The organism is Amycolatopsis sp. MtRt-6 (assembly GCF_017308975.1).
In the GTDB taxonomy this organism is placed as follows: Bacteria; Actinomycetota; Actinomycetes; order Mycobacteriales; family Pseudonocardiaceae; genus Amycolatopsis.
On record NZ_JADWPD010000041.1, the window covers coordinates 57,672 to 98,253 of the forward strand.

Below are 40,582 nucleotides of genomic sequence, written 5' to 3' on the forward strand. Positions count from 1 at the left end.
CCGCGGCGCGCCCCGTGCGCAACGGCGTGCCGTCGTGGTCGACCATCATGTGTTTCCCTCTTTCTGGAGCGTACGTTACAGTTTGAGCGCGCGAAAAATCAGCCGAGCGTCGCCAGGGCGACCTCCACGAGGGGTTCGAGCGCCCGGGCGTCCGGGGTGAGCTTCGCGGAGACCAGCAGGCCGTTGAGGAAGGTGACCAGGAAGGCGGCCAGCGTGCGCGGATCCTGCTCCGCCGCGACCTCACCGCGTTCGGCAGCCGTCCGCAGGACCTCGGCGAGCGCGTCCTGACTGGCGTCCTGCATGTCCCGCACGATGCACCCGGTCGCCGCGTCGCCGGGCAGCCGTTCGCAGACGGCGTTGACGGCCAGGCAGCCCCGGCCGCCCTCCGCCACGGCGATCCGGAGGCGTTCGACCAGCAGGGTCCGGACCGCGGACCGGACGTCACCGCCCCGCTTCAGGCTTTCCAGGGCGGCCGCCGCGAGGGTGGCGCGGTAGTGCTCGAGGGCGGCCCGGTAGAGCCCGTCCTTGTCCCCGAACGCGGCGTACAGGGACCCCTGGCCGATGCCCAGGTGCCGGGTCAGGTCGCGGACCGAGGTCGCCTCGTAGCCCCGAGACCAGAACAACTCCATCGCGCGGCTCACCGCCGCCTCGGTGTCGAACTCGCGGGTCCTGACCATGCGGCCCACCGTAGCCTATCTGGATCGCTCGCTCAAGAAAGCCCGGCCGTCAGTGCAGGTCCACCAGCCCGCGGCGGACGGCCTCGGACACCGCACCCGCGCGGTTGTCCGCGCCCAGCTTCCGGTACAGGCGCACCAGGTGCGTCTTCACGGTCGCCTCGGTCAGCACGAGCGCGTCGGCGATCGCGCGGTTGCGCAGGCCCCGGGCGACGAGCCGGACCACCTCGACCTCGCGGCCGGTGAGCACCGGCGCGGCCTCAAGCCGTTCTGGCAGTACGACAACGCCAACCTCGACGGCTTCCCGCGCTTCATGACCGACCGCGCCGAGGTCGAACGCTGGAAGCAGACCTTCTCGCTGTACTTCGGCGAGGTCCAGGGCGCGCCGAGCCCCGGCTCGCTCGGCCTGCACCCCGGCCGCTGAGCGGGGGTGGGCCGCCGCGGTTCCTCACCCGCGGCGGCCCGCCGCCGTCAGGACGTGTTCGGCGACCACGAGGTCGTGCGGGTAGGTCACCTTCAGGTTCTCCTGCTCACCGCGGACCCACCGCACCGGCACCGAGGAGAACCGCTCCATCACCGACGAGGTGTCCGTGCCCTCGAACCCCTCCCGCGCGGCCGCCTCGTAGGCCGCCAGCAGCGGTGCGGCCCGGAACGCCTGCGGGGTCTGGGCGAGGACCATCGACGCCGGTGGGAGCGCCACCAGCGTCTCCCCGTCGTCCGTGACCGCGGCGATGTGCTCGGCAGGCAGCCCCGGGATCGCCCCGCCGTGCTCGCGGGCTTCGTGCAGCACGCCTTCGATCAACGCCGGGCTGATCAACGGACGGGCGCCGTCGTGGATCAGCACGGTGTCCACCGTGCCGCGGCCGATGCGCTCGGCGAGGTGCCGCAGGGCCTTCAGCTCGGACTCCTGCCGGGTCCGGCCGCCGTGGACGACCTCGACCGCGGCACCGTCGACCTCACCGTCCAGCACCCCCCGGACGAGGTCGTCGTCCTGCGGCCGGACGACCAGCACCAGCGGCCCGACGCCCGGCACCCTGGCGAACGCGGCGAGGGACCACGACACGACCCGGCGCCCGGCGAGCGGGAGGTAGACCTTGTTGATCCCGGCCCCGACCCGGGTGCCCGCACCGCTCGCCAACACGACGGCTGCCGCCTGCCTCACCATGGCCGCATCATAAGGCCGCGGCCGGATCGGCTACGGCGTGAGGCCGAGGCGCCGGGCCCGGGCCACCGCGTCCAGCCGGCCCTCGGCGCCGAGCTTCGCCAGGATGTTCTTGACGTGGTCCTTGACCGTGTACAGGCCGATGCCCAGCCGCTCGGCGATGCCCTGGTTCGACAGCCCCGTCGACAGCAGCGCCAGCACGTCCGCTTCCCGGCCGGTCAGGTGCGGCGCCGCCGCGCCCGGGAGGGGGTCGACCAGCAGGCCGGCCGTGTCCAGCAGCCGCGAGCGCAGCCGGGGGTCACCGACCTCGTCGGCGAGCGCGCGCAGGTCCGCGTACGCCTCGGCCACCCGGGACCGCCGGACGCTGTCCTCGGCGGCGTGCCGGTCGCGCAGCCGCCGCAGCACGTCGGTGACCGCGAGATCCTGTTCCAGGGCACGGGCTTCGAGCGAAACCGCGTCGAGCAGGCGGCCCATCTCCCGCTGGCTGGTGCGCAGGGCGACGTAGAGCACGGCGACGCACCGCCGTGCCACGACGACCGGGGCCGCCGCCATCGCGCGCAACGACTCGGCCCGGATGACCTGGTCGTAGCGGTGCGTGATCGCCGGCGAGCCGACGTAGTCCGGCAGGGACAACGCACGCTGCTGGGCGGCGACCCGGCCACCGACACCGTGCCCGGTCCCGAGCAGCACACCCCGGAGCGGGCCGACGACCGGGCCGTCGAACGCGTTGAGCAGCACGCCCGACTCGGTGACCCGCCCGGCGAAGGCCAGGCTCACCCCGGTGCCGGCCCGCAGCCGCGCCAGGGCGGCCGCCACCGCCGGTTCCACCCCCCTCTTCGGAGGGTGGCTCGTCTCCGCGCTCACCGCCACAGTGTGACCCGGGCCGTGACGCGGTGACAATCGCCCGGCCGTCCCGCATGGACCGAACGAACCCGGAGGTCGTCGTGTCGCCTCACCCTTCCGACGTGGTCGAAGCCTGGCTGGCCGCCTACGGCGCGGCGGAGGCGGACGTGGCCCACCTGCTGTGCGACCGCCACGACGCCGAAGCCGTCGCCTTCACCTTCGTCGGCCCGGACCTTTCCGCCCGCGACCTGACCTACGGCGAGCTGGCCGAGCGCTCCCGGCAGCTCGCCGCCGTCCTCGCCGCGCGCGGCGTCCGGCGGGGCGACCGGGTCCCGGTCCTCATGGGCAAGCGGCCCGAACTGGTGACGACGCTCCTGGCGATCTGGCGGCTCGGCGCGGTGCACGTCCCGTTGTTCACCGCGTTCGCCACCGGCGCCGTCCGGATGCGCGTCGAAGCCTCCCGGGCGAAGCTGGTCGTCACCGAGCCGTCCCAGCGGGCCAAGCTCGATCCCATCGAGGGCATCGACGTCCTCGAAACGGGTCCCGGGTTCGACCGGCTGGCCGACGCCGCGGAACCGCTCGAGAGGTCGGTCGCGGCCGGCGGCCACGGGACGATGCTGCAGCTGTTCACCAGCGGGACGACCGGCAAGCCCAAGGGGGTTCCGGTGCCGGTCCGCGCGCTGGCGTCCTTCCACTGCTACCTGCGCTACGGCCTCGACGTCACCGCGGACGACGTCTTCTGGAACGCCGCCGACCCCGGCTGGGCGTACGGCCTCTACTACGGCATCCTCGCCCCGCTGGCCGCCGGTCGCCGGAACATCCTGCTCGACGCCGGGTTCACGCCCGAGTCCACGGTGGCCGTCATCGCGAAGTTCGGCGTCACCAACTTCGCCGGCGCCCCCACCGTGTACCGGGCGCTGAGCAAGAGCGGCCTGGTGCGCGACGTGCGGCTGCGGCGGGCCTCGTCGGCCGGCGAACCGCTGACGCCGGACATCGCCGGCTGGGCCCGCGACGCGCTCGGCGTCGAGGTCCGCGACCACTACGGCCAGACCGAGCTCGGCATGGTGATCAACAACCACTGGCACGCGGACGTGGCCCGGCCGGTCAAGCCCGGCTCGATGGGGCAGCCGATGCCCGGCTACACCGCCGGGACCGTCGACGGCCAGATCGCCGTCGACGTCGAGAACAGCCCCCTGCTGTGGTTCACCGGCTACCACGACGAGCCGCAGAAGACCGCGGAGCGGTTCACCGGCGACGGGCGCTGGTACCTCACCGCCGACACCGGCCGCGTCGACGACGAGGGGTACTACTTCTTCACCGCCCGCAACGACGACGTCATCCTGGCCGCCGGCTACCGGATCGGACCGTTCGACGTCGAAAGCGTGCTGATCACCCACCCCGCGGTCGCGGACGTCGCCGTCGTCGGCCGTCCGGACCCCGAAGGCGTCCGCGGCGAGGTGGTCGAAGCCTTCGTCGTCCTCACCGAAGAGGCCGAAGCGAACGACGGCCTCGCCGCGGAACTCCAGCGGCTCGTGCGCGACGAGTACTCGAAGCACGCCTACCCGCGCTCGGTGCACTTCATCGACGCGCTGCCGAAGACGCCGAGCGGGAAGGTCCAGCGGTACCTGCTGCGGCAACGGTGACCCACCGGGTCCGGCCGTCGTCAGAACTCGGTCAGCGGATCGGTGTGCCGGGGCGTCCAGCCCAGCTCGCGCTGTGCCTTGGCGGAGGTGAGCTGCTGGTCGAGGGCGAACGCGTCGGCGATCGGGCCCATCCGCTCGCGGGCCTGCTCGAGGGTGAGGGAGACGGTCTTCCCGCCGAGCGCCGCGGCACAGGCCTCGGCGACCTCCTTGGCCGTCGGGCCGGCCCCGCCCACCCCGAGGTACACCGAGCCCGCCGGCGCGGACAGCGCGGCCGCGTAGAGGCGGGCCAGGTCGTCGAGGTGGATCAGCGCCCAGTGGTTCCCGCCGTCGCCGATGTAGGGGACCTCGCCGGTTTCCCGGCCCGGCTGGACGAAGAAGGCGTCGATCAGGCGGTTGTCGCCGCCGTAGAGCAGGCCGGGCTGGACGACGACCGGCCGTCCGCCCTCGGCCGCCCGGGCCAGCACCGCGTCTTCGACGGCCTTGCGCCACGCCACGACGGCCGGCGGGTTCCACGGCGCGGTCTCGTCCCGGACGCCGTCGGTGTCGCCGTAGACCCAGCTGCCGCCGGTGTGCACGTAGGTGCCGCCGCCGACACCGTCCTGCATCGCGGTGGCGGCCGCCAGGTCCTCCTCGCCGCTGGCGGCCTGCGCGAGGTGGATCACGGCTTCCGCCCGCGAGGCCGCGTGGTTGAGCACGTCGAGATCGGTCAGGCCACCGCGAACCGCCGTCGCCCCGGCGGCGGCCACGGCGGCCTCGGCGCGCTCGCTGCGGGCGAGCGCCTCGACGGTGTGCCCGAGCCGCACCAGCTCGCCGATCGTCGCGCGGCCGATGTAGCCCGAACCGCCTGTGAGGAAGATCTTCATCCCTGTCCTTTCACCCGGAATTCCTTCTTCCGCCAGCTTGATCCCGGCATCCGCGGTGCGTCCAAGACCCGTTTCGCGCGCTGTGATGCCGCTTCGGCATCACCGGCCTACGATGCTCGGCGTGGACTTCGACCTGCGGAAACTGCGTTCCTTCGTCGCGGTCGCCGAGGAACTCCACTTCGGCCGGGCCGCCGCGCGGCTGCACATCGCCCAGCCCGCGCTGTCGCGCCAGATCCGGGGCCTCGAAGACGAGCTCAAGACGCCCCTGTTCGTCCGCGACCGCCGCACCACCGTCCTCACCGCGGCCGGTGAACAGCTCCTGGCCGACGCCCGCGACCTGCTGGCGGCGGCCGAAGCCGTGCACCGGCGAGTCGCCGCCGCGGCCGAGGCGAAGCCGGTGCTCACCGTCGGGTTCATGCCGGGCATCGTGGTCACCCCGGCCGTGCGGGCGCTGGCCGGGCACCGGCCGGACGTCGGCGTCCGGCTGCTGCGCACCGGCTGGCACGACCAGGTCGCGGTCCTGCACGACGGCCGCGTCGACGTCAGCATCGTCCGGCTGCCGATCGACCGGCGCGGGCTGGCGGTGCGGCCGCTGTTCACCGAACCCCGCGTCGTCATGGTGCCCGCCACGCACCGGCTGGCCGGCAAGGAATCCGTGTCGGTCACCGAACTCGCCGACGAGCACCTGCTGCAGGACCCCGACGCCGTCCCGGAGTGGCGGGACATCGCCGTCGAACTGCGTGGGCCCGACCGTCCCGAGGTGCCGCGGATCCACAGCGTGGAAGAGAAACTGGAACTGGTCGCGGCCGGCGCCGGGATCAGCGTCATCCCCCTGTCGACGGCGACGTTCTACACCCGCCCGGACGTCGTCGGCATCCCGGTGGCGGACATCGCGCCGAACCGCGTCGCCCTGGCCTGGCTCGCGGCGCGCCGCTCACCGTTGATCGAAGCGTTCCTCGAAGCGGCGGCGAGCCTGGCGCCCTAGCCGGGCCGGCCGGCGGTCGACGGGGTGCGGTGACTGTCCCATGGGACAGCGATGGACGCGCCACTTGAGCTTGTGAGCAGCGGATCGCCCGTCCCGCGCGGAGCCGCCCGCGGCGATCCGGGTGCCGGAACCCGGGTACCCCGCGAGACACCAAATCCCGCCAAGGGCGGTATCGCCGCTGGTGGGGCGTGTGACCCAGCTGACAAAATGAAGCGGTGCCCGGCCCGATGCCGGGCAGGCGCGTCCGGCGGGTGGCCATCCCCGAAGGGCCGTCTTGTCGCAGTCCCCGAAGACTCGGCTCCAATCCCATAAGGTTCGTGCAGGGGAGGCACTTTCCGTGTCGACGCAATGCGAAAGGCAGGCCGAGGCCTGGCCTCACCCGTTCGAGACGAACTGTCCGGCCACCGAAGCGCAACGCCGGCCTCCGGAATATCCGGCGCGGGTCTTCGGCTGGCCCGCGGCGGTCGCGCTGATGGTGCTGGTCCTCGCGACGTTCGGCTTCTCGTTCGCGCTGCTGCGCACCGGGTCGGATCCGCGGTCCGCGGTCACCATCCCGCTGTTCCTGCTGTTCGGCGCCGGGACGCTGGTCGTTCCGGTGGCGGGTACGCGGGTGCGGACCCGGGTCGGCGCGGCGGTCAAGGGCGCGGTCGACGGCGCGCGGGGCAAGCGGTGACCGCGGCGCGCCTGCCGGGCTGGCCCAGCCCGGACGGGCTCATCATGCACAACGCCGACGCCGTGCGGAGCGAGGCGGACTTCCTGCGCCTGCTGCGTGAGATCCTCGCCGGGTCCGGACGGACCGCCGGCAAGGTCGCCGCGTACTCGGGCTCCGTGCTGCCGCGGTCGACGGCCTACCGGTTCGTCTCGCCGGCCAACCACCGGCTTCCGCAGTACCAGGACCAGGTGGAAGCCTTCCTCAGCGGCTGCGGGTGTCACCCGGCCACCGTCGACCGGATGGCGGAGGTGTGGCGCCGGCTGAACACCGGGGCCGAACCCGAACCACGGGAGCCACCGTCTCCCGGTGCCCCGCGCACGCTGCCGAGCTGCACGACCCGGCAGGACGTCCCGACCCTGCCGGACCTGGCCCACCAGGACGGCCCCGTCGTGGTCCACCCCGGCACCTGGCGCGCGGAGCCCGCGGGGCACCCGGCCGAGTTCTCGGTCTCGGTGTTCCGGCTCCTGGAGATCAAGCTCAGGACCGGCGACGACCGGCTGATCCGCCGGGCCCTGCTGTACTTCCTGCTCCTGACGGTCGTCTTCGCCGCCGTGGCCGGCGGGGTCCTCGCGACCCTCATCATCACGACTCGCTGAGAACCGCCTCCCGGGACGTCGGCCGACGCGCCGGATTCCCAGAGTTCTCCCACGACCTCCCAGGAACCGGCCAGGCGGGCGCGCCACGCTCGCCGCATGACGATCGAAATACGGGGCCTGACCAAGCGGTACGGGCCCGCCACCGTCGTGGCCGACCTGTCCTTCACCGTCGAACCCGGGCAGGTCACCGGGTTCCTCGGCCCCAACGGCGCCGGGAAGTCCACGACCATGAAGATGATCGTGGGCCTGGCCGCGCCGACCCGGGGGTCGGTCACCATCGGCGGGCGCCGCTACCGGGATCTGCCCGTGCCGCTCACCGAGGTGGGCGCGTTGCTCGACGCCGGTGCCGTGCACGGCGGCCGGAAGGCCTACGACCACCTGCTGGCGCTCGCGGTGAGCAACGGCCTCCCCCGGCGCCGGGTCGGCGAGGTGCTCGCCCGGACCGGGCTGGACGGCGTGGCCGGCAAGCGGGCCGGCGGGTTCTCCCTCGGCATGCGGCAGCGGCTCGGCATCGCGGCGGCGTTGCTCGGCGACCCGGGCGTGCTGCTCTTCGACGAGCCGGTGAACGGGCTCGATCCCGAAGGCATCCGCTGGATCCGGGACCTCCTGCGCGCCCTGGCCGGCGAGGGCCGGGCGGTGCTGGTGTCCAGCCACCTGATGAGCGAGATGGCGCAGACCGCCGATCACCTGGTCGTCATCGGCCGCGGCAAGCTCGTCGCCGACACCGCCGTGAGCGAGCTCGTCCGCGGCGAGGGCACCGTGCTCGTCCGCACGCCCGAACCGGGGTTCGCGCGGCTGCTGGCCACCGCCGGCGCCGCCGTGCGCGAGGGTACCGAGGCTTCGCTCGTCGTCTCCGGCATGACCAGCACCGAAATCGGGAAGCTCGCGGCCTACCACGGTGTCGCGCTCGCCGAGCTGACCCCGCAGCGCGTTTCGCTGGAGGACGCCTTCATGGCGCTGACGAAGGACACCCTCGACTACCAGGGGGCCGTCGCATGAGCGTGTCGTTCACGCATTCCGTCCGCGCGGAGTGGATCAAGCTGCGCAGCCTGCGCTCCAGCTGGTACACCCTCGCGTGCCTGTTCACGGCCGCGCTCGGCATCACCGTCCTGGCGATGAACTCCGCCGCGGCGGAGTACCCCGGCGAAGAGCCGTGGGACCCGGCCAACCGCAGCCTGATGTCGTACATCGTCGCGCAGCTGATCATCGGCGTGCTCGGCATCCTGGTCGTCACCGCCGAGCACGCGACCGGCCTGGTGCAGACGTCGCTGCTCGCCACGCCGCGCCGGCACCGGCTGCTGGCGGCCAAGGTGGTCGTGGCGGTGGCGGTCGCCGTGGTGGCGGGCCAGGTGCTGATGTTCGCCGCCTTCTTCCTCGGCCAGGCGGTGCTCGCCGGCCACGGCGTCCCGCACGCCGGGCTCGGCGATCCGGGCGTGCTCTCCGCCGTGACGGGCGGCGGGCTCTACCTCGCGGCGATCGCGGTGCTGGCGGCCGGGCTCGGCACGATCATGCGCGCCACCGCGGGCGCGCTCGCCACCCTGGTCGGGATCGTCTTCCTGGTCCCCGCCCTCGCCGGGCTCTTCCCCACGTGGCTGCGGCCCCTGCTCTCGTACTGGCCGACCCTCGGCGGGTCCGCCGTCCTCAAGACGGTGCCGGACCCGGATTTCCCGCACCCCTGGCTGAACCTGGCCGGGATGTGCGCCGGGATCGCCGCGGTGCTGGCCGTGGCGTTCGTGGTCTTCCGGCGCCGGGACGTGTGATGCGGGAAGTGTTCCGAGGCGCGGTGGCGGCCGCCGGCTTCCGGCGCCGGGGCGTCTGATGGGCGCGGTGTTCCGACGCCCGGCAGCCACCGCCGCCGGGCCCGGGGCTGCCGGGGCCGGCCGCGTCGGGCAGAGCGGGTCCGCCGGAATCGCCGCCGAGGTGTTCCGGGGCCTGGTCGCGGCCGCCGCCGCGGTGCTTGCGATGGCGGGTGTCGCCGCGGCCGGCCTGGCCCTGCTGGGGGCCGGGCGCGTCGGAGACCTCGGCTCCTTGACCGCGGCGGCCGTCGCGCTGGCCGTGGGCGGCACGGTCGAGGCCGGCGCGGTGCCGGCCGGTGGGCTGCCGGTCGCCGTGCGGGGCAGCCTCGACGTGCTGCCGCTGGGCGTTTCCCTCGCGGGCGCGGTGGTCCTCGGCACCCTGCTGCTACGGCGCCGCGAAGACGGGTGGCTCGTCCGCGGCGCGGTAGCGGCAGTGGCCCTGCCGGCCGGACTCGCCGTGATCGCGCTGACGGCACGAGGCACGCTGTCGCTGCCGGAGCGTGTCACGACGGGTGCCACCGGTCTCGCGCGGCTCCCCCTCTCCGGCGGGCTCGACGCCGGCTTCTCCGTGGCCGTCGGCCCGACGGTGGCGGGTGCGGCGGCAGGGGCGTTCGCCGTCGTCGGAGGCTGCCTGCTCGTCACGCGGTTCCCGGTCGTGGCAACGGCTTTGCGCGCCGCGCGGTGGCCGGCCGCCGGGCTCGGCGTGCTGTGCCTGGCCGCGGCCTTCACCTTCGGCGGCACCGTGGCCGCCGGGGGTGTCCTGCTCGCGCTCCCCCAGCTCGTGGGCGGAGCCGTGCTGCTGGGACTCGGCGTGCCCTGGACGATCAGCCCCTCGTCCGCGCTGCCCGTCTCGCCGGGCGGTCCGCTGCTCGGGCTGTCGGCCGTGGTGCTGCTGGGTGCGGCCGTCTCCTTCGCGGCCGCGAGCCGGCGGCCCGGCGGACCGCTGCGCCGGGCCGCGGGACTCGCCGTGCGGTTCGCCCCGGTGACCGCCGCCGTGCTCGCCGCCGGGACGCTGCTGTCGCGGGCTTCGCTCGACGTCAGCGTGGGCGCGTTCGGGTTGTCCCTGCCCGTTTTCGCCGCGCGGCTGACGGCGAACCCGCTGCTCGCGCTGGTGGCCGGGCTCGCGGGCGGCGCGGTGGCGGGCTTCGCGGGATCCCTGCTCGCCGACGCGATCTCCGTATCCTCGCGGGTATGGAAGCGATGACGTCCCGGCTGCTGGTCGTGGACGACGAGGCCACCGTCCGCGAGCTGCTCTCCGCCGCGCTGCGGTTCGCCGGCTTCCGGGTGACGTCGGCGGCGACCGCGCGGGAAGCGGTCGCCGCGGCCGTCGCGGAGCCGCCCGACCTCGTGCTGCTGGACGTCATGCTGCCCGACATGGACGGCTTCGAGGTCGTCCGGCGGCTGCGCGAGCGGCACCCCGGCACCGGCGCGCCGGTGCCCGTCCTGTTCCTCACCGCGCGGGACCGCCCGTCCGACAAGGTCACCGGCCTCTCCCTCGGCGCCGACGACTACGTGACCAAGCCCTTCGACCTGGCGGAGCTGATCGCGCGGATCCGCGCGATCCTCCGCCGGACCGCGGGCCACCCGGTGGCCGTGCTCGAGGTGGGCACGCTCGTGCTCGACGCCGAAGGCCACCAGGTGACGCGCGCGGGGCAGGCGATCCGCTTGTCCGCCACGGAGTTCCGGTTGCTGCGCTACCTGATGGAGAACGCCGGGCGCGTGGTGTCGAAGGCGCAGATCCTCGACCGGGTGTGGCGCGAGGACTTCGGCGGCGACGCCGGCATCGTCGACACCTACATCTCCTACCTGCGCCGCAAGGTCGACACCGGCGAACCGAAGCTGATCCACACCGTGCACGGCGTCGGCTACGTGCTGCGGGAGCCCCGCCGGTGAGGCGGCTTTCCCTGCGGGCCCGGCTCCTGCTGCTCACCGCGGGCCTGCTGCTCGCCGGCCTGACGCTCATCGGCACGCTGGTTTCCGGGCAGCTGGAACGGTTCCAGCTCGACCGGCTCGACGGCCAGCTGCGCTCGATGACCGAGCTCATCTCGCTGGCGGCCGGGCCGCCGCCGGCCGCGAACCCCGCCGTGCGGCCCGATCTCCTCGATCCCGCGCTCGAGCTGTTCGGCACCCCGTACGTCGTGTACCTCGACGCGAACGGCGCGGTGGCGGGCGGCCTGCACTCGTCCCGGGTGGCCGGGGCGGTCCTGCCCCCGGTCGACGCGCTGCGCACGGTCCCGGCCGACGGGACGGCCGTCGACCTGGCCGCCGCCGACGGCTCGCAGCGCTGGCGGGCCGTCGCGCGGCCGACCGTCCGCTGGGGCGGGACGGTCGTTTCGGCCGCCCCGCTCGCCGAAGCCGACGCCACGATCGCCCAGCTGCGGACGAGCAGCCTGGTCACCGGCGCCGCGCTGCTCGTCGTGCTGACCGCGGCCGGCTGGTTCGCACTCGGCCGCGGGCTGCGTCCCCTGCGCCGGATCGAGCACACGGCCGCGGCGATCGCCGGCGGCGACCTCACCCGGCGCGTTCCGGACCTCGCGCCGCCCGGCACGGAGATCGGGCACCTGGCGACGTCGCTCAACACCATGCTCGGCCAGCTGGAACGGGCCTTCGCCGACCGGGCCGCGTCGGCGGCGCGGATGCGCGCGTTCGTCTCGGACGTCAGCCACGAACTGCGTACCCCGCTGTTCGGCATCAAGGGGTCCACCGAGCTCTACCGGATGGGAGCGTCCGATGTGGACGACACGATCCGCCGCATCGACGGCGAAGCCACCCGGCTCACCGCGCTGACCGAGGATCTGCTGCTGCTCGCCCAGCTCGACGAGGCACCCGAAGAGCAGCTCGACCGGGCCCCGATGGACCTGCGCACCCTGGCCGGCGACGCCCGGCACGACCTGCGGGCCCTCGACCCCACTCGCCCGGTGTCCCTGACCGGCCCGGGCGGCGCCGGCCCGCCGGGCCCGGCACCGGTGGACGCCGACGAGGCCCGGCTGCGCCAGGTCGTCACCAACCTGGTGGGCAACGCCGCCGCCCACACACCGCCGGGCACCCGGGTGCGCATCGGGGTCGGCACGGTGGCCGGCCGAGCGGTGCTCGAAGTGGCCGACGAGGGCCCGGGGATGACGGCCGAGCAGGCGAACCGGGTGTTCAACCGCTTCTACCGGGCGGACCGGTCACGCACGCGCACGCCGGGCGCCGACGCCGGCCTGGGCCTGTCGATCGCGCGCTCGTTGGCCCGTGCCCACGGCGGTGAGGTCGAACTGGAGACCGCCGTGGGGGAAGGTGCCTGTTTCCGGCTGGCGTTGCCGTTGCCGGAGAACGGGTTCGCGGACTGACGCTCGACGACCTCGGTCCGCCGAGGTGAGCCGGCCGGTCGGCCAAGTCCTTGAGACCTCAATCACCTTAAATGACCTTGGTAAGGCTAACCTCATATGCTGACCCGGCCCTGCCGCGGTCGCCGGCCGGGCCGGGCCGACCGCTCTCCGCAGGACAGGACTCATCGTGCGCTCAACCCCCCGACTCTGGGCCGTGCTGGCCCTCGTCCCGTTGCTGGGCGGCTGTTTCGCCGCCGGCAGCACCCCGGCCGCGAACCCGGCGGCCGCCCGGCTGCGGGTCGCGCTGGCGGTGCCGCCGGCCCAGGCGCTGTCGCCGTACAGCAACGACGCCACCGCGCTGGGCAAGCTGTCCGTGGCCGAAGGGCTCACCGCACTGGACCGGGACGGGGCCGCCGCCCCGGCGCTGGCGACCTCCTGGACCCGGCAGGACGCCACCACCTGGGTCTTCCGGCTGCGCCCGGCGAAGTTCCAGGACGGCACCGACGTCACCGCCGGCGCCGTGGTGAACGCCCTCGACCACGCCGCCGCGGCCAAGACCCGGCCCCGCGTGCTCAGCGACGTCACGTTGAGCGCGCAAGCCGGTGCCGACGGCACCGTCACGATCCGGACGAAGACCGCCGACCCGGTGCTCCCGCTCCGGCTGGCCAGCCCCGCGCTGGGCATCTTCGCCGCGAAGGCGTACGCCGCGGACGGCACCGTCAGCCCGGTAGGCACCGGAACCGGCGCCTACCGGATCACCAAGCTCTCCGGGAAGACCCAGGCGACCCTGGACCGCTTCGACGGCTACTGGGGCGGCCCGGCGAAGGCCGCCGGCATCGACGTGACCTGGATCGCCGACGGGACCGCCCGGGCCAACGCCCTGCGCGCCCACGAAGTCGACATCGCCGAGTGGATCCCGACCGCCCAGGCACCCCTGCTGGACGCGAACACGCGGCACGAGGTGGCCTCCGTCCGGGCCGACAGCCTGATCCTCAACACCGCCGCCGGGATCTTCACCGACCCGGCCCTGCGCGCCGCCGCCCGCGGCGCGGTGGACGGCTCCGCCCTCGTCAGCTCGGTCTTCGGCGGCTACGCCGACCCCGCGCCGGGCCTGTTCGGACCCGCCATCCCCTGGGCCGCCGGGCTGCGCGTCGCGGTGAACGGGCGGGCGCCGGCCGCGACCGTCGCGGAAACCCGGGCGAAGACCCAGGGCCGGACGCTGCGCCTGGCCGCCTACACCAACCGCGCCGAACTGCCCGAGGCCGCGACGGTCCTGCAGCAGCAGCTGGAGCGGGCCGGTTTCACCGTGCAGCAGGACGTGCGGGAGTACACGCAGATGGAGGCCGACCTCCTCGCGGGCAAGTACGACGCGCTGATCCTGTCGCGGGTGACGCTCCTCGACACCGGGGACGCGGTCGCCTACCTCGCGAGCGACTACCTGAGCAACGGCGTCTACAACATCGCCGGGCTGAAGGACGCCGGGGTCGACCAGGCCATCACGGCCGCCGCCGCGGAAGGCGACACCACGCTCCGGCGGCAGAAGATCATGCGGGCGGAGGCCGAGATCCTGCGCACGGACGCCGTGGTCCCGCTGGTCAACGAGAAGGTCGTGCAGGGCATCGGCACCAACGTCGAAGGCGTGGTCCTCGACCCGCGCGAGCGCTCGCTGATCACCGTCGACACGCGACTGAAGTAGTGGCCGGCACCCGGTGGCGCGCGGGCGCGGGCCAGCTGGCCACCGGCGGCGCCCTGCTGACGGCGGTCGCCTTCCTGCCGTGGCTGTCCGGCACCGATCCCGCGCGGACGGTGCTGGCGGCCCGGTCCGCCGACCAGGCCCCCACGGCCGAGCAGCTGGCCGCGGTGCGCGCGGAACTGGGCTTGGACCAGGGCCCCCTGACCCACTTCGCGCGCTGGCTCGGCGGGCTGCCGCGCGGGGACGCGGGCACGTCCTGGGTGTCCGGCGCGCCGGTGCTGCCGCAGGTGACGGCCGCCCTGGGCGTGTCGCTCACGCTGATGCTCGCCACCCTCGTGGTGACGATCGCGGTGGCCGCGCTCGTCAGCACCCGCACGCTGTACCTCGGCTCCCGGCGGCTGCTGCGCGACGACGGCGGCGGCACGGTGGCCGCCTCGCTCGCCGCGCTGCCCAAGTTCCTGCTCGCCTCGCTGCTCGCCACCGTCTTCGGCGTGTGGCTGGGCTGGTTCCCGCCCGGCGGCTGGACGGGGCCGGCGTCCATGGTGCTGCCCGCGCTCGCGCTCGGCGTGCCGTCCGGGGCGGTGATCGGCGGCCTGCTCGCCCACGCCCTGCCGGCCACGTTCGGCGAGCCGTGGGTCCGGACCTGGCACGCCGCCGGCTTCGGGCCGGGGCGGCTGGTCCGGCCCGCGCTGCGCGGCGCGCTGGCCGGCGTGGTCCCGCAGCTGGTGCCCAGCGTGGTCGGCCTGGTCGGCGGCGCGGTCGCGGTGGAGAAGGTCTTCAACATCCCGGGACTCGGCCGGTTCGCCCTGGACGCCGCACTGGCCCAGGACCTCCCGCCGCTGCAGACCGCCACCCTGCTGCTGGCCCTGCTCGGCATCGTGGCCGGGCTGCTCGTCAAAGCGCTGTGCCGCCGGCTGGCCGGGCCCGCCCTGCGCGACGGCGGACTGGCCGCCGCGCCTCCACCCGCCCGCCGCCGCTCCCTCGGCCGGGTGTTCGGCGGCTGCGCCCTCGTCCTGCTCGCCGTCGGCGTCGCCGGCCTGCTGCGCGATCCGTCCCAAGTGGACACCGCGGCCCGCCTGCTGCCGCCCTCGGCGGCGCACCCGCTGGGCACCGACGCCCTCGGCCGGGACATGCTGGCCCGCCTGGGCCACGGCGCGGTCCGCACGGCCGCCGTGGCGCTCGCGGTGACAGCGGTCGCCGTCGTCATCGGGGTGCTGCTCGGCATGGCGGGCCCGGCCGGCGCCGGGCCGGCCGAGGTGCTGTCGACGCTGCCGGCCGTGCTGGCCGGGTTGCTGACGACCGCGGTCACCGGCCCGTCGGTGTGGGGCGCGGCGTGCGCGGTGTGCCTGGTCGGCTGGACCCCGTACGCGGCCCAGACCGCGGCCCTGCTGGAGCGGGAACGGGCCACGAGCTACCTGCAGGCGTCGATCTCGTTCGGCGCGGGCCCGATCCACCTGCTGCGCCACCACCTGCTGCCCGCGGTGCTGCCCGCCGTCGTCCGCAACGCCGCCCTCCGCCTGCCGACGACGATCCTGGTCCTGGCCTCGCTCGGGTTCCTCGGCCTGGGCGAGCAGCCACCCACGCCGGAGTGGGGCCGGCTCCTGGCGGAGAACCAGCCGTACCTGGAACTGGCACCCTGGACCACCCTCGCCCCGGCCGGCGCCCTCGTCCTGCTGTCCGTGCTCGCCGCCGCCGGTCCGCGCCTGGTGACGTCGCGAAAGCTGGTTCGCTCGCACTAAGCTCGAACCCGAACCCTCAGCGCGAACCAAGGGAGCCCCCGACGTGGTCGAGACGCCCGACATCGTTCGCCCGCCCGCCGAACTCAGTGCGGCCCTCGCCGCCGTCGGCAGTGCGACGGCCAGTGCCGAGCTCAGCCGCATGGGGATCCGCAGCGCCTTCATCCGTGGCCCGGTTTCGGTGACGCCCGGTGTGCGCGTGGCCGGTCCGGCGCTGACGCTGCAGTTCCTGCCGAAGCGGGAAGACCGTTACCCCGTCGACGAATACGCCGAGCCGGAGAAGCAGCTGCACCGGCACGTCATGTACCACGCGCGGGCCGGCGACCTGATCGTCGTCGACGCGCGTGGCGACATGGGCAGCGGCGTGTTCGGCGAGATGATGCTGACCTACTTCAAGGGCCGCGGTGGTGCCGGTGTCGTCGTCGACGGCTGCCTGCGTGACATCGGCGAGGCCAAGAAGCTCGGCCTCGGGCTGTGGATCCGCGGTGCCACGCCGAACTTCCACGCCCAGACCGACATCGTCCCGGCCGCCGTCAACGTCCCGGTGGCGTGCGGCGGCACGCTGGTCGAGCCGGGCGACATCATCGTCGCCGACGACGACGGCGCGGTCGTCGTGCCGGTGAAGCTCGCCCCCGCCCTGCTGGCCGCCGCGCAGGAACACGCGGAATGGGAAGAGTTCTCCCGGATCCGGCTGGCCGAGGGCGGCGACCTGCGCCGGTACTACCCGCTGTCGGACGAGGCCCGGCCCGAGTACGAACGGTGGCGTGCCGAACAGGGCAAGGACTGATCATCCCTTCACCGCCCCCGCGGTGAGGCCCTCGGTCAGGAACCGTTGCCCGAAGCCGTACATGAGCACGACCGGGATGCTGATCAGCAGCGAGGCGGCGGCCAGCTGCCCCTGCGGCACGACGTCACCGACGATCATCGACTGCATGCCGACCGGCAGCGTCTTGTAGTCGTCCTTGGTGATGAACACGAAGGCGAACAGGAACTCGTTCCACGCGTTGGTGAGCGTGAACAGCGCGACCGCGAGCAGGCCCGGCTTGGCCAGCGGCAGCACGATCCGCAGGAACGCCCCGAACCGCGTGCAGCCGTCGACCAGCGCGGCCTCCTCGAGGTCGGCCGGGATCGACTTGAAGTAGCCGACGAGCAGCCACGTCGCGAACGGCAGGGTGAACGTCGGGTAGGCGAGCACCAGCGACCACAGCGAGTCGTTGAGCCCGATGCCGCTCACCAGCTGGTACAGCGGGATGAACAGCAGCGCGCCCGGCATCACGTAGGTGAGCAGGATCGTCACCGTGAAACTCTCCGAACCCCGGAACCTCAGCCGCGCCAGCGCGTACCCGGCCAGCGCCGCGCAGACCAGGGCGATCGCGGTCGACGCCACCGACACCAGGATCGTGTTGAGGTACCAGGCGCCGAACGCCCGGCCCGTGAACAGGTTGGTGAACTGCTCGGTGGTCCACGGCGTCGGCCAGAGGTCGTCGGTGCGCGCGACGATCTGGTCGTCGGACTTGAAGGCCGTCACCGTCATCCAGTAGAGCGGGGCGAGCACGAAGCCCAGCAGGCCCACGAGCGCGACCCCCGTGCCGGTGCCGCCGGCCAGGCGGGCGGCCAGCCGCTTGCTCCGCGCGGCGAGCGCGGAGACGACCCGGCCGACGGCGGCCGCGAGCACCACGAACACGCCCAGCACGAGCGCGGCCTTCCAGGCGATCTGCGGCGACGCCCAGGCGAGCACGAGCGTCGAGGCCACGACGATCACCCACGGCAGCGCCCGGCGCTGAGCGGGAGTGAGCCGCCGGCGTCCCAGGTCGCCCGCGCCGGGCAGGTCGCTGCGCCGCATCATCCGCACGAGGATCACCACGAGGACGGCGATGATCGGCAGCATCACCAGCGTGACCGCGGCGCCCGCGCCCAGCTGCAGCTGCAGGATGGCCTTCGAGTAGGCCACCAGCACGTACGGGGCGGTGGCGTCCCCCGGTCCGCCCTGGGTCATCAGCCAGATCAGGTCGAAGTTGTTGAACGTCCAGATCGACGACAGCAGCACCGTCACGACCATGACGTTGCGCAGCCCCGGCAGCGTGATGTGCACGAAGCGCTGCCACGGCGAGGCGCCGTCCACCATCGCCGCCTCGTGGAGGTTGCCGTCGATGGCCTTGAGCCCGGCGAGGAACGTCACCGTGAAGAACGGGATGCCCTTCCAGACGTTGACCAGGATGACCGACGGCATCGCGAGCGCGGGGTCGGACAGCCACTCCGCGGGCCAGGAGTCGACGAGCCCGATCGCGGCGAGACCGGGCCCGATCCCGGAGTCCGTGAGCAGGACGTTGACGCTGCCGAAGATCGGGTCGAGCAGCGACCGCCAGGTGAAGGCCGTGACGACCGTGGGGATGACCCACGGGAGCAGGATTATCCCGGCCACGATCGCCCGGCCGCGGCGCATGTGGTGCAGCATCAACGCCGCGATGAGGCCGAAGGTCACCTTGAAGATCTCGGCGTAGGCCGTGAAGACGAACGAGTTGAGCACGCCGCGGTGGAACATGGCGTCGTCGACGAGGGCGGCGTAGTTGTCCAGCCCGACGAAGACCGTCTCCGCACCGTGGCGCTCGGTGGTACTGGTGACGATCGAGCTGACGATCGGGACCAGGATCAGGCCGGCGACCAGCACCAGTGTCGGCCCGATGAACACCGCGGCGAGCCGCCAGTCGCGCCCGAGGAGCCGCTGCGACCTGGTGAGCGAGGACGACGCGCCCGGCGCCGGACGGGCCGGTGCCGGGCGCGGACGCAGGATCGTCATTGCCGGTAGCCCTGCTGTTCGAAGACCTGGACGATCCGGGCGTGGGTCGCGGCGACGGCGTCGGCGGGCCGGGTGCCCTGGATGACCGACTGCATCATGTCGGTCAGCAGGTAGGCGGCGAGGGCGGCCTGCTCGCCGGGGCTCGGCGCCTGCGGGAACGCGTAGCCCGTCCGGGTGGTCATCGGCAGCTGCGCGCGGGTCTGCTCCCGCAGCGCGGGGAAGGCCGGGTCACCGCCGGTGTAGTACGGGTCGGAGTCCCACACCTTGTCCCACGACGGGTTCACCAGGCACGGCGCTTCCTTCGCGACACCGAGCAGCGCGCTCCCGCTGACCATGAACTTCGCCACCAGCTTGGCGAGATCGGGGTTCTTCGCTCCCTTGAACACGACGAACGAGTTGGACTCGCCGTACGCGAGCGGCCGGTCGATCGCCGGTCCGGTGGCGCCGTTGAACGGGTGCGTGTTGGCGTAGACCGGGTTCTTCTTGGTCTTCGAGTCGGCGTAGACGCTGAACTGGTTCAGCGTGAGCCCCAGGATCCCGGCCAGCCAGTTCTCGTTGTTGCTCGAGTCGGTCCAGCTCCCGATCCCGGGTGGCAGCATCGGCGTGTACTTCGGGTTCGTGTAGATGTCGCCGATGAACGCGACGGCGGCGACGGTCTCCGGCGAGTTGAACACCACCTTCGTGCCGGTGTTGTCCGCGATCGCCCCGCCGTAGGTGTTGATGACGTTCTGGATGAAGCCGTTGGCGTCGCCGGAGCGGTTCACCGTGAGACCCCAGCCGAACCGCCGCTTCGCCGGGTCGGAGACCGCCAAGGCGTTGTCGCGCAGTTCTTCCCACGTGTAGTGGGGCTTGAGCGGGAGCCCCTTCTCCGCGTACCAGTCCTTGCGCAGGTACATCCCTGACGCGATGAAGTGGTAGGGGATCGCGTACCAGCGCCCGTCGAACACGCAGAACTTCGTCGACGCCGTCGCGGGCTCCCCGTAGAGCGCCCGCATCTCCTCGACGACGTCGGTGACGTCGGTGAGGGCGCCGAGGTTGTGGAGCTGGCCGACGAACCGCCGGTCGCTCACGAACGCCAGATCGCGGTTGGTCCCCGCCTGCACCTCGGCGTTCATCTTCGCGACCATGTCGCCGGCGTCGCCGGAGACCAGGTCGTTGCGGATCGTGGTGCCGGTGGCCTGGGCGAGCACCTGCAGCGACTTGTCCAGCGCCTTGTTGGCGGCTTCCGAATACAGCTTCTGCGACAGCATCCCCGCCGAGCCACCGCGCAGCGAAGCTGCCTGGTCGAGCAGGGCCTTGGGCACCTGGACGTCGACCTGCGGCGCGGGCGCGGGGCCGCCCCCGCACCCGGCTAGACCGAGCACACCCAGCGCGCTCATGCCGAGGAACGAGCGCCTCGACCAGTCCGTTTTCTCTGCCATGACCACTCCTTTCGCGTCCGATCGGGCGGACGCGGACCGACGGGGCGACGGTGCAACCGGCGGGCAGCGGGCGAGTGCCGCGCTGCGGATCGTTCATGCGGTGAGTGCTGCGGAACTACTGGTGCGGGGGTCGGGGCGGGCGGGGCGCACCCGCGCGAGGCCGGAGCCGGGCGGCGTGGCGAAGCCCGGCGTCGAGGTGCCCGCCGCCGGCGGCCGGTGTGTGGAAGTCCGCCCCCGCGCCGGGTCGGCGCGGGGCGGCACCGTGGCCCGGCCGTGGCTGGCGCACCGTCTGCGCCGCGCGGGGAACCGATCGGCGGGCCCGGTGCCGGTCGGCGCCGGGCGGATCAGCAGGATCGCGGGTGCTGCCATGCCTCGTCCGTCCTCGTCAACGGTTGGCGGAACTCGGTCGTGCAGTGTCGTGCAGTGCTTCTAACGCCGCCGGGCGGCCCGCTTGCTTCGCTGCTCCTTCTCCGCGAGGAGCGTGGTGTAGTTGTTGCTCAGGTGCCGGCGCATCGCCGAGCGGGCGGCCTCCGGGTCGCGCGCCACGAGCGCCTCGTAGATCTCCGTGTGCTGGGCGGTGGCGCGGTGCAGGCTGCCGGCCGGCGCCTCGTTGGTGAGGCGGCGGCTGGCGGTGCCGAGCCAGCGCGCGGAGTACATGATCCGGTCGAGGATGCGGTTGTCGGCCGCCCGGCAGATCTCCATGTGGAACTCCTGGTCGACCTCGAGGTAGGCCTCGGGATCCGCCTCGAGCTCCGCCATGCGGCCGATTTCGCCCCGGAGCCGGGCCAGCGTCTCGTCGGTGACGCTGGCGGCGGCCATCGCGGCCAGCTCGGGTTCGAGCAGCACGCGCAGCTGGTGCAGTTCCTGCAGCAGCTCGTCGACGATCTCCGTGGGCAGCCACTCGATCAGCAACGGGCTCAGGTAGTCCCACTCGGCCCGGGGGCGCACGACGACGCGGCGGCCCTGCGCGACGTCGACGATGTCCAGTGCGGCAAGGATCTTGAGCGTCTCCCGCGCGACCACACGGGACACCCCGAACTCCCGGGCGATCTCGAGTTCCGACGGGGCCCGGCCGGCTTCGATCCCCCCGGCGACGATGCGCCGGGTCAGGTGGGCCGCCACCTGCACCGGGAGCGTCCGGACCTTGACAGCGTCCGGAGACTCTTGTCTCCTTTGCATGTCATCAGCTTATCGGACAAGTTGGACCGCGCGTTACTCCATTCATCGGCACCACCCGGCGGCAGGAGAGCAATGCGGATCGTGAACGTCACGACGGCGGTGGTGGCCTACCACGGTGAGGCCACGCTGGTGCGGATCGACACCGACGAGGGCCTCAGCGGGTTCGGGGAAGCCAATCCCGACGCCGGCGCGGGTGCCGTCGTCGGGATGATCCGCGCCCTGACACCCTTGCTGCTCGGCGAGGACCCGCGCAACGTGGAGCGGTGCTGGGAAAAACTGCGCCGCGGCAAGGTTTTCGCGGGCCCGCAGGGCGGGGTGTTCGTGATCGCCCTGTCCGGGATCGAGCTCGCGCTGTGGGACCTCGCGGGCAAGGCCGCGGGCCAGCCGGTCCACCGGCTGCTCGGCGGCAAGTTCCGCGACCGGATCCGCCTCTACGCCGACTGCGGCGACGGCGACGACCCCGCGGGCTCGGTCGCCGGGTGCGTCGACCGGGCCCAGCGGATGGTCGCCGAAGGCTTCACGGCCCTCAAGTTCGACATCGACAACCTCCACCACCCGGCCAAGTTCGACGCCTTCAACCACACGGTCAACGCCGCCGAGCTGCGCTCGATGACCGAGCGGGTGGCCGCCGTCCGGGAGGCGATCGGCCCGGACGTCGACCTCGCCATCGACCTGCACGCCCGCTACGACGTGCCGAGCGCGTGCCGGATCGCGTGGGCACTCGAGCCGTTCGACCTGATGTGGCTCGAGGAACCGGTCCCGGCGGAGAACGTCGACGCGCTGGTGCGGGTCCGCGCGCAGACCCGCACGCCGATCTGCGCCGGGGAAAACCTCTACCTGCGCTGGGGATTCCGGGAACTGCTCGAACGCGGCGCCGTGGACGTCATCGAGCCCGACGTGCCCAAGTGCGGCGGTCTCGCCGAGGCCAAGAAGATCGCCAACCTCGCGGAGCTGCACTACATCCCGTTCGCCCCGCACCTGGTGTCGACGCCGCTGGGCACGATGGCCACCTCGCACCAGTGCGCGGCGATCCCCAACTTCTTCGTCCAGGAATGGCACGCCCTCGAGGAACGCGCGGTGTGGGACAGCTACGTCCACGCCCCCGACGGGAGCGGCACGATCGTCAAGGACGGCTACATCACGCTGCCCGACGCGCCCGGCATCGGCGTGGAGCTGGACATGGACGGTGTCCGGGCCCACGCCGTCGCGGGTTACGGGGTGTTCGAGTAGGCCGGGCGGGTCAGGAGACCGTCCACACCTGACTCGCCGCCCCCGTCCCGCCGAGCTGGCTGACCGGCGCGCCGCTCGCGGTGGAGGACACCCCGATCGCGAGGCCGCTGTTGACGTTCTGCAGGAAGTACTGGCTGCCGGTGAGGCTGCCCACCAGGTCCGCGGTCCATTGCTGGTTGGCGCCACCGGTGCAGGTCCATTGCTGCAGCTGGATCCCGTTCGCCGTGGACCCGTCCGGGACGTCGAGACACAGCCCGCTGTTGACGTTGACCATCGTGAAGACGTTGTCGGCGAGCTTCGTCAACCGCCATTGCTGGTTGGCGCCCCCGTGCGCGGGCCATTGGATGATCTTGCCGCCGGCCGCGGTCGAGGCACCCGAGGCGTCCAGCACCATCGAGCTGCCGGCGTTCTTCAGCACGTGCGTGCCGGCGCTGGGCAGCCCCGAGTTCGCCGACCACGTGCCCGCGCCGACGTCGAGGGTCCAGCTCGGGTACTGGCCCAGGTTGACCATCGTGCCGCGGATCGTGAGCGGCAGCCAGATCAGCGGTGAGTTCCCCATGGCGTTGCCCGTCCAGCGGTCGCCCGCGTAGATGTAGGTGGTCGCCGCGCTGCCCTGGACCGTGATGATGTTCGCCGTCTGGCTGTTGTAGGTGTTCGTGCCCGGCGCCGCGAAGTTGCGGAACGGCGACCAGGGACCGGCGAGCGACGTCGCGGTCGCGTACACGTTGTCGTTGGTGGCCCACCCGGTGAGGTGGGAGGCCAGCAGGTAGTACGTCCCGCCGACCTTGATCACGGCCGGGGACTCGTGGTTCGGCAACGTCGCCACCGCGCTCGCCACCGACGTGTAGTCCGCGGACAGCCGGTAGATGCGGAGGCTGCGACCGGCGTTCTCGCTCAGCAGGTACGCGGACCCGTCGGTGTCCTGGAACAGGCCGATGTCCCGGCTCTGGTTGCCCAGCGGCTGGAAGCTCCCCCGGTAGCTGTACGGGCCGCAGGGCGTGGGACTGGTCGCCACGCCGACCCGCTGGTCGGAGTAGCTCGTGTTGTCGATGTGCAGGTACATGACGTACGTCCGGGTAGCGGCGTTGTAGATCACCTTGGGCCGTTCGACGATGCGGTTCGGCCCGAGGTCGCCGCTGCCCTGTTTCGCCAGCGCGGTCCCCTGGTGCGTCCAGTTCGCCAGATCGGTCGAGGTGTAGCAGGGGATGGCCTGGAAGGCGGTGTTCGCCGTGGTCTGGCCGGTCTTGTCCTCGCCGAAGCCGTACCAGGTGTTCCCGACCTGCACGATGCCCATGCCGTGCAGCTGCAGCGCGCGGCCGGCCGTGTCGGTACGCGTGGTTCCGAGGGTGAACGTGCTCGTGGCCGCGTGCGCCTGGGGCACGGGAAGCAGCGCACCGGCCAGCACGGTGATCAGGACGGCGAGCAGCGCGAGCGGCCGGTTCGAACGTTCCTTTGTGGACTGTCGCGGTGGCCTGGACATCCCGGTTCCTCTCTGGCGCGGCCGCCGGCTCGCCGGATGTCGAACCGGTTCGAGCGATCGGTGCGCCAGCATGGTACGAATGGGCGGAGCACGGGTCAAGAAGAGCTCTCACCAGGGGCTGAAACTTTCACCGCCGGAGAAGATGCGGTCGAATCGGTTCGAGCGAACCGCCCCGTCGTGCGGCGCCGCCACCGGACGCCGCCGGCCGCGGTCACGGCCAGGGCCCCGAGCAGCGCCAGCACGGCCGCCGGCGCCAGCACGCCCCAGGGAGCGCGCTCCGCGTACGGGTGGTTTTCGGCGATGAGCAGGCCCCACTCGGGCGACGGCGGCTGGGCTCCGAGCCCGAGGAAACCCAGTGCGGCCAACGCCAACGCGATTCCGGGCAGGCGCAGCATGGCGTGCCGGGTCACCGGCCGCAGCACGGCCGGGAGCAGCCGGCGGCGCAGCAGGTACCACTCCCCCGCGCCCAGTGCGCGGGTCGCCGCCATGAGCGTGGTGGCGCGTTCCTGGCGCAGCAGCGCCGAGGTGTGGGTGGCCAGCGGGGCCCAGGCGACGGCGGCCACCGCCAGCGCGGGCGTCCACGGGCCGCTGCCCGCGACGCCGGCGACCAGCAGCCCGGCCAGGACCGGCGGCACGGCGTTGACCAGCTCGACCAGCGGCCCGGAGATCCGGGGCAGGAAGCCCAGCAGGACACCGGCGACGAGGGCGGCCGCGCTGATGGCGACGGCCCACGCGAGGGTGCCGAGCGCGCCGTGGCCGACCCGGGCGAGGATGTCGCGGCCGAGCGCGTCGGCGCCGAACGGCAGGGCCACCGACGGCGGCCGCAGGCGGGCGGCGGGATCGACGGTGTAGGGGTCGCGCAGGAGGCCGAGGCCGATGATGCCGAGCAGCAGCGTCCCGTACACCAGTGGCAGCGCGCGAGGCCTGGGTTCGGCGGGCCCGCTCAGTGACCTCAGCTCGCCGTCCCGCAACGCCGGCCCGAGCAGGAACCGGGCCGCGAGCCGGGCGGGCACCCCGGCCACCGCCGCGAACGCGAGCAGGACGAGCGTGCCGGTCTGCAGGACGGGCAGGTCCTGGGCGAGTGCGGCGTCCAAAGTGGTCCGGCCGAGACCGGGGATGTCGAACAGCTTCTCCACGGCCACGGCACCGCCGGTCAGCCCGACCGCGAACAGGCCGAGGTTGGGCACCAGCGCGGGCACGCACCGCCGCAGTGCCTGCCGGGCAATGGATCCCGGCGACACGCCGTAGGCGGTGGCGGTCAGTGTCCACGGCTCGGCGAACGCGCCGGGCAGCAGGTCGTCGAGCATCCGGCCGAGCACCGCGCCGGCGGGCAGGCCGAGCGACAACGCGGGCAATACCATCCACTGTGGACCGTACCAGCCGAGCGCGGGCAGCCAGCCCAGCTTGACGCCGACGACGGTCGCCAAGGTGGCCGCGACGAGGAACTCGGGCAGCGCGGCCAGCACCGCCGCCCCGCTGCCCCCGGCCCCGCGGCCGTCGAGGCGCCGCCGCGAACCGAGCCACAGCGTGCGGGCGCACACCGCCGCGGCCGTGACCACGGCGACCGCCAGCGCGGCAGCCATCAGCAGCAGCGAGACGCCGAGCGACGCCAGGACCGACGGCAGCACCTCGGTGCCGGACACCCACGACCGGCCCGCGTCGCCGTGCAGCAGCCCGCCGAGCCACCGCCCGAGCAGCCGCAGCGGGCCCTCCCCCAGCCCGAGCTCGTCCCGGACCGCCCGCAGGGCCTCCGGGGTGGGATCGCCGTCCGCCGCGCGGGCCTTGAGCACGGTCAGCGCGGGGTCGGTCCGCGAGAGCCAGGGCAGCAGGCCGATCCCGCACACCAGCAGGGCGGTGAGCCCGATCCGCCACAGCACGTCGAGGCCGCCGTACCGCAGGAAAGCGCGGGGCACGAAGCCGGGTTTCGGCGTGCTCAGCGGTGGGTCCCCGTGTCGACCATGGCCCGCTCGTACGGGTCCGGCACCGTGCCCTGGACCGACGGCGCGACCCCCACGGCCACCTTCAGGTGCACCAGCGGGATCACCGCGTCCGTGGCGAGGACGGCCGCCTCGGCCACCATGACCGCGTCCTGCCGCCGGCCGGGGTCGGCGACGGGCCGGGCGGCGGCGACGGCGTCGTCGATCCGCTTGTCGCAGATCCCGGCCAGGTTGTAACCGCCGGCGCAGGTGAAGTCGCTCGCGAGGACGGAGATCGGGTCCCCGGTCTCCAGCAGCACGTTGCGTGAGCTGACGACGGCGTCGAACTTCCCGGCGAGGGCGTCGCTGTCCAGCCGCGCGGAGTCGAGGACGGCCAGTTTCACCGTGAAGCCGGCCTTTTCGAGCTGCTGCTGCAGCACCTGGGCGACCTCGGGCAGCTCGGCACGGCTGTTGTGGGTGGCGATCGTGATGGCGGCGCCCGCCGGGCGTACCGCCTTCGCCCGGCCCGCCGGCGGGATCCGCTTGCCGTCGGCCCAGGTCAACGCGGGCCCGAAGATCCCCCGGCCGGGCTCCGCGTAGCCCTCGTACACGTTCTTCGCCAGGACGGAGGTGTCGATCGCCTCCCGGGCGGCGGCCCGCACCGCGGGGTCGGCGAAGACGCCGGACTTCGTGTTCAGGTACAGCGCGGTGTTCCGCGGGGTGACCTTCAGCTGCACCAGCTGCTTGTCCAGCGAGGCGAGCTGGGCGACCGGCAGCGCGTCGACGATGTCGGCCTGACCGGTGCGCAGCGCGTTGGCACGGGCGGTGCCGTCGGCGACGAACTTCGCGTCGATGCCCGCCGACCGGGCGCGGCCGCCCCAGTAGCCGTCGAACCGGTCCAAAGTGGCCGTGGTGGTGCCGTCGACGGCCTTGAGGACGAACGGTCCGGTCGCGGTGCCGAGCAGGCCGACGGCGCCCGCCGCCTCGTACGCCTTCGGGGAGAACACCGCCAGCGCGGGGTTGGACAGCCGCAGGGGCAGCACGGGGTCGGGGGTTCCGGTGGTGACGCGCACCTGCTTGTCCCCCACGGCCACGGCGGTCAGCTGCACCCCGCCCAGTGCCGGCGGCACCGGCTTGGCCTGCGCGGCCCGGGTCAGCGCGGCCACGACGGCGGCCGCGGTGACCGGGCCGCCGTCCTGGAACTTCGCCTCCCGCAGCGTGAACACCCACCCGCCGCCGGCGTCGTCGGCCCGCCAGGACTCGGCGAGCGCCGGCGCGGCGGTGCCGTCGGCGGCGAGCCGCGTCAGGCCTTCGGCGACACCCAGCCGGGACAGGATGTAGCCGTCCTGGCCGTACGGGGACAAGTTCTGTGACGGCGCGAAGGCCAGCGCGACTCGCAGCCGCCCGCCGTCCGGGGACGCCCCGGCCCCGCCGGCGGAGGCGAAACATCCCGACAGGAGCGGAGCGAGCAGCAGGCAGGCAACCAGCAGGCGGCGACGGGTTCTCATGATCCTCGGTTCTTCGTGGGCAGGTCTGCTGCGAGCAGGCTACCTGAAAACCGTTTTCACTCAATGTGCCGAAGATCTCGCCGCGGCCCGGGTCGTCAGCCGGCTCCGTGTCCGGCGACGACGGTTCCGATCGCCCGCACCAGCCCGCGGAGCTCGGCGTCGGTCGTGATGAACGGCGGGCTGATCTGCAGGGTGTTGCCGCGCAACGGCCGGGTGATGAACCCGTGGTCGACGAGTTCGTCGGCCACGGCCTCGGCGCCGAGGTCCGCGGTGAGGGTGACGCCGCCGAGCAGACCGGCGACGCGGGTGTCGGTGACGCCGGGCAGGGCGCGCAGGTTCTCCAGTTCCTGGGCCAGCAGGAACTCCAGCTCCACGACCCGCGGCAGGAGCTTCTCCTCCTCCAGCAGGTCGAGGTTGCGCAGGGCGACCGCGCAGGCCGTGGCGTGGCCGGAGTAGGTGGAGCCGTAGCGGAAGACCGGCGTCTCGGCCGAGTCCCGGTAGAACGGCTGCCAGACGGCCGGGGCGACGAGCACCCCGCCGAGCGGCGCGTACCCCGAGGTGACCCCCTTGGCGAACGTCAGCAGATCCGGCGTCAGCCCGTACCGCTCGACGGCGAACATCTCGCCGGTGCGCCCGAACCCGGTGATGACTTCGTCGACGATGAACAGGATGTCGTTGTCGCGGCAGATCCGCTGCAGCCCTTCGAGGTAACCGGGTGCGGGCGGGTTGACGCCACCGGTGCCCTGGACGGGTTCGGCCACGATGGCCGCGATGCGGTCCGCGCCGAGCTCCGCCACCGTGCGCTCGACCGCCGTGATGTCGTCGGCCGAGACGCGGGCGGTCTCCGGGACGAGCGAGCCGGTGCCGTACCCGGCGCGGTTGAAGTCCAGCCCGGCGATGCTGGTGCCGTAGGCGTGCAGCCCGTGGTAGGCGAACTCCCGGCTCAGCACGATCGTCTTGGCCGGACGGCCGGCCAGGTGCCAGTGCCGGCGGGCCAGCTTGCAGGCCACGTCGATCGCGTCGGAACCCCCGCTGTTGAGGATCACCTTGGCGGCCGGGAACGGGGCGGCCGCGGCGAGCCGCTCGGCCAACTCGACCGCGCGGTCGTTGAGGTACCGGCCGAAGACGTGGTAGGTCTCCAGGCGGCACATCTGCGCGTAGGCCGCGTCGGCCAGTTCGGGGCGGGCGTGCCCGACGTTGGCGTGCCACAGCCCGGCGGTGCCGTCGAACAACGCGCGCCCGTCGGCGGTGTGCACGTAGCTGCCTTCGGCGCGGGTGATCACGAGCTGACGGCCGAGGACCGACGGCAGGTGGGCCTGCGCGCTCCACAGCGCGGGCCCGTCGAGGACGCGGAACTCGTTCTCCGGCAAGGTGTTCTCCAGTCGGCTCGGCGAGGGGACGACCCTCCACTGCGGACGTTCCCGACGCTACGCGAGCGGGCGGGCGGCCCGGCTTGACAAAACGTCAAGCCGGGCGGCCCCGGAGCTGACACTTCCGTCCTTGCCGGGCACCGGCGCGGCGATCAGGCTCGGAGGAGTCCCGAGTCCCTCCGTCCCCAGGAGCGCCCCATGATCGACCTGCCCGGCCGGCTCTTCATCGACGGAACGTGGCTCGACGCGGTGGACGGCGCCACGATGCCGGTCGACGACCCCGCGACCGGCGAGGTCTTCGCGCACGTCGCCGACGCCGGCCCGAAGGACGCCCTGCTGGCCGAAGAGGCGGCCGTGCGCGCCCAGGAGCCGTGGGCGGCCACCCCACCGCGGGAACGCGGCGAGATCCTGCGGCGGGCCCACGACATCATCCTGTCCCGCACCGACGAACTCGCCGAGCTGATCACCGCCGAGATGGGCAAGCCGCTCGCCGAAGCCCGTGGCGAGGTGGCCTACGCCGCCGAGTTCTTCCGGTGGTTCGCCGAGGAGGCGGTGCGCATCGGCGGCGACTACGGCGTGCTCCCGGACGGCCGGAACCGGATGCTGCTCATGCGCCAGCCCGTCGGGCCCTGCCTGCTGATCACCCCGTGGAACTTCCCGCTGGCCATGGGCACCCGCAAGATCGGCCCCGCGGTCGCGGCGGGCTGCACCGTGGTCCTCAAGCCCGCGCCGCAGACCCCGCTGTCGAGCCTCGCGCTCGCGGGCATCCTGCGGGAGGCGGGCCTGCCGGACGGCGTGCTCAACGTCGTCACCACGTCCCGGGCCGCGGCGGTGGTCGAACCGCTGCTGCGTGGCGGGCGGATCCGGAAGCTGTCCTTCACCGGCTCGACGGCGGTCGGCAAGCTGCTGCTGACCCAGTGCGCGGACACCGTGCTCCGCGCGTCGATGGAGCTCGGCGGCAACGCTCCCTTCATCGTGTTCGACGACGCCGACCTCGACGAAGCCGTCGACGGGGCGCTGACCGCGAAGATGCGCAACATGGGCGAGGCCTGCACCGCGGCCAACCGCTTCTTCGTCCACCGGTCGGTGGCCGACGAGTTCGCGGCGCGCCTGGCGGCACGGATGAGCGCGCTCGTCGTCGGTCCGGGCACCCGCGCCGGCGTCGACGTCGGGCCGCTCATCGACGAGGCCGGCCGCCGCAAGGTGGACCTGCTCGTCGCGGACGCCGTGCGGCGCGGGGCCCGGGTGCTCACCGGCGGGGAGTGCCCGCCGGGGCCGGGGTGGTTCTACCCGCCCACGGTGCTGTCGCCGGTCGCCGCGGACAGCGAGCTGACGGCGACGGAGATCTTCGGGCCGGTCGCGGCGATCCTCACGTTCGACGACGAGGACGAGGCCGTCCGGCGGGCCAACGACACCCCGTGGGGGCTCGTCGGGTACGTCTTCACCCGGTCGCTGGACCGGGCGTTGCGGGTCAGCGAGCGGCTGGAGACCGGGATGGTCGGCCTCAACACGGGCGTGGTGTCGAACCCGGCGGCGCCGTTCGGCGGGGTGAAGCAGTCCGGCCTCGGCCGGGAGGGCGGCCGGCTCGGCATCGACGAGTTCCTCGAGCACAAGTACGTGGCGGTGCCGGTCCGCTGAACGGCGCTGTGGTGTGAACGGCGCTGTCGTTGCGTCCGGTGCGGCGAGGGCGCAGAGTACGACGGTGAGTGATGGCGAAACCGTGACGGTGGCCGAGGTACTGGCCCGGCCCGTCCTGGCGCGGGGACTGCCCAAGGTCGTCGCCTGCCGGGACCGGCTGGACCGGCCGGTGCGCTGGGTGCACGTCACGGAGTGGGCGAACCCCACGGCCGCGCTGGACGGCGGCGAGCTGGTGCTGACGACGGGCATCGGGTTCCCGGCCCGCCTCGACGACTACGCGGCCGAGATCGCGGAGGTCGGCGCCGCGGCCGTGGTGCTCGAACTCGGCCGCCGCTACCGGGAGGTGCCGCACGAGCTCGTCGCGGGGTTCCGCGCCCGGGGCGTGCCGCTGGTCGTGCTGCGCCGCGCGGTCCGGTTCATCGACGTGACCCAGGAGCTGCACACCCTGATCCTGAGCAGCCAGGTGCGCACGCTGCGCGCGGCACAGCGGGTCCACGACACGTTCACCGCCCTGTCCCAGCGCGGCGCCGGCGCCGAGGAGGTCGTCCGGGCGGCGGTCGCGATGACCGGGCAGGCGGTCGTGCTGGAGAACCTCACGCACCAGGCGCTCGTGTTCGCCACGGGCGAGCGCGGCCTCGAGGACGTGCTCGACCGGTGGGAGCCGCGGTCGCGAGCCACCCCGTCCCCGGCCGGGCGCACCGGCGTCGGCGGGCCCGAGGGGTGGCTCGTCACGCAGGTGGAGTTCCGCGGCGCGCAGTGGGGCAGGCTGGTCATGCTGCCCACCGCGGACGCGCCGTTCCGCGCCGAGCACGTCCTGGTCCTCGAGCGCGCGGCCGGCGCGGTGACACTGGCCCGGTTGACGCAGGAGCCGCGCTGGGAGGACCAGGCCCACCGGGACGCGTTGCTCGACGTGCTGGAGCACCGGCAGCCGTCCTGGCCGGAGACCCGGGCCCGGCTCGCGGCGCTCGGCGTGCCGGCCCAGGGCCGCCGGTTCGTGGTGCTGCTGCTGCGGGTGGCGGACCGGGCGATCCTGGCCGAGAAGCTGAGAGCCCGGTTCGCGGGCACCGCGCTGGTGGGCGACCTCGGCGAGCGCGGCCTCGGCGTGCTGCTGGCCTTCCGCGAGCCCGGCGCCTGGCGGCCGCCGGCCGAGGAAATGGCCGAGCTGGCAGGCGTCGCGGTCCACGCCGGCGCGGAGGTGGGTGAACTGGCCGAGGTGGCGCGGTCCGCGGCCGAGGCGGACCAGGTCGCCGGCGCGGTCCCGCCGCACGTGCCGCCCGCGGTGTACACGATCGGCGACGTGGGACTGCCCGAGCTGCTCTATTCCCTCCGCGACGACCCCCGGGTGCAGGCGTACGCCGAGCGCCAGCTGGCGGCGTTGCTGAGCCACGACCACACGCACGGAACGGACCTGCTGGGAACACTGCGGACGTACCTCGCGGCGGCGGGCAACAAGTCCGTCACCGCGAGCCGCGGTCACCTGTCCCGCCAGGCGTTGTACCAGCGGCTGCGGCTGATCGAGCAGGTTCTGGGCGCGGACCTGGAGTCGGGCGAGGTGCGGGCCCGCCTGCACGTGGCGGTGACGGCCCTGGACGCCCAGCGCGCGGGCCGGCCCACCAGCTAGCGCCCCAAGGCCAACGCACCCAAGGTGGCCTTCGGTGCGCCCAACGCACCCAAGGCGGCCTTCGGTGCGTCCAACGCACCCAAGGCTGCGTTCGGACTTAGGCTAGTTTCATGATCGGTTCTAGTCTGGCCCGCCGCTCTGTGGGGCGGCGGGCGTCTGAAGTTCAGCTGGTGGGGATCAAGTATTTGAGAGCGTCGCAGGACGCCTCGGGTCGAAGCATCTCGGTGGCCTCGCAGCGTGACGAGGGCGATGAGTTCTTCGATGAGTTCGACATTGTCGATGCCGGGGAGTTCTGCGATAACAACCAGTCGGCGTCGATGTACGCCACCGAGGTCCGTGAGGACTACGAGCGAGCGTTGGAGGTACTGCGGTCGGGCCGAGCGAACCTGCTCTGGACGTTCGACCCGTCGCGGGCGCAGCGGGATCTTGAGGTCTATGTCCGGCTGCGCCGGATCTGTATCGAGATGGGCGCCTTCTGGGCGTATGGCGGCCGGATCTACGACATGACCGACCCGGCCGACCGCAAGGCCACAGCCCGGGACGCGCTGGACGCCGAGGGCGCCTCGGACACGCTGTCCGGGCACGTCCGGCGGGGTGTGCGCAAGCGTGCGCGAGACGGCAAGCACGCCGGGCCGGTGCCGTATGGCTACTCGCGCCGGTTCGACCCGACTACGGGTGAGTCACTGGGGCAGGTGATCGACTGGTCGCAGGCGAAGGTCGTGCGCCGGATCGTTGGCTGGTGCCTGGATGGCAAGGCGCTGTCGTGGATCGCCCGGCAACTGAATGAGGCAGGTGTGCCGTGCGCGCGTGATCGCCGATGGGATGTCCGGCTGGTCCGCGCGCTGGCAGCCGAGCGCCAGCATGAGCACGAGTGGCAGCGGCTGCTGGCCCGGCTGACGCCGGAGGACGCGGCGGCGGCGCAGGCGCTGGTGCTGCGGGTCGCCGATGGCGAGTCGCCGAAAGAACTGGCCCGTGAGCTCAACCGGGACGGCGTCCCCTACATCGTGGCGTCCAGCTGGGACGAGACGAAGGTCCGCAACATCGCCCTGTCGAAGCCCGCAGCGGGGATCCGTGTTCATCAGCGCAAGCCGGTGGTGGTGAAGACGACCGACGAGTCGGGCGAGACGGTGCTGGCGCCGGTGAAGGCGCAGTGGCCCGCGATCATCAAAGCCGATGAGCGCACCGAGCTGGTGGCGCGATTCGCCGGTCAGGGTCAGAAGGCGACTCGGGACGGGTCGCGGGCGAAGCATTTCTGGTCCGGGATCGCGCGCTGCGGGGTCTGCGAGGCCGGGGTGGGCCCTCGGGAGAAGACGGATATCGGGCCGATCTACCGGTGCCCGGCCGGGCACGTGCGGCGTAGTCGGGTGCTGCTGGACGCGTGGCTACTGGATCAGGCGATGACGCAGCTGGAGCGCAGCGACGCGGCCAAGCTGTTCCGGCTGGACGTCCAGGTCGGCAACTCGGCCGCCTCTGCAGAGGAGGCGCGGGTGCTACGGGCGGAGCTGGAGGGTTGGAAGGCTGACGCGATCGCCGGGCGGGTCTCGCGGTCGAGCTTCATCGACATCGAGGCCGGTCTGCTGGAACGGATCGCCAAGGCCGAGCGTGCGGCCGAGCGGGCCGCGTTGCCTCCGGTCTTGGCTACGGTGATCGGCCCGGACGCGCGCAAGGCATTCGCCGCACTGGATCGGACGGCGCAGCGGGAGGTCCTCCGGGCGATCATGCGGCCCCGGATCCACCGGAGCACCCGTCGGTTGAAGGGCCGGTTGGACACCGACACGATCGATCCAGGGTTGCTGTTCACCGAGCCGGACCCGGTCGACGATGGCCAGCTGGCCCAGGCGGCCTGACCTCCGACCCGGTGCCCCGGCCAGCTGCGAAGGCTGGCCGGGGCACCGTCGTGTCTGCCCTCCGGTGGGATCAGAGGGTGTGGCCTGCGGCCAGCTGGCGGGCAATGGGCCGGAAGATGGCCGAGATCCGGTCGAGCTGCGCCGCCGACAGCGGCGGTGCCTTGACGACGTTGGCGCGGCCGGCGGCCAGCTCTTCTGAGGAGAGGACGAGCTCGGGGTTGAGGATGAGATCCCGGGCGCTGGGTGTCGCCGGTTCGGCGGCCGGGATGCCTACCATCCGCGCTCGCCCTCGGCGGGGGTGTCCGGGGTGAGCGGACGGCCGGACTGGTCGCGAGGGTCGGTAAGCGGGGTGACCTTGCGCTCGGTGGAGATGACGATGCCGAACGCGGCGAGCAGGGTGAGGACGGCTGAGATGACGCCGGTGGTGGCATTGCCTTGGATGGTGGTGAACAGGCCGGAGCCGACCAGTCCGTTGATCAGGGCGGTGAGGCCACCGACGATCGATCCGGCGACGCGCAGCGGGTAGCGGGTGGTCATGCGGTTCTCCTTCTCTCGGGGTGGGAGGGTGTTGAGGACGTCGTAGGCGCGCACGAAGGCGCGGGCGGTCTTGAAGGCCAGCCAGATGAGCAGCGTCAGCAGGAGAAGCCAGCCGCCGCCGTGGCCGGTCACGGGATGTCCAGCCACTGTCCGGCGTAGATCCGGTTCGGGTCGGCGATGCCGTTTCGCGCGGCGAGCGCGGCCACGGTGGTGCCGAACCGGCGCGCGATCCCGGACAGCGTGTCTCCCGGCTTGATCTGGTACCGGCGGTCGCTCGGCGGGGTGCCGCGGATGCGGAGCTTCTGCCCGGCGTAGATCAGGTTCGGGTTCGCGATCCCGTTGAGCGCCGCCAGGGCGGCCACGGTGGTGCCGAAGCGCGCGGCGATGCCGGACAGTGTGTCCCCGGATCGGACGGTGTAGTTCTCCTCCGCCGGAGCGGGCGGGGCCGGAGGTGCGGGCGGCGGGGTCGGTGCAGTGTCGCCGAGGGTGAGGTTGGCCAGCGTCCAGGAGCCGACGGTGGCGTTGCGGTCGACGTGGCCGGAGACGCCCGGCACCGAGCCGGACGAGGTGTGCTGGTGCAGCGCGAGTCGCGGATGCGTCCAGCCGGGGTTGCCGGGGTCACCGTTGTAGCGGGCGATCCAGAGGAACACGTCGGCGTCGGCCCACTCGTCCGGGCGCAGCACGTTGCGGAACCAGTCCAGGTTCGCGTACACCAGCACGCGCCGGACCCCGGTGGCCGTGCGCAGGCGACCGATGAAGTCGCCGACGAATCCGTTGGCGTTGCCGCGCAGCTCGGCGGCTTCCATGTCCAGCATCGGCGCGAGCGAGCCGCCGCCGAGGAGCCCGTTGCCGCGCAGGACGTCGGCGAAGTGGGCGACCTGCGCGCCGACGTCGCCACGGCGAGCGAAGTGATAGCCGCCCAGCGCGATCCCGGCGGCGCGAGCGGCGGGGATGCGAGCCGGGCTCGTGATGTCGGCGCCGCCGGCGCCTTCGGTGAGCTTGAACGAGCAGAAGGTGATGTTGTTGCCGCGCACGGCGTTCCAGTCGGTGACGGTGTTCCAGTGCGAGACGTCGATGCCGTAGTCGGTCACGAGGTCGGAGGTCCTTCAGGTGGGTGTCCGAGTTGGGCGCGCAGGGCGCCGACTTCGAGAAGCAGCCGCGCGTTTTCCTGGCGCAGCGCGGCAAGCTCGCTTTTGACCGCGGTGAGTTCCGCAAGTACGTCGCGGGTGTAGGTGGCGCGGTCGTTGAGCAGCGTCTGATATCCGGTGTGCAGTGCCGCGAGTGCCTGTTGCTCACCGGTCGTGCGCGCGGTGCGCACGGCGCGGCGGGCCGAGAACAATCCGGCGAGGATGCCGGAGAGCGGGCCGAGGATGGCGGCCAGCGCGGTGAGCCATTCGGGAGTCACGGGCGACTCCTGGGCGGCTAGCGGCGGATGCGGAGGGTGAGTTGGTCGGTGAGGCCGTCGCTGGTGTTGAGGCTGCGGCGGGTGCCGATGACCACGGCGGTGATCGGGCCGCCGAGCCCGGCTGGATCGGTCACGGTGACTGGATCGAGCAGCTGCAGGCGGGGGTCACCGACGACGGTGATGTCCTTGAGGACGGTGGTGGGTTTGGCGAGGTCTGCCAGCAGGGACGAGGCGATGGCCTGGGCTGAGGCGAGGGTTTGCCGGAACGGGTTGTCCGGCACGGCCAGCGTTCGGCGCCCGTACCGGCTGATCGAGGTCGCGTCGGTGGCCCGGTAGGTCTGGGTCGGTGCGTTGCTGATCGGGTGGCCGACGAGCCGGAACGCCGGGGTACGGCTGTCGAGTCCGTAGCGGATCGGGCCGCCGGAGTTGTTGACGAAGGTCAGCCTGACCTGGTCGCCGCCGATGGCGATGCCGGAGATGGTCAGGTTGCTGGTGATCTCGTCCTCGGTGTCGGCGCGGTAGGCGCGGCACGCGTCGTTGTAGCCGTAGGTCGCGTCTCGGTACGTCGCGGCTGTCATGGTGCTCAGCACGATGGTGCCGACGGTCGCCCGTTTTTGCAGGGTGACCACTCGGGTGCTCGTCCCGGTGGGCGTGGCCAGCTCGTCAACGGTCGCGGCTTCGTAGACGTTGGTCCACAACCATGGCCGCAGTCGGGGTGTGACCGACATCGTGATCTCGTTGCGGACCGAGTCCAGAGAGGTCGACAGTGTCAGCTCTTCCAGCTCGCGGGCGGCCGCAAGGTCGGCGACGGGCGCGCGGCTGGCAAGGGTGCGGACGGTTTCCCGGTTGAGGAACCGGAATCGTCCGTCTTCGGAGAAGCTGACCACGCCGAACTCCGCGCCGACGGCTTGCTTGAGCACGTCGAAGGAATCCGCGTTGACGATGTCGGGTAGCCCGGTCATCCAGTTCAGGCCGACGTCGATGTCCGCCTGCGGGGTCCACGTTGCGCCCCAGTCGGCGGGTGGCTGCGCGGCGTTGCTGATCTGCAGGCACGCCACCGGAACCGGCGTGGTCACCGTGACCGAGGCGACTTCCTTGGTGGTCAGGGACGCGATGGTGACCGTGGTTGTGGTGACCGTGCCGACGACGCCATCGAGTAGCCAGCGAGTTTCGATCGTCTTCGCGCTCGGCCGGTAACGAACCCACACACCGACCTGATGCCAGGCAGCGCCGCCGGTGAGTTTCGGGCCGTTGATCGTCGTCACCAGGCTGGTGTCAGAGTAGAACTTGGACCACAGCTGCCCAGCAGTGCTGATGCCGACCTGATAGGTGACACCGGTCTGCTTCTCGTACTGCGACCCGATCTGCAGAATCTGCCCGTCCCGGCTTTGCGCGAAGGTGTTGCTGGCTCCGGCCTTGCACCAGAACTCGAACAGATACGCCATGTCCGTGGTACCGGGAACGAACGGGCCGGTTGCTAACCCGGACAGGCTCGCGGACAGCGTCGCGGCGCCGTTTGCGGCGAGCATCCCGAACGGACCGGCGATGAACGCCGGCGCTGTGGCGTCGGTGGCCTGGCCGAAGCCGAGGGCTGCCTCGGCAGCGACGTCGGCAATCAGCCCGCCGTGTCCGGTCACCGCGAACAAACATCCTGTGCGGGGCGGCGGTGAGGAGTAGATTCCGTTGCGCCGCAGCACATAGTCGACGACCCATTGCGTGTTGATCCGCGCTTGGTAGGGCCATTCAGTGCTGTTGTACGCCTCTTCTTCCGGCTGAGCGACCGGCGGCAGGGTGATCGAGGCGCGCAGCTTCTCCGCCGGGTCGAGAGCGGAGACCTCGACTGCACGGTTCGAGCTGGACAGGGTCAGGGTTCGGGTGGAGCCGGTGAACTGGCGCAGCAGCTCCCGCCCGGTCGCGGTCAGCAGCCCGAGATCACAGGTGATGTCGGCGTCGACGAGCTGCTGATCGGTCAGGGTCGCGTCGGTCCGGTACGGGCTGAGCATTCGCGCGATGTCGCGCGGATCGGACGGGCGTTGCCCGGCCAGGGTGGTGGACAGGGTGGCGGTGGTGTAGCCCTCGATCAGCGTGCATTCCTCCGGCAGGTCTCCGGAGATCTGCCGTTCCACGGTGATCTCTCCGGCCACCGTGGACAGATCCGACAGCGGGTGGTCGAACCCGCCGGTGCCGCTCCAGTCCACGCGCAGCCGGGCGCGCGGGGTGCGGGACGATGCATCGACCGCGACCGCGAGGGCTTGTGCCGCCGCCGGGTCGGTGGGGTTGCGCAATCAGACCTCCAGCAGGACGAGGGTGGTCGAGAACGCCCCGGGGATGGGGTACTTCCAGGGCAACTGATCGAGCAGCACCGTGGACGCGCCGCCGCCGGTGGACCACGTGGGCGCGGTGTCCCCGGTGGTGAGCGACCACGCCGACGTCGTGATCGCTCCGGCCTGCGCGAGCGCGAGCCCCGGACGGATGAGCGCCGCGCCCGCCGTGGCCGGGATGGCCAGGGACATCCGGGCTCCGGATGCACCCGGCGTCGCGGCCGGGCTCTGCGCGGTGGTGAGCGTGGCGCCGCTCGCGTCGAGCACGAACGCGGTCAGCCGGACCGCCACGGTCGCGGCCAGCGACGCGGCGAAGGTGACGACCTCGTCCGGCATGACCGGCACCGGGTCCAGGGTGACCATGGTTCCGCCGCTGGCGGCGGTCGCGGTCCACACCAACGCCGAAGCCCCCAGCGGGGTCGACGTGCCGGTCGGTACGACGGGTGCGGCCTGCCATGCCAGCGTTCCCGTGCTCGCGGTGAACCCGTCGGCGGTGTGCTCGACCGCGCCCGCCGTCGCGACCTGGACCGGCAACCGGTTCCGATCGCTCGGATCGAGCAGCCACAGCGGCCCGGGAACGAGCCCGGCATAGAGCGCGCTCAGCCAGGAGCGGGTGTCCGGGTCGAGGTAGGGCCACGTGAGGGTCCAAGTCCGGCGGATGCCGAGCCGGTCGAGCGTCGGGCGCCCGGTCAACGACCGATGCGTGCCGCCGGTGCGGACCGGCACCATCTCCGGCGGCCCGTCCAGCGACGGCGAAGGCAGCGCCCGTAACCCGCCCGCCGGGCCCAGCCAGAACACGTCGCTTTGCGCCACGCCGCATCACCTCCTCAGCGGCGGGCGTTGGCGAGGTTTACCGCGTTGACCAGCCGGGCGGTTCCGGTGCCCTCGACCCGCAACCGGGCGCCGTCGAGCGCGAGCAGCACCCCGGCCGTGACCGCCCTCGTGATCGACGCCGGATCCAGTGCTGGCGTCCCCGGGCCGAAGGGGGACGCGGCCGGCGACCCAGCCGGGATCCGGCCCGGCGTCGCGCTGGTGGTGACAGTTCCTCTGACGTCCACCGGCAGGGACTCGGTGAGTCCGGTCAGGTAGTCGCGGATCTGGGGTTCGCCGTCCTGCAGCCCGGCGAGCAGACCTTGCATGATCAGCCGCCCGTTGCCGGACAGCAGCACCCGGTCCCGTGCGGGCGGGCCTTTCCATGAGGTGATCCAGCTGGTCAGCTGGCCGAGCTTGTCTTTCACCCAGCCGAATCCGGCGGTGATGCCGTCGACGAGGCCGCGGATGATGTTCTTGCCCGCCCCCAACAACAGACCGCCCAGGTCACCCAGAGCGTCGAGGATCCGGCCTGGCAAGGACGCGAACCAGGACAGCAGGCCGCCGATCCCGTCGCGCACGACGCCCTGGATGATCTGCCAAATTCCGCTGACCATGTTCTTCAGGCCGTTCCACGCCTGCGACCAGTTGCCCGAGATCAGCCCGGTGACCACGTCGATGACGCCCTGGATGTAGCGCATCGCGCCGGAGATCACGTTCACGATCGCGGCGAAGATCGGCTTCACCAGATCGAACAGCGCCTGAATGATCGGCATCAGCAGCTGCGCGATCTGCGTGATCAACGGCGCGATAGCGGTCACCAGCTGTGCGAACAGGCCAGCGGCCTGGGTGATGATCGGCAGCAGGGACGTGATCAGGTCGAGCAGCGGCGGAAGCAGCGCCGACACCAGCTGCAAGATCGGCGGCAGGATCGGCAGCAGTGCGGTGACGATCGAGAGGAACGCCTCCGCCAACGGAGGCAGGATCGGCAGCAGCGCCGAGAGGATCTGTCCGGCGATCTGGCCGACAAGCTGCCCGACCTGCGTCAGCACGGGCGTGGCGGTGGCGAGCGCACTGCCGATGACTGCGGCGAGCTGCTGAATCACCTGCACGACGACCGGGAGCACCGGCATGACCGCGTTGAGCGCCGCCAGCAGCACCGACGTGAACAAGCCCGCGAACGCCGAGATCAGCGGCAGCACAGCCTGCAGCACCTGCAGGAACGCGCCACCCAGCTGAGCAACCAGCGGCATCAGCGCCGTCAGCAACGCACCCAGCGCGGGCGCGGCGAGCTGCAGCGCCTGCACCAGCAGCCCGCCGAACCCCTCGATCAGCGGCGCGACGGTCTGCGCGAGCTGCACGGGCGAGTTCAATCGGTCGATGCAACACCGGGTGTTTGTAATGAGCGTAGCTGCTCGGCGAAGACCTCGGCCGGGGTTCGCCAGCCGAGGATCTTGCGGGGCCGGTTATTGATCGTGAAGGCGATGG

Annotated in this window: 37 protein-coding genes (1 of these 37 running past the window's edge); 16 read left to right on the plus strand and 21 right to left on the minus strand. The window is 72.7% G+C overall.

The window, feature by feature from the left end; all coding sequences use genetic code 11:
* The 5 genes from I4Q55_RS43555 to I4Q55_RS50840 all read right to left on the minus strand — a co-directional run.
* A protein-coding gene (locus I4Q55_RS43555) for an alpha/beta fold hydrolase (RefSeq protein ID WP_242547799.1) crosses the window boundary here: on the minus strand, positions 1-49 show its start. The gene continues 842 nt to the left of window position 1, outside the view; 49 of the gene's 891 nt are visible here — the first part of the coding sequence; its start codon is at positions 47-49; its stop codon lies beyond the left edge, outside the window.
* Positions 50-98: 49 nt separating this feature from the next.
* Positions 99-677, minus strand: coding sequence for a TetR/AcrR family transcriptional regulator (locus tag I4Q55_RS43560; RefSeq protein ID WP_206796575.1), 579 nt, complete (start codon positions 675-677; stop codon positions 99-101).
* 49 nt (positions 678-726) lie between these two features.
* Positions 727-924 (minus strand): LuxR C-terminal-related transcriptional regulator, encoded by a 198-nt coding sequence (locus I4Q55_RS49895; RefSeq protein ID WP_307793468.1) that lies wholly within the window; start codon positions 922-924, stop codon positions 727-729.
* 198 nt (positions 925-1,122) lie between these two features.
* Positions 1,123-1,839 carry a 2-C-methyl-D-erythritol 4-phosphate cytidylyltransferase gene (locus I4Q55_RS43570; RefSeq protein WP_206796578.1) on the minus strand — a complete coding sequence of 239 codons (717 nt, stop codon included), beginning with the start codon at positions 1,837-1,839 and terminating at the stop codon, positions 1,123-1,125.
* A gap of 30 nt (positions 1,840-1,869) precedes the next feature.
* The gene (locus I4Q55_RS50840; protein WP_206796580.1) at positions 1,870-2,652 is read right to left on the minus strand and encodes a helix-turn-helix transcriptional regulator; all 783 of its coding nucleotides are present in this window, start codon (positions 2,650-2,652) and stop codon (positions 1,870-1,872) included.
* A 149-nt stretch (positions 2,653-2,801) separates the two neighbouring features.
* On the opposite strand from I4Q55_RS50840, the gene I4Q55_RS43580 reads away from it, so the two are divergent.
* Positions 2,802-4,322, plus strand: a complete 1,521-nt coding sequence (locus I4Q55_RS43580; RefSeq protein WP_307793469.1) for an AMP-binding protein — start codon at positions 2,802-2,804, stop codon at positions 4,320-4,322.
* 20 nt (positions 4,323-4,342) lie between these two features.
* On the opposite strand, the gene I4Q55_RS43585 is transcribed toward I4Q55_RS43580, so the two are convergent.
* On the minus strand, positions 4,343-5,185 hold the full coding sequence (locus tag I4Q55_RS43585; RefSeq protein WP_206796583.1) for an NAD-dependent epimerase/dehydratase family protein: 843 nt from the start codon (positions 5,183-5,185) through the stop codon (positions 4,343-4,345).
* 112 nt (positions 5,186-5,297) lie between these two features.
* On the opposite strand from I4Q55_RS43585, the gene I4Q55_RS43590 reads away from it, so the two are divergent.
* The 11 genes from I4Q55_RS43590 (at position 5,298) to I4Q55_RS43640 (ending at position 16,801) form a co-directional block, all read left to right on the plus strand.
* Positions 5,298-6,170, plus strand: coding sequence for a LysR family transcriptional regulator (locus I4Q55_RS43590; RefSeq protein WP_242547800.1), 873 nt, complete (start codon positions 5,298-5,300; stop codon positions 6,168-6,170).
* Positions 6,171-6,507: 337 nt separating this feature from the next.
* Entirely contained in the window at positions 6,508-6,843 is a 336-nt protein-coding gene (locus I4Q55_RS43595) for a hypothetical protein (protein WP_206796587.1), read from the plus strand.
* The gene (locus I4Q55_RS43600) at positions 6,840-7,478 is read left to right on the plus strand and encodes a hypothetical protein (protein WP_206796588.1); all 639 of its coding nucleotides are present in this window, start codon (positions 6,840-6,842) and stop codon (positions 7,476-7,478) included. The genes I4Q55_RS43595 and I4Q55_RS43600 overlap by 4 nt, the downstream gene beginning before the upstream one ends.
* Before the next feature lie 96 nt (positions 7,479-7,574).
* Positions 7,575-8,477, plus strand: coding sequence for an ABC transporter ATP-binding protein (locus I4Q55_RS43605; RefSeq protein WP_206796590.1), 903 nt, complete (start codon positions 7,575-7,577; stop codon positions 8,475-8,477).
* Positions 8,474-9,238: an ABC transporter permease gene (locus I4Q55_RS43610; RefSeq protein WP_206796591.1), complete on the plus strand. Its 765-nt coding sequence runs from the start codon at positions 8,474-8,476 to the stop codon at positions 9,236-9,238. The genes I4Q55_RS43605 and I4Q55_RS43610 overlap by 4 nt, the downstream gene beginning before the upstream one ends.
* Before the next feature lie 67 nt (positions 9,239-9,305).
* A complete protein-coding gene (locus I4Q55_RS43615; RefSeq protein ID WP_307793470.1) occupies positions 9,306-10,478 on the plus strand; it encodes a streptophobe family protein in 1,173 nt (390 codons plus the stop codon).
* The gene (locus I4Q55_RS43620) at positions 10,475-11,167 is read left to right on the plus strand and encodes a response regulator transcription factor (protein ID WP_206796622.1); all 693 of its coding nucleotides are present in this window, start codon (positions 10,475-10,477) and stop codon (positions 11,165-11,167) included. The genes I4Q55_RS43615 and I4Q55_RS43620 overlap by 4 nt, the downstream gene beginning before the upstream one ends.
* Positions 11,164-12,606, plus strand: a complete 1,443-nt coding sequence (locus I4Q55_RS43625; protein ID WP_206796592.1) for a HAMP domain-containing sensor histidine kinase — start codon at positions 11,164-11,166, stop codon at positions 12,604-12,606. Before I4Q55_RS43620 ends, I4Q55_RS43625 begins: the two co-directional genes overlap by 4 nt.
* Positions 12,607-12,772: 166 nt before the next feature.
* The gene (locus tag I4Q55_RS43630) at positions 12,773-14,281 is read left to right on the plus strand and encodes an ABC transporter substrate-binding protein (protein WP_206796593.1); all 1,509 of its coding nucleotides are present in this window, start codon (positions 12,773-12,775) and stop codon (positions 14,279-14,281) included.
* Positions 14,281-16,017: an ABC transporter permease subunit gene (locus tag I4Q55_RS43635; protein ID WP_206796594.1), complete on the plus strand. Its 1,737-nt coding sequence runs from the start codon at positions 14,281-14,283 to the stop codon at positions 16,015-16,017. The genes I4Q55_RS43630 and I4Q55_RS43635 overlap by 1 nt, the downstream gene beginning before the upstream one ends.
* A gap of 43 nt (positions 16,018-16,060) precedes the next feature.
* Positions 16,061-16,801, plus strand: coding sequence for a ribonuclease activity regulator RraA (locus tag I4Q55_RS43640; RefSeq protein WP_206796595.1), 741 nt, complete (start codon positions 16,061-16,063; stop codon positions 16,799-16,801).
* Here the strand turns inward: I4Q55_RS43640 and I4Q55_RS43645 are convergent, their stop codons facing one another.
* The 4 genes from I4Q55_RS43645 to I4Q55_RS43660 all read right to left on the minus strand — a co-directional run bounded on the left by I4Q55_RS43645 (position 16,802) and on the right by I4Q55_RS43660 (position 21,411).
* A complete protein-coding gene (locus I4Q55_RS43645; protein ID WP_206796596.1) occupies positions 16,802-18,811 on the minus strand; it encodes an ABC transporter permease subunit in 2,010 nt (669 codons plus the stop codon).
* Positions 18,808-20,232 carry an extracellular solute-binding protein gene (locus I4Q55_RS43650; protein ID WP_206796598.1) on the minus strand — a complete coding sequence of 475 codons (1,425 nt, stop codon included), beginning with the start codon at positions 20,230-20,232 and terminating at the stop codon, positions 18,808-18,810. The genes I4Q55_RS43645 and I4Q55_RS43650 overlap by 4 nt, the downstream gene beginning before the upstream one ends.
* A 93-nt stretch (positions 20,233-20,325) precedes the next feature.
* Positions 20,326-20,601, minus strand: coding sequence for a hypothetical protein (locus I4Q55_RS43655; protein ID WP_206796599.1), 276 nt, complete (start codon positions 20,599-20,601; stop codon positions 20,326-20,328).
* Between the two features lie 60 nt (positions 20,602-20,661).
* Positions 20,662-21,411, minus strand: a complete 750-nt coding sequence (locus I4Q55_RS43660) for a FadR/GntR family transcriptional regulator (protein ID WP_242547801.1) — start codon at positions 21,409-21,411, stop codon at positions 20,662-20,664.
* Positions 21,412-21,483: 72 nt separating this feature from the next.
* Here I4Q55_RS43660 and I4Q55_RS43665 point away from each other — a divergent pair, with 72 nt between their 5' ends.
* Positions 21,484-22,641, plus strand: coding sequence for a mandelate racemase/muconate lactonizing enzyme family protein (locus I4Q55_RS43665; protein ID WP_206796600.1), 1,158 nt, complete (start codon positions 21,484-21,486; stop codon positions 22,639-22,641).
* A 10-nt stretch (positions 22,642-22,651) separates the two neighbouring features.
* On the opposite strand, the gene I4Q55_RS43670 is transcribed toward I4Q55_RS43665, so the two are convergent.
* From I4Q55_RS43670 to I4Q55_RS43685, 4 genes are all read right to left on the minus strand, one after another.
* Positions 22,652-24,121 carry an RICIN domain-containing protein gene (locus I4Q55_RS43670; protein ID WP_206796601.1) on the minus strand — a complete coding sequence of 490 codons (1,470 nt, stop codon included), beginning with the start codon at positions 24,119-24,121 and terminating at the stop codon, positions 22,652-22,654.
* A 95-nt stretch (positions 24,122-24,216) separates the two neighbouring features.
* A complete protein-coding gene (locus tag I4Q55_RS43675) occupies positions 24,217-26,034 on the minus strand; it encodes an ABC transporter permease subunit (protein ID WP_206796602.1) in 1,818 nt (605 codons plus the stop codon).
* Positions 26,035-26,054: 20 nt separating this feature from the next.
* On the minus strand, positions 26,055-27,545 hold the full coding sequence (locus tag I4Q55_RS43680; protein WP_206796603.1) for an ABC transporter substrate-binding protein: 1,491 nt from the start codon (positions 27,543-27,545) through the stop codon (positions 26,055-26,057).
* A gap of 95 nt (positions 27,546-27,640) precedes the next feature.
* On the minus strand, positions 27,641-28,915 hold the full coding sequence (locus I4Q55_RS43685) for an aspartate aminotransferase family protein (RefSeq protein ID WP_206796604.1): 1,275 nt from the start codon (positions 28,913-28,915) through the stop codon (positions 27,641-27,643).
* A gap of 198 nt (positions 28,916-29,113) precedes the next feature.
* On the opposite strand from I4Q55_RS43685, the gene I4Q55_RS43690 reads away from it, so the two are divergent.
* The 3 genes from I4Q55_RS43690 (at position 29,114) to I4Q55_RS43700 (ending at position 34,021) form a co-directional block, all read left to right on the plus strand.
* The gene (locus I4Q55_RS43690; protein WP_206796605.1) at positions 29,114-30,553 is read left to right on the plus strand and encodes an NAD-dependent succinate-semialdehyde dehydrogenase; all 1,440 of its coding nucleotides are present in this window, start codon (positions 29,114-29,116) and stop codon (positions 30,551-30,553) included.
* 64 nt (positions 30,554-30,617) lie between these two features.
* The gene (locus tag I4Q55_RS43695) at positions 30,618-32,174 is read left to right on the plus strand and encodes a PucR family transcriptional regulator (RefSeq protein ID WP_307793472.1); all 1,557 of its coding nucleotides are present in this window, start codon (positions 30,618-30,620) and stop codon (positions 32,172-32,174) included.
* A gap of 170 nt (positions 32,175-32,344) precedes the next feature.
* Positions 32,345-34,021 carry a recombinase family protein gene (locus I4Q55_RS43700; protein WP_206796608.1) on the plus strand — a complete coding sequence of 559 codons (1,677 nt, stop codon included), beginning with the start codon at positions 32,345-32,347 and terminating at the stop codon, positions 34,019-34,021.
* Between the two features lie 70 nt (positions 34,022-34,091).
* On the opposite strand, the gene I4Q55_RS43705 is transcribed toward I4Q55_RS43700, so the two are convergent.
* The 7 genes from I4Q55_RS43705 to I4Q55_RS43735 are packed head-to-tail and all read right to left on the minus strand — an operon-like array spanning position 34,092 to position 40,467.
* Entirely contained in the window at positions 34,092-34,298 is a 207-nt protein-coding gene (locus I4Q55_RS43705; protein ID WP_206796610.1) for a hypothetical protein, read from the minus strand.
* Positions 34,292-34,690 (minus strand): hypothetical protein, encoded by a 399-nt coding sequence (locus I4Q55_RS43710; RefSeq protein ID WP_242547803.1) that lies wholly within the window; start codon positions 34,688-34,690, stop codon positions 34,292-34,294. The genes I4Q55_RS43705 and I4Q55_RS43710 overlap by 7 nt, the downstream gene beginning before the upstream one ends.
* Positions 34,687-35,649 carry a LysM peptidoglycan-binding domain-containing protein gene (locus I4Q55_RS50845; RefSeq protein ID WP_206796612.1) on the minus strand — a complete coding sequence of 321 codons (963 nt, stop codon included), beginning with the start codon at positions 35,647-35,649 and terminating at the stop codon, positions 34,687-34,689. The genes I4Q55_RS43710 and I4Q55_RS50845 overlap by 4 nt, the downstream gene beginning before the upstream one ends.
* Positions 35,646-35,963 carry a hypothetical protein gene (locus I4Q55_RS43720; RefSeq protein ID WP_206796614.1) on the minus strand — a complete coding sequence of 106 codons (318 nt, stop codon included), beginning with the start codon at positions 35,961-35,963 and terminating at the stop codon, positions 35,646-35,648. Before I4Q55_RS43720 ends, I4Q55_RS50845 begins: the two co-directional genes overlap by 4 nt.
* 17 nt (positions 35,964-35,980) lie before the next feature.
* Positions 35,981-38,248: a hypothetical protein gene (locus tag I4Q55_RS43725; protein ID WP_206796616.1), complete on the minus strand. Its 2,268-nt coding sequence runs from the start codon at positions 38,246-38,248 to the stop codon at positions 35,981-35,983.
* Entirely contained in the window at positions 38,249-39,097 is an 849-nt protein-coding gene (locus I4Q55_RS43730; RefSeq protein ID WP_206796618.1) for a hypothetical protein, read from the minus strand.
* A gap of 14 nt (positions 39,098-39,111) precedes the next feature.
* Complete coding sequence (locus tag I4Q55_RS43735; protein ID WP_206796619.1) at positions 39,112-40,467, minus strand: hypothetical protein; 1,356 nt, start codon at positions 40,465-40,467, stop codon at positions 39,112-39,114.
* Positions 40,468-40,582 lie beyond the last annotated feature (115 nt).

Coding starts and splice junctions, on each gene's coding strand:
- I4Q55_RS43560 (WP_206796575.1), bottom strand. CDS start 677: ATGGTCAGGACCCGCGAGTTCGACACCGAGGCGGCGGTGAGCCGCGCG.
- I4Q55_RS43570 (WP_206796578.1), bottom strand. CDS start 1,839: ATGGTGAGGCAGGCGGCAGCCGTCGTGTTGGCGAGCGGTGCGGGCACC.
- I4Q55_RS43585 (WP_206796583.1), bottom strand. CDS start 5,185: ATGAAGATCTTCCTCACAGGCGGTTCGGGCTACATCGGCCGCGCGACG.
- I4Q55_RS43590 (WP_242547800.1), top strand. CDS start 5,298: ATGCTCGGCGTGGACTTCGACCTGCGGAAACTGCGTTCCTTCGTCGCG.
- I4Q55_RS43605 (WP_206796590.1), top strand. CDS start 7,575: ATGACGATCGAAATACGGGGCCTGACCAAGCGGTACGGGCCCGCCACC.
- I4Q55_RS43610 (WP_206796591.1), top strand. CDS start 8,474: ATGAGCGTGTCGTTCACGCATTCCGTCCGCGCGGAGTGGATCAAGCTG.
- I4Q55_RS43620 (WP_206796622.1), top strand. CDS start 10,475: ATGACGTCCCGGCTGCTGGTCGTGGACGACGAGGCCACCGTCCGCGAG.
- I4Q55_RS43645 (WP_206796596.1), bottom strand. CDS start 18,811: ATGACGATCCTGCGTCCGCGCCCGGCACCGGCCCGTCCGGCGCCGGGC.
- I4Q55_RS43650 (WP_206796598.1), bottom strand. CDS start 20,232: ATGGCAGAGAAAACGGACTGGTCGAGGCGCTCGTTCCTCGGCATGAGC.
- I4Q55_RS43655 (WP_206796599.1), bottom strand. CDS start 20,601: ATGGCAGCACCCGCGATCCTGCTGATCCGCCCGGCGCCGACCGGCACC.
- I4Q55_RS43660 (WP_242547801.1), bottom strand. CDS start 21,411: ATGCAAAGGAGACAAGAGTCTCCGGACGCTGTCAAGGTCCGGACGCTC.
- I4Q55_RS43665 (WP_206796600.1), top strand. CDS start 21,484: ATGCGGATCGTGAACGTCACGACGGCGGTGGTGGCCTACCACGGTGAG.
- I4Q55_RS43670 (WP_206796601.1), bottom strand. CDS start 24,121: ATGTCCAGGCCACCGCGACAGTCCACAAAGGAACGTTCGAACCGGCCG.
- I4Q55_RS43680 (WP_206796603.1), bottom strand. CDS start 27,545: ATGAGAACCCGTCGCCGCCTGCTGGTTGCCTGCCTGCTGCTCGCTCCG.
- I4Q55_RS43690 (WP_206796605.1), top strand. CDS start 29,114: ATGATCGACCTGCCCGGCCGGCTCTTCATCGACGGAACGTGGCTCGAC.
- I4Q55_RS43705 (WP_206796610.1), bottom strand. CDS start 34,298: ATGGTAGGCATCCCGGCCGCCGAACCGGCGACACCCAGCGCCCGGGAT.